Origin of the sequence: Streptomyces sp. NPDC001373, from assembly GCF_042895815.1 — a bacterium.
Classification (GTDB): Bacteria; Actinomycetota; Actinomycetes; order Streptomycetales; family Streptomycetaceae; genus Streptomyces.
Genome location: NZ_JBIAWQ010000029.1, coordinates 1 through 45,672, shown reverse-complemented (window position 1 = coordinate 45,672; position 45,672 = coordinate 1). Strand labels below are relative to the sequence as shown.

29 protein-coding genes and 3 pseudogenes are annotated in these 45,672 nt (G+C 72.0%); 16 read left to right on the top strand and 16 right to left on the bottom strand.

Annotated features, from left to right (window positions below):
• Nucleotides 1-277: pseudogene (locus ACFY15_RS34695) on the top strand (hypothetical protein); the annotation flags it as partial.
• A 333-nt stretch (nt 278-610) separates the two neighbouring features.
• Here the strand turns inward: ACFY15_RS34695 and ACFY15_RS34690 are convergent.
• A complete protein-coding gene (locus ACFY15_RS34690) occupies nt 611-7,498 on the bottom strand; it encodes a polymorphic toxin-type HINT domain-containing protein (protein ID WP_390826828.1) in 6,888 nt (2,295 codons plus the stop codon).
• Nucleotides 7,499-8,409: 911 nt separating this feature from the next.
• Between ACFY15_RS34690 and ACFY15_RS34685 the strand changes: the two genes are divergently transcribed.
• A complete protein-coding gene (locus ACFY15_RS34685) occupies nt 8,410-12,465 on the top strand; it encodes a ricin-type beta-trefoil lectin domain protein (protein ID WP_390826827.1) in 4,056 nt (1,351 codons plus the stop codon).
• Nucleotides 12,466-12,715: 250 nt separating this feature from the next.
• Entirely contained in the window at nt 12,716-14,947 is a 2,232-nt protein-coding gene (locus tag ACFY15_RS34680; RefSeq protein ID WP_390826826.1) for a germacradienol/geosmin synthase, read from the top strand.
• A gap of 90 nt (nt 14,948-15,037) precedes the next feature.
• Here ACFY15_RS34680 and ACFY15_RS34675 read toward each other — a convergent pair.
• The 8 genes and pseudogenes from ACFY15_RS34675 to ACFY15_RS34640 all read right to left on the bottom strand — a co-directional run bounded on the left by ACFY15_RS34675 (nt 15,038) and on the right by ACFY15_RS34640 (nt 25,310).
• A pseudogene (locus ACFY15_RS34675) lies at nt 15,038-16,268 on the bottom strand (GNAT family N-acetyltransferase).
• A 62-nt stretch (nt 16,269-16,330) separates the two neighbouring features.
• On the bottom strand, nt 16,331-16,831 hold the full coding sequence (locus tag ACFY15_RS34670) for a septum formation family protein (RefSeq protein ID WP_390691458.1): 501 nt from the start codon (nt 16,829-16,831) through the stop codon (nt 16,331-16,333).
• A gap of 55 nt (nt 16,832-16,886) precedes the next feature.
• Complete coding sequence (locus ACFY15_RS34665) at nt 16,887-18,206, bottom strand: YncE family protein (protein WP_390826825.1); 1,320 nt, start codon at nt 18,204-18,206, stop codon at nt 16,887-16,889.
• A gap of 136 nt (nt 18,207-18,342) precedes the next feature.
• Complete coding sequence (locus tag ACFY15_RS34660; protein WP_390691460.1) at nt 18,343-19,506, bottom strand: XdhC family protein; 1,164 nt, start codon at nt 19,504-19,506, stop codon at nt 18,343-18,345.
• 117 nt (nt 19,507-19,623) lie between these two features.
• Nucleotides 19,624-21,087, bottom strand: coding sequence for an NCS2 family permease (locus ACFY15_RS34655; RefSeq protein WP_390691461.1), 1,464 nt, complete (start codon nt 21,085-21,087; stop codon nt 19,624-19,626).
• A gap of 325 nt (nt 21,088-21,412) precedes the next feature.
• A complete protein-coding gene (pucD, locus tag ACFY15_RS34650; RefSeq protein ID WP_390691462.1) occupies nt 21,413-23,812 on the bottom strand; it encodes a xanthine dehydrogenase subunit D in 2,400 nt (799 codons plus the stop codon).
• A gap of 2 nt (nt 23,813-23,814) precedes the next feature.
• Nucleotides 23,815-24,414 (bottom strand): (2Fe-2S)-binding protein, encoded by a 600-nt coding sequence (locus ACFY15_RS34645; RefSeq protein ID WP_390826824.1) that lies wholly within the window; start codon nt 24,412-24,414, stop codon nt 23,815-23,817.
• A 2-nt stretch (nt 24,415-24,416) separates the two neighbouring features.
• Nucleotides 24,417-25,310, bottom strand: coding sequence for an FAD binding domain-containing protein (locus ACFY15_RS34640; RefSeq protein WP_390826823.1), 894 nt, complete (start codon nt 25,308-25,310; stop codon nt 24,417-24,419).
• 253 nt (nt 25,311-25,563) lie between these two features.
• On the opposite strand from ACFY15_RS34640, the gene ACFY15_RS34635 reads away from it, so the two are divergent.
• Both ACFY15_RS34635 and ACFY15_RS34630 read left to right on the top strand, forming a co-directional pair.
• Entirely contained in the window at nt 25,564-27,240 is a 1,677-nt protein-coding gene (locus ACFY15_RS34635) for a PucR family transcriptional regulator (RefSeq protein ID WP_390826822.1), read from the top strand.
• A 190-nt stretch (nt 27,241-27,430) separates the two neighbouring features.
• Nucleotides 27,431-28,189 carry a hypothetical protein gene (locus ACFY15_RS34630; RefSeq protein WP_390691478.1) on the top strand — a complete coding sequence of 253 codons (759 nt, stop codon included), beginning with the start codon at nt 27,431-27,433 and terminating at the stop codon, nt 28,187-28,189.
• A gap of 151 nt (nt 28,190-28,340) precedes the next feature.
• Here ACFY15_RS34630 and ACFY15_RS34625 read toward each other — a convergent pair whose 3' ends face one another.
• Nucleotides 28,341-29,069, bottom strand: coding sequence for a GntR family transcriptional regulator (locus ACFY15_RS34625; protein WP_390826821.1), 729 nt, complete (start codon nt 29,067-29,069; stop codon nt 28,341-28,343).
• A 154-nt stretch (nt 29,070-29,223) separates the two neighbouring features.
• On the opposite strand from ACFY15_RS34625, the gene ACFY15_RS34620 reads away from it, so the two are divergent.
• Together ACFY15_RS34620 and ACFY15_RS34615 are read left to right on the top strand one after the other, a co-directional pair.
• Nucleotides 29,224-30,087, top strand: coding sequence for a (2Fe-2S)-binding protein (locus ACFY15_RS34620; protein WP_390691466.1), 864 nt, complete (start codon nt 29,224-29,226; stop codon nt 30,085-30,087).
• Between the two features lie 192 nt (nt 30,088-30,279).
• Nucleotides 30,280-31,338 (top strand): DUF2637 domain-containing protein, encoded by a 1,059-nt coding sequence (locus ACFY15_RS34615; protein WP_390826820.1) that lies wholly within the window; start codon nt 30,280-30,282, stop codon nt 31,336-31,338.
• Between the two features lie 85 nt (nt 31,339-31,423).
• Here ACFY15_RS34615 and ACFY15_RS34610 read toward each other — a convergent pair whose 3' ends face one another.
• Together ACFY15_RS34610 and ACFY15_RS34605 are read right to left on the bottom strand one after the other, a co-directional pair.
• Nucleotides 31,424-31,801 carry an ATP-binding protein gene (locus ACFY15_RS34610; protein WP_390691480.1) on the bottom strand — a complete coding sequence of 126 codons (378 nt, stop codon included), beginning with the start codon at nt 31,799-31,801 and terminating at the stop codon, nt 31,424-31,426.
• Nucleotides 31,802-32,352: 551 nt separating this feature from the next.
• Nucleotides 32,353-33,621 carry a protein phosphatase 2C domain-containing protein gene (locus ACFY15_RS34605; RefSeq protein WP_390826819.1) on the bottom strand — a complete coding sequence of 423 codons (1,269 nt, stop codon included), beginning with the start codon at nt 33,619-33,621 and terminating at the stop codon, nt 32,353-32,355.
• A 141-nt stretch (nt 33,622-33,762) separates the two neighbouring features.
• Between ACFY15_RS34605 and ACFY15_RS34600 the strand changes: the two genes are divergently transcribed.
• Nucleotides 33,763-34,743: a helix-turn-helix domain-containing protein gene (locus ACFY15_RS34600; RefSeq protein WP_390691481.1), complete on the top strand. Its 981-nt coding sequence runs from the start codon at nt 33,763-33,765 to the stop codon at nt 34,741-34,743.
• A gap of 207 nt (nt 34,744-34,950) precedes the next feature.
• Here ACFY15_RS34600 and rsgA read toward each other — a convergent pair whose 3' ends face one another.
• Together rsgA and ACFY15_RS34590 are read right to left on the bottom strand one after the other, a co-directional pair.
• Complete coding sequence (gene rsgA, locus ACFY15_RS34595) at nt 34,951-36,066, bottom strand: ribosome small subunit-dependent GTPase A (protein ID WP_390691469.1); 1,116 nt, start codon at nt 36,064-36,066, stop codon at nt 34,951-34,953.
• Nucleotides 36,067-36,324: 258 nt separating this feature from the next.
• Nucleotides 36,325-36,804, bottom strand: coding sequence for a hypothetical protein (locus ACFY15_RS34590; RefSeq protein ID WP_390691470.1), 480 nt, complete (start codon nt 36,802-36,804; stop codon nt 36,325-36,327).
• A 158-nt stretch (nt 36,805-36,962) separates the two neighbouring features.
• Between ACFY15_RS34590 and ACFY15_RS34585 the strand changes: the two genes are divergently transcribed.
• Entirely contained in the window at nt 36,963-37,385 is a 423-nt protein-coding gene (locus ACFY15_RS34585) for a VOC family protein (RefSeq protein WP_390691471.1), read from the top strand.
• On the opposite strand, the gene ACFY15_RS34580 is transcribed toward ACFY15_RS34585, so the two are convergent.
• A complete protein-coding gene (locus ACFY15_RS34580; protein ID WP_390691472.1) occupies nt 37,295-38,062 on the bottom strand; it encodes a helix-turn-helix domain-containing protein in 768 nt (255 codons plus the stop codon). The two genes, ACFY15_RS34585 and ACFY15_RS34580, sit on opposite strands and share 91 nt — an antisense overlap.
• A 42-nt stretch (nt 38,063-38,104) precedes the next feature.
• Nucleotides 38,105-39,229 (bottom strand): YihY/virulence factor BrkB family protein, encoded by a 1,125-nt coding sequence (locus ACFY15_RS34575; RefSeq protein ID WP_390691473.1) that lies wholly within the window; start codon nt 39,227-39,229, stop codon nt 38,105-38,107.
• Between the two features lie 17 nt (nt 39,230-39,246).
• Here ACFY15_RS34575 and ACFY15_RS34570 point away from each other — a divergent pair, with 17 nt between their 5' ends.
• From ACFY15_RS34570 to ACFY15_RS34540, 7 genes and pseudogenes are all read left to right on the top strand, one after another.
• Nucleotides 39,247-40,890, top strand: coding sequence for an acyl-CoA dehydrogenase family protein (locus ACFY15_RS34570; protein WP_390691474.1), 1,644 nt, complete (start codon nt 39,247-39,249; stop codon nt 40,888-40,890).
• A gap of 429 nt (nt 40,891-41,319) precedes the next feature.
• The gene (locus ACFY15_RS34565; protein ID WP_390691482.1) at nt 41,320-42,609 is read left to right on the top strand and encodes a GAF domain-containing protein; all 1,290 of its coding nucleotides are present in this window, start codon (nt 41,320-41,322) and stop codon (nt 42,607-42,609) included.
• A 5-nt stretch (nt 42,610-42,614) separates the two neighbouring features.
• Nucleotides 42,615-43,178: a GNAT family N-acetyltransferase gene (locus ACFY15_RS34560; RefSeq protein ID WP_390691475.1), complete on the top strand. Its 564-nt coding sequence runs from the start codon at nt 42,615-42,617 to the stop codon at nt 43,176-43,178.
• A 186-nt stretch (nt 43,179-43,364) separates the two neighbouring features.
• Entirely contained in the window at nt 43,365-43,448 is an 84-nt protein-coding gene (locus ACFY15_RS34555) for a putative leader peptide (protein ID WP_344166751.1), read from the top strand.
• Between the two features lie 217 nt (nt 43,449-43,665).
• The gene (locus ACFY15_RS34550; RefSeq protein ID WP_390691476.1) at nt 43,666-45,360 is read left to right on the top strand and encodes a nitrite/sulfite reductase; all 1,695 of its coding nucleotides are present in this window, start codon (nt 43,666-43,668) and stop codon (nt 45,358-45,360) included.
• Entirely contained in the window at nt 45,357-45,536 is a 180-nt protein-coding gene (locus ACFY15_RS34545; RefSeq protein ID WP_390691477.1) for a hypothetical protein, read from the top strand. The genes ACFY15_RS34550 and ACFY15_RS34545 overlap by 4 nt, the downstream gene beginning before the upstream one ends.
• A pseudogene (locus ACFY15_RS34540) lies at nt 45,533-45,672 on the top strand (phosphoadenylyl-sulfate reductase); the annotation flags it as partial. The gene ACFY15_RS34545 and the pseudogene ACFY15_RS34540, both read left to right, overlap by 4 nt.

The following is a 45,672-nucleotide window of genomic DNA, read 5'->3' as shown; positions in this document are numbered from 1 at the left end:
CCTGCGCCGACGGCGACAGATGCCGCGCGTCCCCCACCAGATCGCTCACACCCCACCAACGACCCAGAACCCAAACCGTTTCGGATCAATAGAACAAGGCGTCGACCTCGTCGTCATCAAGGAACTCCTCGGCCACGCCCACATAGGCGTCACCGCCGGCGTCTACGCCCACGTCCGCCTTCGCCTCCAACGCCAAGCCATCGACGCCCTCGGCAACGCCTTCACCCCGACGGACAACGACTCCGACGACCCACCCGCCGCAGCCGTCGTCCACTGACGTTGCCGTCACCGTTGCCGTCAAACGCGGCAGAGGCCCCGCCGGAAATTCTTTCCGGCGGGGCCTCTCATTTCACCTACGAATACAGCTCCAGCCACCCCCAATCACCGGGACAGGTGCTCAGCTCTCGAAGGCAGTACTTCAGGCAATTCTGAAGAGTGGGCGCGTCCGTGCGAATCAAAGCACGCCCACCCAGCCCTGGACCTGACATCACCATCGTCCAGGGCTTATGTCCTGTTTGCATGCGCTCATGGTCAACCTTGAGGAGGACGCTGACGCCAGCCCTCCCCAGCTGATCCATTAGTAGCTCAATATCCACCATCACTACTCCCCTCAATACCCTCGCAACATCGAGGCAATCTCCCCAACATCCATGCTGTGGCCTGCCTTTTTAGGAGTAGCGACTCTGGCTATAACACTCCACAGCTCATCCGATGTTGGCCCGCTGGTGATGCCGTTGCGATCCATTAGCTGGGATACCACAGCATGCGCAGTTCGCTTATTTCCATTGTCGAACATGTGACTACCGGCAATGTCTCGAATCACCACGGCCGACTTCTCCCAGAAGCTGCCATAGCGACTCGCGTTGACCATTACGTTCTCGGGAGTACCGCGCTCCGCGACCATCCCGCCGAATCCGCGGTTGAGCTCAGTTATCTCATCTGGAGAAACGGGATTCTTGAAGCCGCCGCCACCGCAATTGTGTACCAGTACGGGAGTGGCCCCCGCCAGCACATAGTACGTGTGGAGGTCTCTGACCGTGAGGTTGTGGGTCGCGACGGCGTACGGGTAGTTGCGGACCGATTCGACCGTGAGGGTGGTGCCGTCCGGCTGGCGGAGCTGTTCGGACGGGGTGAGTTCGCCGGCGTCGACCCACTGGTGGCGGGATTCGCTCCAGTAGGGGTGGTGGTAGGTGGAGGTGATCTTCGCGGGCGGGCCGCGGGGGTTGGCGTCGTCGGTGAGGGTGAGGTCGGTGAAGTCCTTGTCGTCGGGGGTGGTGATCGTCGCGGTGACGGTCTTGGGAGTGGTTTCGCCCGTCTGAGGGTCGGTCGCGATGACGGTGTCGCCGTCGTGGACGTCCTCGATGGCCTTGGTGGTGCCGTCGGCCATCAGGACCCGGACGCCGGTGGGGAAGCTGTTGCACTTGGTCGGGGCTGAAGAGGCGTCGGACTCGCCGCCTCTGCCCGAGCCGGACTCGCTCTTTGCCGCGTCCGCTTCGCCCTTCGCCGCCTTGCTCTCGGTTCCCGCGGCGTCGCTGGCCGTCTCCTTCACGGCCTTCTCTTCAGCCGCTTTCGCCGCCTTCGCTTCCGCCGTCCGGGCTTCCGCAACCGCCTTCTTGACCTTGCTGTACGCGCTCGCGGCCTCCGCCGCACCCCGTTCCGCCGAATGGATGGCGTCGTAGGCCTTGTTGACCTCCTTGTAGATCTTGAAGGCCTTGATGCCGATCTTGACAGCCTTGAAGAGCTTCCCCCACGGGACGGCGTTGAGGGCCGTGTTGATGCAGGCCATCACGTCGCCCTTGGTGAAGCAGTCGCGGGCGTCGTTGAACCCGATCAGGTCGGCAACCAGGTCGATGACCTGGTGGACCAGCTCGTCCCGCTTCTTCTTCGCTGCCGACAGGGTGTTGTTCGCCCGGGTGAGGACCCGGCCGGCCTCGGACTCGCCGCCGTCGTCATCGTCGTACCAGTGGCTGACGTGCGACTCGCTCGACTCCCAGCCCGGATGGCTGTCGCACGCGCTCCCCTCGCAGCTGAACATCTTGCCGTTCGGGTCCGACGCGTTGACGGGGTTGTTGTTCGAGTAGGCGTACGCGTTCCATTGCTGCGGATCCCCCGCGTCGATCAGCGGGTCAGGGCTGATGAAGCGGCCCGTCATCGGGTCGTACTCGCGGGCTCCGAGGAGGGTGAAGCCGGTGGCCGCCTCCTTGATGCCGCCGACGAAGCCCTTGTCCCCGGCCCAGGTGCCCTGCGTGGGCTGGTTGCCGCGCTCGTTGCCGAAGGGGTCGGAGGGTCGGCGGACCTGGGCCAGGTCGGTGGCGTTGAACTGGATGCCGTTCGTGCCGTGGTGGTCCGAGGACTGGTACGCCAGGTTCGACGTGCCCCCCGTGGTGGTGCGGGTGACGGAGAGGCCGCCGCCCGCCGGGTAGGTGCGGACGTTGGTGACCTTGTTGGAGCCGGCTTCCAGGGTGATCTGGTCGGTGCCGAGGTTGAGGGTGGTCTTCCCCGGGTCCCGGCGGATGAGCTGGTTGCCGCCCGTGTCGTACAGGTAGCTCGTGCCCGCGCTCTCGCCGGTGCCGGTGAGCTTGTCCAGCTTGCCCTGGTCGCTCCAGGTGAGGGTCTTGGTGCCCGGCGTGCTGGTGATGGACGCCGTGTTGCCGGTGGCGTCGTAGGTGTAGGACGTGACCTTCGCGCCGGACGGGCCGGTCTCCGTGGAGGTCATCAGGGCGTGCGGGCCACCGGTGCCACCTCCCGTCTTCGGGTCGGTCGACGGGGTGTTGGGGCCGGAGCCGAAGGTCTGGGTGACCGTCGTGTCCTTCGCCGGGTTGCCCGTGACGTCCTTCTTGACCAGCTTCTTGCGGTTGCCGAGGTTGTCGTACTCGTACTGCTGCCAGTACGGCGCCGGGCCGCCCACACTGGGCTTGCCGGTGCCGTCGACCGCCGGACCTGAGCCGTTGGCGCAGCCGCCGATGCCTCGGACGCTGGGCTGCGGTGCCGTGACCTGGGTACCGGTGTCCGTCCAGGCCTGCGTCAGCCGGCCCAGGTAGTCGGTGTTGAAGCACTGCAGGTCGCGGGCGGCGCCGTCCTGGGTGTCGCTGATCGAGGTGAGCTGGCCGACCTGGTTGTAGGTGTAGTCCAGGACGTCGACGCTCGTGCGCGTCGACGTCTGCTTGTCCAGGGTCGAGCGGACCGGGCGGCCCGTCGCCGCGTCGTAGTCGACCGTCGAGACGATCTGCCTGCCGGAGTTGCCGACCGTGTTCCGGATGGGACGGCCGAAGGCGTCGTAGCGGACGTCGACCAGGTACGGGGTCCAGGTCGTGTCGATGGTGCTGTCGAGGGCGAGCAGGTTGCCGACGATGTCGACGTTGTAGGTGAGGGTCTCGGCCTTGAGGCCTGCCTCGGGGACGGCCGGGAGCTTGGTCTTCTCCAGCTCGCCGTACGGACTGTAGGTGTTGGTCGTCTCGTAGACGCCCTGGAGCTTGCCTTCCTTGGCGGGGATGGTCATCTTCGTGCCGAGCGGACGGTAGCCGCCGTCGTAGCCGGTGACCTCCGTGACATAGGCGCTGCCGGCCGCGCCCCCGACGTAGCGGGTGCTGGCGGTGGGCTTGCCGAGGACGAGGGAGTCGTACGTGAATCCGCTGACCTGCTTGGCGGGGTCGACGGCCGTGCCCTCGTAGGTCGCCGTGGTCCGTCCGAGGAGGTCGGTGACCGTCGTCGCGCTCTTGCCGCGGGCGTCGGTGGCGGTGACGAGGTTGCGGCTGTCGTCGAAGGACGTGGTCGCCGTGCCCGCGTCCGGGTCCGTGGTCCGCACCGTGCGGCCGAGGAGGTCGTAGGTGAAGGTCCACTCGTTGCCTGCGGAGTCCTTCCGGCGCAACTCCTGGCCCTGCGCGTTGGACTCGTACGTCGTCTCGTCGTACGCGCCCGTGGGGCTGTTGCTCTTGTACTGGCGCAGGACGGACGTGGTCCCGTTGGTGATGCGCGCCGTGGCGTAGCCGCCGTTCGGCGGGATGGAGCGGACCTCGTCGGCGCCCGGGTACTCGGTCTTCGCACGCCACTGCTCGACGCCGAAGGACTGGAAGACGGAGGCCGTGGTCCGGCCGAGGCCGTCGAAGACCTTGACGCTCTGCGCCGGGACCTTGCTGTCCGGGTTGACTCCACTGTTGGGCAGGAACAGGGAACCCGACGGGTCCTGCTCGTCGTTGTAGTAGGCGGCGCTGGTCTTGGACTGTCGGCCGTGCGAGTCGAAGAAGGCGTCCGTGATCAGGCGGCCGGTGACGCCCGAGCCGGGGGTGGCCTGCGTCTGGCGGATGCGGCCGAGGCCGTCGTAGAGGGTGTAGGTGAACGAGTAGGTCTGGCCGTCCGTCATGAGGGCCTTGCTCAGTACGAGGGACGGCGCGTTGGTGCCGTTCATCGCGTACGAGAACTCACGGACCGGCTTGAAGGACTTCGCGCGCTCCTGGCCCGGCTGCCAGACGGCAACGACCCGGCCGAGGGCGTCGTAGTCGCGTTCGCCGACCCGGCCGTTCTCGTCGGTGGTCTTCAGCGGCAGGGAGCGGCCCGGGTCGAGGGTGTTGGATGCCTTCCAGCCCATCGGGTTGGTGTGGACGACCTCGGTGGGCAGGACGCCGGTGGCCGGCTTGTACTCGGTCCTGGTGACGGCGCCGTCCGGGTGGGTCGCGTCCTTGCGCACCTTGTTGGTGGTGCTCGTGACGCGGCCGTAGGCGTCGAAGGTGGAGGTCGAGTTCAACCGGTAGACCGGCTTGCCCGCAGCGTCGTACTTCTCGAGGACCTCGTTGCCGGTCTGGTCGGCGGTCGCGGCCGCCTGGCCGAGCGGCAGGTTGTCGAAGTAGGCCCGGGTGTCGCCGACGGTGTTCGCTGCGGTCGGGGTCTGGCCACAGGCTCCGGAGAGCACGAGGGTGCGGGACGGGAGCTCGGTGATCGCCCCGCCCGGCCCGGTGGCGTACTCGAAGGTGGTGCAGAGCCGCTGGTCGGCACGGGAGACATCGCTCTTGTCGTCGACCTGGAGCGGCCGGGAGGCGAGGCTGCCGTCGTAGGTGGACGTGCGCTCACTGGTGCGCCAGCTGCCGTTGGCGAGCTTGGCCCGGCTGGTGACCTTGCCGGTGTTCATGGCGCGGGCGGTGATCGCCGGCATGCCGCCCGACTGGGCGCGGGTCGCGGTGACGGGGCCGAGCCAGGGGGTGGTGACCTCGTCGCCGACGACGCTGCCGCTGTCGGCGTCGTAGGTCTCGGTCTGGCGGACGAAGCCGGCGAGGACGTCCTCATCCGTGATGGAGCCACCCTGGGCGTCACCAACCTTGACGCTGCGCTTCGATCCGTTGGCGAGGACGTCGCCGTCCATGCCGCGAAGGAAGGTGGTGACCGACTTGGTGCGGGGGCCATCGCCCGGGCTTCCGTTGCCGGTGCGGGTGGTGACGGTGGCGAAGCCGCGGAACTGGTCCCAGGTCCGGGTCTTGGGGTCGGCGGACTCGGAGTCGTTGCGGTGCCAGGCGATGCCGCCGCCGTACTCGTACTCGGTGACCGTGGCGACCTGGCCGGCCACCATGTCCTGCTGGGTGACGGACTGGACGACGGTCTTGTTGAACCAGTCGTTGACCGGGCTGTCGTAGGACTGGCCGGGCAGGTACCACTTGACCGGCATGCAGGCCATCGTGTTGCCGTCCTCGGAGGGCGGCATGGTGTTCTTCAGCCGCGAGCACTCCGCGGGCTTGTACACGACGTTGATCCGACCACCGGTCTCGGTGGTGATCGTCTGGATGCGCGGGCGGTTGTAGGACGGGGCCGAGGCCTGCGTCCCGTCCGGCCGCTTGACGACACCGTCGACGCGGTTCGCCATCTGGAGCGGTGCGAAGGACACCGCCGGCAGGGTCTGCGGGGTCTTGCCGTTCGAGGCGGTGCGCTGGATCGAGTCCAGCCACAGGGTCGGCGAGGTGCCGTCGCCCGGGTCCTGGAAGGACTGTTTGAGGGCGTACGAGTCGACCTTGACGTAGGCCGCGCCGACGCGGACCTCGGTGTAGATCTCGGAGAACTTCTTGGTGCTGAAGTAGGTCGGCGACAGGTTCAGGCACTGGCCGGTGGCCGCGCACTCCTGGTCGACGGGGGTGTCGGGCCAGGACTTGGCATTGGCCTTGGTGCGCTGGGCCGGGTCACAGGTGATCGTGCCGCCGGGAACGCAGCGTTCGTTGTTCTTGAGGACGATCTGGGCGGCCGGCTTGGCCGTTCCCTTCGCGGCGAGCTGCTCCGGCAGGCGCTGGCCGTAGCCGATCCAGGTGGGGTAGCTGCCGCGCTGGTACTGCGTCAGCGTCCCGTTGCCGCCGTTCTGGCCGCCGCCGCGCCCGTAGTAGTTGTTCTCCTGCTCGTAGCGGTACGAAATCAGGTTCTGGTGGGTGTCGACGACGTAGTCGAGGTTCCACTGCCAGCCCATCTGCACCCACGAGCCGTTCGCCGGGGTCTCGGCTCCCAGGCACTTGTCCTGGCCGCTGTTGAAGTAGACCGGCACGGTGGAGACCGACTTGGCCTCCGGGTCGGTGCCGTCGCCGCCGGGCAGCCGGTTGGCGCCGAAGTAGTACTGGGTGCCGTCGATGGTGGTGACCTTGAAGGCCTCGCCCTTCCAGGCGGAGTTGCGCTGCCCGGTCAGCCGCTCGATCTTCGTGCCGTCCTCGCCCTTGACGTGGTAGACGCAGGTGGCGTCGTCACGGACGATCTGGCCGGAGTGACCGGCCAGGTTGAGGGAGAGAACGTCGCCGGCCCAGCACTCGTCACCCGAGTCCTTGATCCCGGCGTCCTTGCAGCTCTTGTAGGTACGGGAGATCGCCCCGGGATGCCAGTCCCAGCCCTCGCCGATCATTCCGGCCTGGGCGTTGGTGGACGCGGTCCGGCCGTCGATCGAGGAGGAGTCGTAGCCCAGCGAGATGTCGGGCGCCTGGCCGGCGATCGCGGACGGGATCTCGACCGTGTAGCCGTAGGTGAAGTTGGCCGCGTTGGCCCCGGCCTGCCACGAAGCGGAGGGCAGGAGCGGCGTGGCGGTGAAGTCACCGCTGGCACCGGCCGGACCGGGTTCGACGGCGAGGACGACACCCTGCGGTACCGAGAACCGGGACGCGTTCGACCGGGAGCCGGGCTTCAGCGGCGCGGCCGAGGTTCCCGGGCTCTGCGGTACGGCGACATCGGCCGCCAGCCGCCCGGAAGCGTCCCGGTGTGCATCGACGGGCGTACGCGTCGTACAGCCCGCCGCTCCGGGGGTGGTGAGCGCGCATGCGGGCAGCTGCACGACGCGGGCGCGGTCCGCCCAGTTGGCACCGGAGGTCTTCGCCCAGGCCGAGACGTCGAGGTCGACCCGCAGCCTGCCCTCGGCAGCGCCGGCCGTGTTCTCGGTGAGGGAGACGAGGGCGCCGTTCACTCCGGCGGCCCGGGTCCTGGCCTCGTCCTTCACCTCGACGCGCAGACCGTCACCCTGGTCCGTGACCGGCCCGAGGCCCTTGGCCACTGCCGGACTGTTTGCTCCCTTTCCTGTCGCGACCCAGACGGGAAGGGATCCAGCCTGAACGGAAGCGGAGCCGAGAAGTCCTCGAAGATTAGTCTTCTCATTCAACGAAACATTCGCGACACCGGCCGGAATTTTATTATCCGTTTGCGGAGACCACTTTCGGCCACTCGGTATCTTTTCGGCCGAAAGTTTGGCGGCCGAGCCCTTTACGGGCTTGGTTCCGGCCAATGGCGTGTTCGGCGGTGTCCACACCTTCGGCGGCTTGTCAGCCGCCTCGGCCACGGGAAGTCCCAGGCCAGAGACGAGCACTGCGATCACCGCCGAGATCGCGACGCGCGATCTCGCGGTGCGCGAGCGCACGAGAAATCCACCCCTACTGAACAACTGGATCCCCCCACAGGATGCAGATAGACGTGACGACGGGCACTACGGCCCAGATCCCAGGCACTCTAGGGAATGCACGTTCGATCCACATAGGAAATTCTTAGAGTTTTCTTACATGACCAACATCACCCCGGCACCAAAAGTCCACCTACTCCACCAAAAGCGACATTCACCCTTCCCTGGTTGTTGACAAGGTTGCGGCAGTGAAGGAACTGTGCGGCTGGTTTATGTCCGTCTCACAGCTCAGGGGGGCTCTCAACGTGAGGCCGTTTCTTCCATCGCGCACAGTCAGGCCGGGGGGCCACGGGCGGGGAGCCAGTCGCGTCGCGATGCTGCCCGTCGCTGCTGCTGTCGTGTTCTCCGTCGGGTCCGGTTTCCTCCTCGGCCCACCAGCCGTCGCCGCTGAGGGGGCTGATGACGGGCCGACCGAAACCACATGGCCCGCACCCACGCCCAGACCCGCACAGACCGCCGAGCAGACGGCCGTGGAGAATGCCCGTAGTGCTGCCAGGAGCAGTGGGAAGCCCGTGCCCATCGAGCACCTCACCACGGGCAACTCCCAGACCGTCGCCAACCCCGACGGCACTCTGACCAGCGACTCCACCCCTGTCCCGGAACGGGTCAAAGGCGCGGACGGGACGTGGCGCGGGCTCGACGCGACCCTTCGCGTCAAGCCCGACGGATCTGTCGCCCCCATCGCGACGGCCTCGCAGCTCAGCTTCTCCGGCGGCGGAAGCGGCCCCATGGCGGCCATGGTCACGGCCGACGGGAAGCAGCTGGCCCTCAAGGCTCCGTTCCCGATGCCCAAGCCGGTCCTCAACGGCAACGGCGCCCTGTACAAGGAAGTCCTTCCGGACGTCGACCTCGAGCTGACGGCGACCCCGGTCGGCGGCTGGCGGCAGGTCTTGGTCGTCCACACGGCGGCTGCCGCCGCGAATCCCGCGGTCCGTCGGCTCCGGTTCGGCATCGAGGCGAACGGGCTGGCCGTGTCCGCGGACGGAGCCGGCAACCTCAGGGCCACCGACGCCCAGGGGAAGAGCCGCTTCTCCGCCCCCACCCCCCTCATGTGGGACTCCTCGAACGGCTCCGCCCAGACGCCCGCCGTGAAGACCGACGGCGCGAAGACCCAACGGTCAGCACCGGCAGAGCAACCGGCGCCAGAGCAGGGCACGTCATCGAGTTCCGCCGGCCCGGGCGCCGGTGCCGCCGTCGCACAGATCGCGACGACCGTCGACACGGGCGGCATCCAGCTCGTCCCCGACGTCGCGCTGCTCGGCCGGGGCACCGGCCCCTGGTACATCGACCCCGGCTGGAACCCCGATGTCGACAACGGCACGCAGGCCTGGTCGCAGGTCCAGGAGGCGTACCCCGACTCCAACGAGTACAACGGTACGGCCAGCGGCCAGGACAAACCGGCGGCCGGCTACTGCGGGTTCAGTGGAGCCCCGTACGCATGTGCGCGGTTCGGCCGCGAGCGCGCCTACTTCCAGGTCGGGGTCAACTCCGTCATCTACGGCGCCGAGGTGCTGGACGCGAGGCTCAACGCCACCGTCGTCACCTCCTCGAGCCCCAGCCAGCCCACGCCCATGGGGCTCTACCACACCGGGATGATCGGCAACCCGACCAGCTGGAACAACCAGCCCTGCGACCGCAACTCCCTCATGGGCGGATGCCCGAAGATCGGCGGCAACTGGATCTCGGGCACGGGTGACATCCAGTACGACGTCACCAGCCAGATGCAGGCCGCCGCTCGGGACCGGTGGCCCAACTTCACCTTCGGCTTCGCGCCGGACGACGAGGGCAACAAGTACTACCGCCAGCGATTCAGCAACAACCCGCACATCAAGGTGACGTACGACATCCGTCCCACCAGCACCTCTCCCCGTATCCGCCCCACCCCCGGGTTCGCGGACACCTCCGCCTACGCGGACTGCAACACCCCCAACACGCCCAATCCGCTGGAGAACGCGGGGTGGATCGGCGCCAACCACAACGTCACCCTGACGACCGCATCGAACTCTCCGGTCGGGCAGCAGCTCCAGACGACGTTCCAGTACTGGGACACCGCCGACAGCGACAACTCCGTGTACGTACGCACCGGCTGGCTCGGCAGCGGCGACCACACGGTGGACATCGGCCGGCTGACCGACGGGCACCTCTACGGATGGTGGTCCAACACCACCGACGGAACGCTCACCAGCGTCAACACCGAGCGGTGCTACTTCCGCGTCGACAGCACCCCGCCGACCGCCGCCGTCACCTCCGCGGACTTCCCCGCATCCGGCACCATCGGCGCCCACCCGAAGCTCGTCGGCCAGGAGGGGGTCTTCACTCTCACCGGCACCGACCCCACCCCTCTGAACGGCAGCCGCACGTCCGGTCTCGCCTGCGCCCGCTGGACCACCGACCCGATCAAGGCGGCCTCCACCAGCTGGAAGTGCACGGACAGCGACACCGGCATCCTCAAACTCGCCAACGGCACCGGGACCGTCAAGCTGACCCCGCAGCGCTGGGGCACCAACTACCTCTACGTCCAGACCCAGGACGTCGCGGGCAACCTCTCGCAGCCCGTGGCCTACGCCTACTACGCCCCCTCCAATCCCAACAGCCCGGACCCGGTCTTCGGTGACGTCACCGGCGACCGCAAGGCCGATCTCCTGCTGCCCGACTCCGCAGGCAACCTGCGCCAGTTCGGCGCCGGCACCGACCCCGCCGCGGCTCCCAACGCCCGCATCCGGCCGGCCCCCGGGGGCAACGGCTGGAACGGCATCCAGATCAGCCACCGCGGCAGCCTCGGCCTCAAGACCGTCGACGACCTGCTCGCGCACCAGCCCGGCAATCCGGACCTGCACCAGTACCTCAACGACGGCAACGGCGGACAGTTCGACGGCCAGGCCCCCAGCCGGGTCGTCAAGCCCACCTCCTGCGCCCTGCCCTCCGGCAGCACCATCGACTGCGCCGCGTACGGCTACGGCACGACCTGGGCCAACGTCACCCAGATCGCCTCGTTCGGCGCCCCGAACGGCGATGTGGTGGACGCGAGCGGTGCGCTGCCCCGCGCCTCCCTGCTGTTCCTGGAGAACGGCCGCCTGTGGCTGGCTTCGCCCGGGTCGACCAACCAGCTGACGTCACCGGCCGTCCTCCTGTCGGCCAACGACACCCGCTGGTCCGGATACGACCTGATCACCCCCGGCCGTGCCCAGGGCACCGCCTTCCCGACCCTGTGGGCCCGCTCCCGGACGGACGGCAGCCTGCACGCCTTCTCCGTCAAGGGCACGGCCCAGTCCCCCGACCTCACCGGCTTCACGGACCCCTCCGGCGGCCTGATCACCGGCAAGGCGGACCCCAAGCTCTACCCCCGCGTCGGATCCGACGGCGACATCAGCGGTGACGGCGTCCCCGACCTCTGGGCTGTCGATGCCAACCAGCAGCTGGTCGCGTTCAACGGCGTCGGCAGTGCCACGCCACACCCGTCCGTCACCAGCGTCGACCAGACCCCCGTCTTCCTGGGCAACCTCAACACCCCCAAGGCCCAGTGGAAGCTGACCGGGCAGACGGGAAACAGCACCCCAAGCGCCGTCGGCAACTACCCGGCCACCACGGCGGGCGTCACCTTCCCCACCGAGAGGATCGGCGGCCGCGACACCACCCACGCGGCCTTCACCGGCAGCCCTGCGACGATCACCACCAACGGGCCGGTCGTCGACACCCGCAAAAGCTTCACCCTCACCACCTGGGCCAAGCCCGGCGCCCAGGGCGGTCTCATCGCCAGCCAGGACGGGCTCAAGAACAGCGCCTTCACCCTGTACGCCGACCCCGCGAACAGCAACTGGCGCTTCGCCTTGGCCAAGGCCGACGACGGAGGACGGCCGTACGACTGGACGGACGCCGTCAACGAGGCCGCCCGCTACGCTCCGGGGGCCTGGTCCCTGCTCACCGCCGTCTACAACGCGGACACCGGTCTCATGAGCCTGTACGTCAACGGCACCCTCGCCTCCAGCGGCAACCACCAGGCCGCCACGAGCCCGGCGCCCACCGGACCCTTCGTCCTCGGCCGCTACCAGTCCGACGCCAAGCCCGACTGGTTCTACGGCGGCTTCACCGGCGGGATCAGCAACCTGGCCGTCTACCCGTACGCCGCCTCCCCCACCGCCCCGGCGACCGCCGGCAAGATCACCATCAGCGCCGTCGGGCGGTGCCTCGACAACGAGCACGGCAGCGACACGGACGGCAACAAGATCCAGATCTGGGACTGCAACGAGATCAACGGCGGCGACGCCCAGAAGTTCGAGGTACGCGGCGACGGGACCGTCCGCACCGCGGGCAAGTGCCTGGACGCCACCAACGCCGGAACCGCCAACGGCACGCTCGTCCAGCTCGTCACCTGCCACGACCATCCCGCCCAGCAGTTCCTGCCCCGCGCCGACGGAAGCCTCTACAACCCCGTCTCGGGGCGCTGCGTCGACGCGAGCGACATGAACGACGGCACGCAGCCGTATCTGTGGGACTGCAACCGCAGCAACCCCCAGCGCTGGAACCTGCCCACCCTCAACACCGCACCTCTGCCCGTCCCGGCCCCCTGACCGGGCCACCGCACCGCCGACCGGCCCGGCCCCTCGCGCAGAGGGGCCGGGCCGGTCGTGCGAGGCGTCCACGAGCAGCAGGCAGCGTCACCTATCCCACCTCGACCCCGCGCGCCGGGGAACGGGGCGGGTGTCACCTGAAGCGGTGAAGCGGGACGTGTCCGCCGGGTGCCGGGGGTAGGGCACTGCTGATCTCCTGCGGGGGCGGGTCCTTCGGCCCCCGTGCACCGGACGAAAGGCCCGCCCCGTCGTGACGCAGCAGCCGTTCCAACTGCCCGAGTTCTACGTGCCGTATCCGGCGCGGCTGAACCCCCACCTGGAGGAGGCCAGGACCCGCACCAAGGGCTGGGCGCGGGGGCTCGGGATGCTGGAGGGGTCGGGGGTGTGGGAGGAGCGGGACCTCGACTCGCACGACTACGCCCTGCTCTGCGCGTACACGCACCCCGACTGCGACGCCGCGGCGCTGTCCCTGGTCACCGACTGGTACGTGTGGGTGTTCTTCTTCGACGACCACTTCCTGGAGATGTACAAGCGCTCCCAGGACCGCGACGGCGCGACGGCGTATCTCGACCGGCTCGCCGCCTTCATGCCCATGGACCTGGCGGAAGGTTTCCCCGAGGCGACGAATCCGGTCGAGGCCGGGCTCGCGGACCTGTGGGCACGCACCGTGCCGGCCATGTCGGCGGACTGGCGCGAGCGGTTCGCCCTGTCCACGAAGAACCTGCTCGACGAGTCCATGTGGGAGCTCGCCAACATCGACATCGGGCGGGTGGCGAACCCCCTCGAGTACATCGAGATGCGCCGCAAGGTGGGCGGCGCCCCCTGGTCGGCGGGGCTGGTCGAGTACGTGGCCGCGGAGGTGCCGGCGCGCGTCGCGCACGCCCGCCCGCTGGCCGTCCTGCGCGACGCCTTCTCCGACGCCGTGCACGTCAGGAACGACATCTTCTCCTACCAGCGCGAGGTCACCGACGAGGGCGAACTCTCCAACGCCGTGCTGGTGCTGGAGACCTTCCTCGGCTGCTCCACCCAGCAGGCCGCAGAGATCTCCAACGACCTGATCACCTCCCGCCTCCTGCAGTTCGAACAGACCGCCCTCGCCGAACTCCCCCGGCTCTTCGCCGACCACGCCCTCGCCCCGGACGAGATCGCCGCCGTCCTCGCCTACGTCAAGGGCCTCCAGGACTGGCAGTCCGGCGGACACGAGTGGCACATGGTCTCCGGCCGCTACATGAACGAGGGGGCCAGGCCCACCGCCCGGCTGTCCCTGCCCTTCCTGCCGAGCGGGCTCGGGACCAGCGCCTTCGACCTGGGCTCGGTCTTCACCCGGCGGTCCGTGGAGATGCGCCGCCGCTCCTTCTCCTTCACCCCCTTCGAACGTACCGGCCCCTCGGTGATCCCCGACATCCGTCTACCGTTCGAGCTGTCCCTGAGCCCGCACCTCGCGCACGCCCGCGAGGGCTCGGTGCAGTGGGCCCGGAGCATGGGGCTGCTGGAGCCGCAGCCCGGTGACCCCGGCTCGGCGATCTGGACCGAACAGAAGCTGCGCGGCTACGACTTCGCCCTCTGCGCGGCCGGCATCGACCCCGACGCCACGGCCGGGGAACTGCTGCTCAGCGCCTGCTGGCTGACCTGGGGGACGTACGCGGACGACTACTACCCGCTGGTGTTCGGGCGGTCCGGGAACATCGCGGCGGCCAAGGCCACCACGGCACGGCTCCTGTCGATGATGCCTCCGGACGGCGCCGGTCCCGGGCCGGAGCCGGTCACCGTGATGGACGTGATGGAACGGTCCCTCGCCGACCTGTGGGAGCGGACCGTCGCGGGCATGACCGGGGCCGCCCGCGCCGAGTTCCGGGCGACCATGGTGGACATGCTGCAGAGCTGGGTGTGGGAGGTGGAGAACCTGGCCCACCGTCGAGTCCCGGACCCGGTGGACTACGCGGAGATGCGCCGCCGCACCTTCGGCTCGCAACTGACCATGTACATGTGCCGGCTCGGGCACGAGGGCCGGGGCGTCCCCGAGGAGATCTACCGCTCGGGGACCGTCCGGTCGCTGGAGAACGCGGCCGCGGACATCGGCTGCCTCGTCAACGACATCTTCTCCTACCAGAAGGAGGTGGAGTTCGAGGGCGACCTGCACAACCACCTGGTGGTCACCCGGAACTTCTTCGACATCGGCTATCCCGAGGCCCTGCGCATCTGCCACTCCCTCATGGAGCGGCGCGTGGAGGAGTTCCAGCACATCGTCGCCACCCGGCTGCCGCGGCTGTGCGAGGACCGGAAGCTGGACGCCGCCGCCCGGGCCGGTCTCGACGCCTACGCGGGTGAACTGGGCGACTGGCTCGCGGGGGTCCTCAACTGGCATCTGAAGGCGCGGCGTTATCGTGAGGAGGATCTCCGCCGGCAGGGCGACGGACTGTCCACCGCCGTCCTGAGCAGCGGCTTCGGCATGGCGGCGGCGCGGATCGGGCAGTCCGCCTGAGCCGGGGGGCGGGGGCGGTCCGCTCGCCCGCCCCCGCCCCCGCCCCCGCCCCCCTGCCCCGCCTTCGGCGCCGCCGTCAGGGCCGCTCCGTCAGAACTCGTCGGCGGTGTGCGGCAGCAGCCGTGTGCGCAGGGCCGCGTCCAGGGCCGCCGCCGCGCCGGGGGTGTGCTCGGCCACCAGCCCGGCGGCCACCAGCTCCGCGACCCGGGTACCGCCCAGGTAGCAGGCGGCCAGCTCCCGTACGTCGAGGGTCAGGTCGGGGTCCGCGCGGGCGGGTTCGTACGCCGCTCCGTCCGGCCCCGCCTCAAGCCGGAACCGCCCGGAGTTCACGGGCAGTCGCACGTCGGCCACTTCCAGTACGAGTTCCACCGGCGCGGCCCAGGACCGCGCGGTCAGTGCCCCCTTCGCGTCGACCAGGCGCAGCCAGAGCGCCGGGAACTGGGCCGTGCCCCTGACCTGGTCGCGGTCGGCGGCGAAGTGGAGGAGGGGGTCGTCCGCCGGTCGGCCCCAGGCCCGGACGGTACCGGTCAGGTCGAGGGAGGCCGTGAAGTCCCACAGGGCAGCGGCGACAGCGGGTGTCTCGGCCTCCAGTTCGTCGACGCGGACGAGGGCGCAGCCGCGGGTGTTCCCGCGCCGTCCTCGTGCTTGGTGCGGTAGAGGACGTATCCCGCCCTCGGTTCCCCGGGGGCACCGAGGGCGGCGATCCGGGGCGGGCCGAACTCCTCTTCCTCCTCGTCCTGTTCGCAGAGCCACTCCTGGGTCCACCGCGCGGGGCAGCGGCTGGGCCGGCCGGCCCGGGTGCGGCGGGCGGCCTCGTGGCAGGGGCCGATGACGGCGAGGGCGTCGGCCGGGTCGACCCGCCGCAGGGGGCGGGAGTCGGGGTCGATGCGCAGGGCGAGCGGGCGGCTGGAGTCGATCTCGACGGTGAGGCCCTGGGTGGCGGGGCCGTAGCCGAAGCGGCCGTAGATGGCGGCCTCGGAGGCCCACAGGCACACCAGTGGGCTGCCGGCGGCCGCGGCACGGCGGAACTGCTCGTCCATGAGGGCGGTGAGCACGCCGCGCCGCCGGTGGGTGGGGACGACGGAGACGAAGGTGAGGCCGGGGCAGGCGAGTTCGGAGCCGGGGACGGAGAGCCGGAAGGGGTGCGCGGCCATGAAGCCGACGAGGGCGTCCCCGTCGTAGGCGCCGAGCCGGTCGCAGCGGCTGAGCAGGGCGTGGTACGTTCGCGCCCTTCCGGCTCGGGCCGGTCGTGGAAGGCCAGGGAGGCGTGCTCCTGGGCGCGGGCGATGTCGTCCTCGGGTACCTCGCGGATGTCCACCATGATCGGGAGACCAATCGGCCATCGGGGACCGCTCGCACCATAGTGGCCTGATCTGTGCGAACTCAGGATGCGCCGACGCGGACCGAGCCGGCGGTCCGGCCGGCGGAGTCGGCGAGGAAGCAGGTGATACGCCGCTCGCCCTGGTCCCAGGTGGCGGAGGTGGGGAGGTAGAAGTACACGGCCATCGTGTCCGGGATCTTCGCTCCGGCACCCGCGTAGGCGGCGACCTCCTTGGCGCCGCACTTCTCGTTGGCGAGCGAGATGATCTTCTTGTCGCCGGGGAACGGCCCTTCGGGGAGGGTGACGACGGCGAACGCCTCCGACTGGTGGGGTTGGCCGCAGGGCACGATGTCCACCGACGAGGGCCCGCGGGCCACCTCGTCGGTCTTGTAGTCCTTCACGTCGGCGGCGCTGTTGAAGCAGTCCCCCACCGCGATGTCGCCGGGGTCTGCGGCGGCGGGGGCGGCGAGGGCCGTGCCGGTCGCGGGGGCCGCCAGGAGCAGGGTGAGGGCGAGGGCCGCGCCGCGGGCGGCGCGGCGGTGCGATCGGGGCAGTGTGGACATACGCGCGGCTCTCCTCGGGGTGGGCACGAGACGCAATGATCCCCCCCCTTTCACGTTACTCCCGGGCGGCTGCCGGGGCCTGCCGGGCGCCGGGCCCGTTCCAGTCCGCCGGGACGCGGCCGAGGCGGACCCGCTGGGGGTGGTCGCCGACGGGGACGGAGACCCGCTTGGCCCCGGTCGCGAAGTCGATGGCGGTGACCCGGTCGGCGCCGCTCTCGGAGATGACGCAGCCCTTGCCGTCGCCGTCGACGGTGGCCCAGTAGGGCTTGTCGGCGGGAACGAGCGCACCCTCGGCGAGGGTGGCGCGGTCCACGACGGTGGCGTAGTCGTCCATCGTGCCGGCGACGCAGAGCTTGGTCCCGTCGGGACTCATGGACAGCCCGTGGTGGCGTGAGTCGTTGACCCAGGTGGTGCGGTCGGTGCTGGTGGCGGGGTTCACCGGGAGGGTCTTGACCCGGGTGATCCGGTCGGAGGCGACGTCGTACTCCACGAGGCCGTTGAAGAAGGACACCTGGAAGTAGAGCGTGGACTCGTCCGGGGTGAAGGCCATCGGGCGGACGGCGTCGGAGAGGTCCTTGCGGCCGAAGGCGTCCAGCCGTTCGCGCATGTCGACGGTGCGGACCGTGCGGAAGGTCTGCGCGTCGACGACGGTGAGCCTGCGGTCGCCCTTCGTCCAGTCCAGCCAGGGCGCGTCGAGGGCGGAGGTGACGTCGCCGATGGAGCTGTTCCACAGGAGGCGGCCGCCCTGGGTGAAGGTGTTCTCGTGCGGTTTGTCGCCGGTGGCGAAGGAGCCGACCTGCCGGCCGGTGGCGATGTCGAGGACGTGCACGGTGTTGGCGGTGGAGGCGGAGACGGCCACCCGGGTGCCGTCGGGCGAGACGGCCATGTGGTCGGAACGGTAACCGGCCACCGGGAAGCGCCAGTTGATCCGTCCGGAGCGCAGGTCCACGGAGACGACGTCGGCGAAGCTGGGGCGGGAGACGACCACCGCCGTGCCGTCCGGGGTGGTGTACATGTCGTCGACGAACTGGTCGTGGCCCTCGCCGGCCGTGGCCCGGACGCCGAGGAAGAAGCCGAGCTTCACGGGGTTGAGGTAGATCTCCCGCAGCCGCTCCTCCTTGTCGGGGATCACGTTGATCCTGCCGACGCGGGCGAGGTCGCCGGTGGAGGCGAGGACGTCGGCGGTACCCTCCCAGTTGTTGCCGACGAAGAGCACCTCCCGCAGTCCGGCGGCCGCGGGCTGTGGCGCCGCCGCCGGGGAGGACGCGGCGGCGGCCGGGCCCAGCGCGGCCGCGAGGCCCGCCAGCGCCAGGGCGCAGGCGAGGCGGAGGGTGCGCGAAGGGATGCGCGGGAAGGTGCGACCGTACCGGGACATCCGCTCAACTCCGTTGTGAAGTAGCGCCGTTACCGGGCGGTAAAGTAGGCGGGACGGCGAGAAGGCGCAACCCTCGGGCTGCGCCTTCTGTCATCGGGCCGCCGTCGCGGCGGAGTCGGGCCGGTGGGGCGCCGCCTCAGGCGACGGAACCGATGCGGCCGATCACGGTGTTCGAGGAGTCCCGGTGGATCGGGATGTGCGCGCCGGTCAGGGCGGCTCCGGTGCCGCCGCGGCGGTTCGCCACGATCTCGGCGGCGATGGACAGCGCGGTCTCCTCCGGGGAGCGGGCGCCCAGGTCCAGGCCGATCGGGGAGCGCAGGCGGGCCAGTTCGAGCTCGGTCACGCCGACGTCGCGCAGCCGCTTGTTGCGGTCCTCGTGCGTGCGGCGGGAGCCCATGGCGCCGATGTAGGCGACGGGGAGCCTGAGGGCCAGTTCGAGGAGCGGCACGTCGAACTTGGCGTCGTGGGTGAGGACGCACAGGACGGTACGGCCGTCGACGCCGCCGGTGCCGGCCTCGGCCTCCAGGTAGCGGTGGGGCCAGTCGACCACGATCTCGTCGGCCTCGGGGAAGCGCTTCTTCGTGGCGAACACGGGCCGGGCGTCGCACAGCGTCACGTGGTAGCCGAGGAACTTGCCGATCCGCACCAGGGCGGAGGCGAAGTCGATGGCCCCGAAGACGATCATCCGCGGGGGCGGGACGCTGGACTCGACGAGGACCTTGAGGGGCTCTCCGCAGAGCCGGCCGTCGGCACCGATCTCCAGGACGCCGGTCTTCCCGGCGTCCAGCATGGCGCGGGCCTCTTCGGCGATGGTGCGGTCCAGCTCGGGGTGGCCGCCGAAGCCGCCCTCGTGGGCACCGTCGCCGAGGACGACCAGGGCGCGGCCCTTGAGCTCCGCCGGGCCCTCGGCCATCCGGGCCAGGGCCGCCGCCTCGCCCCGGGAGGCGGCGCGCAGGGCGGTGGCGAGGGCCTCGCGCTGCGGGGAGCCCACCGGGACCGGGGTGACCAGGATGTCGATGATCCCGCCGCAGGTCAGACCCACGGCGAAGGCGTCGTCGTCGCTGTAGCCGAAGCGCTCCTGGACGGTCTCGCCGTCTTCGAGGGCCTGCCGGCACAGCTCGTACACCGCACCCTCCACGCATCCGCCGGAAACGGAGCCGATGGCCGTGCCCTCGCCGTCGACGGCGAGGGCGGCTCCGGGCTGCCGGGGCGCGCTGCCGCCGACCGCCACCACGGTGGCCACGGCGAAGTCACGTCCCTGCTCGACCCACCGGTTCAGTTCCTCGGCGATGTCCAGCATGTGCGGCCTCCTCGGAGGGGTTCGTTTCCAGTATGGGATGCGTGAAGGGCGGTGACCCGGCCGGCAGCGGGCCGCGGGGGCCGGATGCCGGACGGGCCGGTACCGATCTTCGCCGGACTACTTGACGCCGAGCCACGCCTCGATGGGGTGGAGGGCGAAGAAGACCACGAAGACGACGGTGAGCACCCACATGAAGGCGCCGATCTCGCGGGCCTTGCCCTGCGCGACCTTGATGGCCACGTAGGAGAGCACGCCGGCGGCGACACCGGGGGTGATCGAGTACGTGAACGGCATGACCACGACGGTCAGGAAGACCGGGATCGCGGTCGCCGTGTCGGCCCAGTCCACGTGGCGGGCGTTCTGCATCATCATCGCGCCGATGACGACCAGGGCCGCGGAGGCGACCTCGCCCGGGACGATCTGGGTGATCGGGGTGAAGAAGAGGCAGGCGGCGAAGAGCAGGCCGCTGACGACGGAGGCGAGGCCCGTGCGGGCGCCCTCGCCGACGCCGGTGGCGGACTCGACGAAGACCGTCTGGCCGGAGCCGCCGGCGATGCCGCCGATGGCGCCACCGGCGCCGTCGATGAACAACGCCTTCGACAGGCCCGGCATGCGGCCCTGGTCGTCGGCCAGCTTGGCCTCGGTGCCGACGCCGATGATGGTGGCCATGGCGTCGAAGAAGCCGGCGAGCACGAGCGTGAAGACGATCATGCCGACCGTCATGACGCCGACGTCGCCCCAGCCGCCGAACTCGACCTTGCCGAAGAGCGAGAAGTCGGGCATGGAGATCGCGGAGCCGTCGAGGACCGGCGGGCCGTTCTTCCAGGCCTTCGGGTCGATGCCCACGACGGCGTTCAGGATCGCCGCGAGGACGGTGCCCCCCACGATGCCGATCAGGATCGCGCCCGGGACCTTGCGGGCCTGGAGCATGAAGATCGCCAGCAGGGTGACGCAGAAGATCAGGACGGGCCAGCCGGCGAGCTCGCCGACCGATCCGAGCTGGACCGGCGGGCCGAACTCGGGGCCCTTGCCGACGAAGCCGGCCTTCACGAGGCCGATCAGGGCGACGAACATGCCGATGCCCATGGTGATCGCGTGCTTGAGCGCGAGCGGGATCGCGTTCATGATCATCTCGCGGAGGCCGGTGACGACCAGGAGACAGATCACGACGCCGTACATCACGCACATGCCCATGGCCTGCGGCCAGGTCATCTGCGGGGCGACCTGCGAGGACAGGACTCCGGAGACGGAGAGGCCGGCGGCGAGGACCAGCGGGACCTTGCCGATGAAGCCCATCAGGAGGGTGGTCGCCGCCGCGGCGAAGGCGGTGGCCGTGATCAGGGCCTTCTGGCTCATCGTGTCCCCGGCGACGTCCTTGCCGGAGAGGATCAGCGGGTTGAGCAGGAGGATGTAGGCCATCGCCATGAAAGTCGTGACGCCGCCACGAATTTCGGTGCCGACGCTCGACCCTCTATGGGTGATGTGAAAGTAACGGTCGAGCCAAGAACGCCCGGCGGGGTTCAGAGAGCCGTCGCCGGCCTCTTCCGCGGTGGTCTTGGGCTCCACAGACGACTGGGTCATGGTGCCTGACTCCCAAGGTTCAAAGGGGCACCCGCAAAAAGATTGGAGACGCGGGATTTGGGAAACTGCGCTGGCTGCACGACCCGGGGTGACGGCCCGAGGCGACGCGAAAGGTGCACTGCGTGTACTGCGGGTAGTGCGGGGGTGACCGCTTGGTACTACGTGGGGGTTCTCGCAGGGGTACTGCCGGGTGAAGCCGACCGCGAGCGGTGCGGTTGGTTCGGTGCTCCGGGCGGTGTGGGCGGCAAGTGTGACGTTCCCGTGTCGCACCGCCCGGAGAGTCGAGGGGGTCCGGGGGCCTCGCGGCCCCCGGACCGTGCCGTTCCTAGAGGGTCCCGGTGAGGGCTTCCGGACGGATCGGCGTCTTGTTGAGCTCCAGACCGGTCGCCGCCCGGATCGCCGCGAGGACGGCCGGAGTGGACGACAGGGTCGGGGCCTCGCCCAGACCGCGCAGGCCGTAGGGCGCGTTCGGATCGGCGAGCTCCAGGACGTCGACCGGGATGGTCGGGGTGTCGAGGATGGTCGGGATCAGGTAGTCCGTGAAGGAGGGGTTGCGCACCTTCGCGGTCTTCGGGTCCACGATGATCTCTTCCATGACCGCCACGCCGAGGCCCTGGGTGGTGCCGCCCTGGATCTGGCCCACCACGGAGAGCATGTTGAGCGCCTTGCCGACGTCCTGCGCGGTCGCCAGCTCGACGACCTTGACCAGGCCGAGCTCGGTGTCCACCTCGACGACCGCGCGGTGCGCGGCGAAGGTGTACTGGACGTGGCCGTCGCCCTGGCCGGTGACCAGGTCGAACGCCGCGGTCGGCCGGTGGCGGAACTCCAGCTCGAGGTCGATGGCCTCGTTCTCCAGGATGTCGGCGATGTCCGCGAGGACCTCACCGCCGTCCGTGACGACCTTGCCGCCCTCCAGGAGGAGCTCCGCGTGGGCCCACGCCGGGTGGTACGAGCCGTTCTTGCGGCGGCCCATCTCCAGCAGCGCCTCGCGCACCGCCTCGCAGGTGTTCTTCACCGCGCCACCGGTCATGTACGTCTGCCGCGAGGCGGACGTGGAACCGGCGGAGCCGACCTGCGTGTCGGCCGGGTGGATGGTCACCTGCGTGACGCCCAGCTCGGTGCGGGCGATCTGCGCGTGGACGGTGACACCGCCCTGGCCGACCTCCGCCATGGCCGTGTGGACCATCGCGACGGGCTCGCCGTTGATGACCTCCAGGCGCACGCGGGCGGTGGAGTAGTCGTCGAAGCCCTCGGAGAAGCCGACGTTCTTGATGCCGACCGCGTAGCCGACGCCGCGGACGACGCCCTCGCCGTGGGTGGTGTTCGACAGGCCGCCGGGCAGTGCGCGGAGGTCCGCGGCCTCGCCGGCGGTCTCCCACTGGCGCTCCGGCGGCAGCGGGCGGGCCTTGACCCGGCGCAGCAGCTCGGCGACCGGGGCCGGGGAGTCCACGACCTGGCCGGTGGGCATGATCGTGCCCATCTCCATGGCGTTCAGCTGGCGGAACTCGACCGGGTCCATGCCCAGCTTCGCCGCGAGCTTGTCCATCTGGGCCTCGTACGCGAAGCAGGCCTGGACGGCGCCGAAGCCGCGCATCGCGCCGCAGGGCGGGTTGTTCGTATAGAGCGCGATCGCCTCGATGTCCACGTCGTCGATGACGTACGGGCCCACCGAGAGGGAGGACGCGTTGCCCACGACGGCCGGGGAGGCCGAGGCGTAGGCGCCGCCGTCGAGCACGATCCTGCACTTCATGTGCGTGATCTTGCCGTCCTTGGTGGCGCCGTGCTCGTACCGGAGCTTCGCCGGGTGGCGGTGCACGTGGCCGAAGAAGGACTCGAACCGGTTGTAGACGATCTTCACCGGCTTGCCCGTGGCCAGGGCCAGGAGGCAGGCGTGGATCTGCATCGAGATGTCCTCGCGCCCGCCGAAGGCACCGCCGACGCCGGAGAGCGTCATGCGCACCTTCTCCTCGGGCAGGCCGAGGACGGGGGCGATCTGCTTGAGGTCCGAGTGCAGCCACTGGGTGGCGACGTAGAGGTCGACGCCGCCGTCCTCTGAGGGCACGGCGAGGCCGGACTCCGGGCCGAGGAAGGCCTGGTCCTGCATGCCGAAGGTGTACTCGCCCTCGACGATCACGTCGGCCCGCTTGCGGGCCTCCTCCACGTTGCCGCGGATGATCGGCTGGCGGTGCACGATGTTCGGGTGCGGGACGTGACCGGAGTGGTGGTCGTCGCGGCCGGGGTGGATCAGCGGCGCGTCGGCGGCGAGGGCGGAGGCCTCGTCCGTGACGAGCGGCAGCTCCTTGTACTCGATCTTGATCTTGGCGGCCGCGCGGCGGGCGGTCTCCGGGTGGTCGGCGGCCACGAGGGCGACCGGCTCGCCGTGGTGGCGTACGCGGCCGTTGGCGAGGACCGGCGTGTCCTGGATCTCCAGGCCGTAGTTCTTCATCTCGGCCGGCAGGTCGTCGTACGTCAGGACCGAGTAGACGCCCGGCATGGCCAGGGCCTCGGAGATGTCGATGGAGACGATCTCGGCGTGGGCGACGGTGCTGCGCAGGGTCTGGCCCCAGAGCATGTCCTCGTGCCACATGTCCGAGGAGTACGCGAACTCGCCGGTCACCTTGAGGGTGCCGTCGGGGCGGAGCGTCGACTCGCCGATGCCGCCCTTGGTGTGCTTCTGGGTGACGTTCGTCGGGGTCCCGGAGGGCGTGGTGCGGGTGTTGGCCATGATCAGACAGCCTCTCCCTGACGGGCGGCCGCGAGGCGGACCGCGTCGAGGATCTTCTCGTAGCCCGTGCAGCGGCAGAGGTTGCCGGACAGGGCCTCACGGATGTCCTGGTCGGACGGGGACGCGTTGCTCTCGAGCAGCGCGTCGGCCTGCACCAGCAGACCCGGGGTGCAGAAACCGCACTGGACGGCGCCGGCGTCGATGAACGCCTGCTGGATGGCGGAGAGCTCCACGCCCTCGCCCGTCTGGGAGTCGGAGCCCTTGGCGGACCACTGCCTGGCCTCGTCCGTGGACACGCCCTTGCCGCCGCCGCACGCGCCGGTGCCGCAGGCGTGGCCGTGCTCCTCTCGCTGCTTGGCGAAGTCGGCCAGGCCCTCGACGGTCACGACGTCGCGGCCCTCGACCTGACCGGCCGCGACGAGGCAGGAACAGACCGGCACGCCGTCGAGGCGGACGGTGCAGGAACCGCACTCGCCCTGCTCGCAGGCGTTCTTCGACCCGGGCAGGCCCAGGCGCTCACGCAGCACGTAGAGGAGGGACTCGCCCTCCCAGACGTCGTCGGCTTCCTGCGGACGACCGTTGACGGTGAAATTGACGCGCATGGTTACGCAGCCCCTTCAAGCGAGCGGCCGTTGGTGCCGCGGTACTGCTCCCAGGTCCAGACGAGCTGGCGGCGAGCAAGGATGCCAACCGCGTGACGGCGGTACTTCGCCGTGCCGCGGACGTCGTCGATCGGGTTGCACGCGGCGGACGCGAGCTCACCGAACTGCTTGGCGATCGACGGGGTGATGACCTTGCCGTTGTCCCAGAAGCCGCCCTCTTCGAGCGCGGCGTTCAGGAACTCCTCGGCGGCCTTGGCCCGGACCGGGGTCGGGGCGGCCGAACCGATGCCCGTACGGACGGTGCGGGTGTCGGGGTGCAGCGCGAGACCGAAGCCGCACACCGCGATGACCATCGCGTTGCGGGTGCCGACCTTCGAGTACTGCTGGGGGCCCGTGGCGTTCTTGATGTGCACCGACTTGATGAGCTCGTCGGCGGCGAGCGCGTTGCGCTTCACACCCGTGTAGAACTCGTCGATCGGGATCCGGCGGGAACCGCGTACGGACTCCACCTCGACCTCGCAGCCGGCGGCCAGCAGGGCGGGGTGGGAGTCACCGGCGGGGGAGGCGCAACCGAGGTTGCCGCCGACACCGCCGCGGTTGCGGATCTGCGGGGACGCGACCGTGTGCGAGGCGAGCGCGAGACCCGGCAGCGTACCGCGCAGGTTCTCCATGATCTGGGTGTACGGAACGGAGGCGCCCAGCTCGGTGACCTCCTCGCCGACCTCCCACTCCCGCAGCAGTTCGATGCGGTTGAGGTCCAGGAGGTATTCCGGACGGCGGTGATCGAAGTTGATCTCGACCATGATGTCGGTGCCACCCGCAATCGGCACAGCTGTGGGGTACTCGGCCTTGGCGGCGAGTGCCTCCTCCCAGCTGGCGGGGCGAAGGAAGTCCATGTGCGGCTCTCTTCTTCTTAGTCGGGCCGTTCACTTCAAGCCAGGAGGCCTAGGGGCCCTCGACTGGTCGTTCACGTGCTGTTAACGCGGTGTGGAGCCAGTACACAAGCCCGGGGTCCCGGGGTGCAGTCACCGAAACCATGAAGGAGTTGGCTGGGTGCCTCCCTCGTCTTGTAGATTCGTATGAAAGGCAGGATGAGACGACCTGCCCGATTTCCAACGGCAACATTCGAGACAGATCGGCGGCGACATCATGCGGCTGCGCGCACTGCTGGAAACCGAGGCGCTGGGGCTGCGGCTGCTGGGCGGCGAGGAAGAACTCGACCGGACGGTCCGCGGGGTCATGACCACCGACCTGAGGGATCCCAGCCGGTATCTCTCGGGAGGAGAACTCGTCCTCACCGGCCTGGCATGGCGAAGAAATTCAGCCGACTCCGAGCCATTCGTACGAATTCTTTCGAGCGCGGGCGTGGCCGGTCTCGCGGCTGGCGAGGCGGAACTCGGGGACATCCCCGATGATCTCGTTTCAGCCTGTCGGCGCAACCGGCTCCCGCTGTTCGCCGTGAACGAAGACGTTGCATTCGCCACGATCACCGAGTATGTCGTGCGGCAGGTGTCCGGCGAGCGTGCGGGCGACCTCGCTGCGGTCGTCGACCGGCACCGGCGGCTGATGACCTCGGGCCCCGCGGGCGGCGGACCCGATGTGGTGCTGGATCTCCTCACCACGGACCTCGATCTGCGGGCCTGGGTGCTCTCCCCCACCGGCCGGCAGATCGCCGGAGCGGGCGAACCCCTGGCCCCGGGCGTCTGTGCGACGCTGGCGAGCGAACACCTCGCGGCGATCCGGACCGGCCGCAGGGGCCCGCACCGGCTGTCCGTCCAGGGTATTACCTACTCCCTCTTCCCGATCAGGGGAGCGGGCCGCGGCCAGGGCCCCGGGGCCCGTGACGTGCGCGAGAGCGTGCTGTCCGACTGGCTGCTGGCCGTCGAGGCGGACGCGGGCGACTGGCCCGCCGAGCGGCTCGACCTGCTCCAGGGGGTCACCCAGCTGATCGCCGTCGAGCGGGACCGGCGCGACGCGGCCCGCACGGTGCGCCGCCGGCTGGCGCAGGAGGTGCTGGAGCTGGTCCAGACGGGCGCGCCGCCCGCCGAGATCGCCGCCCGCCTGCGGGTGGCCGCGCCGGTGCTGCTGCCCGGGCTGGGCTCCGCCCCGCACTGGCAGGTCGTGGTGGCGCGGGTGGACTGGGAGGGCGGGGACATCCCCGGCGGCCCGGTGGCCCAGTCGCTGCTGGAGGAGATCCTGGTCGACCCGTCGCTGTCCGGTCCGGAGCCGTCCGACCGGATCGCGGTGGCCCACGCCGGTGACGAGGCGATCGCCCTCGTGCCGCTGCCCGCGCTCCCCGGCGAAGCCGGCGAGGACAAGGGCCCGGACTCCGCCCTGCACGCCGACGTGCTGCTGGCCGCCGTGCGCGAGCCCCTCGCGGCCGGCCTGGCCGACGACGGCCGGCTCACGCTGGGTGTCAGCGCGGCCGTGCACTCCGCCGAGGGGCTGCGCGGGGCGCTGGAGGAGGCCCGGCACGCCCGCCGGGTCGCCGCCGCCCGTCCGGGCCGGGTCTGCGCCGCCGGCCACCACGAGCTCGCCTCCCACGTGCTGCTGCTGCCGTTCGTGCCGGACGACGTGCGCCGCGCCTTCACGGCCCGGCTGCTGGACCCGCTGCGGGACTACGACCGCCGGCACCGGGCGGAGCTCATCCCCACGCTGGAGGCGTTCCTCGACTGCGACGGCTCCTGGACCCGCTGCGCGACGCGGCTGCACCTCCACGTCAACACGCTGCGCTACCGGGTCGGGCGAATCGAGCAGCTGACGGGGCGTGACCTCTCGCGCCTGGAGGACAAGCTGGATTTCTTCCTGGCACTGCGCATGAGCTGACGCCCCGCAGGTCGGGGAGCCGGGCGCCACGAAGGGGCCGGACGGGAAACGCTGACGAACCGTCCGGACTTTGTGAAAGAGTTCACCCGACCCCTTGGCCGAGGCAGCCGATCCGTGCTCTCATTTCGCCCCAGGGCTCAACGATGTGCTGCTTGGTTGCTTCGGGGAGGGCAATGTGGCGGATACCGCCATGTCCGGTGCGGGATCAACGGGGGGCGACGACCCCCTCCAGCGGGCGATATGGCGGCTGCGCTCGCGCGGCTGTTGGACGGACGCGGCGGCCCTGCTGACGCCGCACGCGCACGAGGCCGGGGCGGCGGTCCAGCGGACCGCGCTCCTGGTGGAGCGGTGCCTGTTCACCGGGCAGGGCTGGGGCGAGGCGGAGGACGCGCTCCGGGTGGCGGAGGCCACGGCCCGGGACGACGACGAGCGCGGGGCGGCCGCCTGCGAGCGGGGCCAGCTGGCCTACGCCGCGACCGTGCTCGGCGTACGGGACCGGGCGGACGAGGCCCGCTCGGCGCTCGGCCGGGCGGCGGCACTGCTGTCGGCGGGGTCGCGGACCCGCCCGCTGCTGGACTTCCGGCGGGGGCTGGTCGCCGAACACCTGGCGGACGCCCCTCAGGCGGCCCGGCCGGCCTACCGCCGCGCCCACGCGGGGGCCGAGGCGCACGGGGACACGCTGCTGCTGTCCTTCACCTGGCGGCACCTGGCCGCGCTGGCCCTGCGGGACGGCGAGGTGGCCGAGGCCCGCAAGGGCTTCGCGGAGTCCCTGCGGATCCGGGAGGACCTGGGCTTCCTGGTGGGCACGGCCCCGGCGCTGGCGGCGCTGGCCGAGGCCGAGCCGGAGCCGGAGGCCGGGCGGCTGCGGGACGAGGCGCGGCGCCTGTTCCACCTCCTGGGCGGCATCCCCACCTGGCTGGCGGACCAGCTCCACCCCGCCACGCCCTGACCCGGGCGGCGGGCCGCTGCGCGGGGCGATGACCCCTGCCCGCCCTTCGCCCGTTCCCAGGGGCTCCGCCCCTGACCCCGATACCGGGCACTCCGCGCCCCGGTGCCGCTCGAACGCCGTGCGGGGTGGATCCGTCCGGCCCCGCCGGCGCTCACGCGCCCGCGAAGTGTTCGCGGACCAGGGCCTCCACCACCGGGAGGTCCCGGGCGATCAGGGCCTCCAGCAGGGCCGAGTGCTCGGCCGCGTCGGCCACCAGATCGGCCCGCCGCACCCGCGGAGCACCCGGCAGCGGCCACTGCGCCCTCCGGTGAAGCTCCTCGGCGATCCGCACCAGCTGCGCGTTGCCCGCCAGCGAGAGCACCGCGCCGTGGAAGGCCCGGTCGGCCTCCGCGTACGCCGGGAGGTCCCCGGCGGCGGCCGCCTCGGCCGTGGCGAGGACCGCCGGGCGCAGGGCCTCCCAGGTGGCGACGGGTACCGAGCGGGCCAGCCGGAGCATCACCGGCACCTCGATCAGGGACCGCACCTCGGCCAGCTCCGCCAGGCTCCGGGCGGTACGGGTCAGCACGCGGAAGCCCCGGTTGGGCAGGCATTCCACCGCCCCCTCCAGCGCCAGCTGCTGCATCGCCTCGCGGACGGGGGTCGCGGAGACCCCGAAGCGCTCGCCGAGCGCCGGACCCGAGTAGATCTCCCCCGGCACCAGCTCTCCGGCGACCAGGGCCGCGCGCAGCGCGTCGAGGACCTGGCTGCGCACCGAGTGCCGCAGCACCCTCTGGGCCGGCACCGGAGGACCGGCCGGCGCCGGTCCGCCCGGGGCGGGGTCCGCTTCCGCTTCCGTCGGTACGGGGTGTTCGGACACCAGGGCATGGGCCGCTTCGCGCACTCGGTCCTCCTCCGGGTCTCGACCGGTTCCGAGGATAGGCGACGGTCCCGGGGCGGCTCCGGGCGCGAGGCGGGGGGCGGACAGCCCATCCATAATCAACTTAGGTTAGGCTCACCTTGCCCCTCGTCCCCGACGTGCGATTCGGCGGTCCGCCATGCCCGGCCCGACTCTCCCCGCCCCGCCCGCACCCGCCCCCGCCGGCTCCCCGGTGGCGCGCGCGTACGCACGCCTCACGGCCGTCTACCCGGGCCTGCGGATCCGCGAGCACGCCGCGCACGAACCCCTCCCCGGCGGTGCGGGATGGGTCGGCGCGCACGAGCTCGCGGCGGGCGGCGGGGCCCTCGACTCCCATCTCGCCTGGGACGCGGCCCAGGTGGTCCGGGACTACGGCCGGCCGGCGCGGCCCGATGTCGTGGCCGGGTTCGGCCTGCACCGCTACGCCTGGCCGGCCTGCCTGCTGATCACGGTCCCCTGGTTCCTGGAGCGCAGGGTGCCCCGGCTGCCCGTGGACCGGGTGGCCTTCCACCGGACCGAGGGGCGGATGTCGGTGCGCGTCGAGGAGTTCGCCTGTCTGCCCGGCGATCCCGCGGCCGCCCTCCCCGGCGCGCGGACCGTGGCCGGCGAGGAGGCGCTGCGCGAGGAGGTGCGGGCGGCGGTGGCCGAGCACGTGGGTCCACTGCTGGAGGGGTTCGGCCCGCGGATGCGGCGGGGCCCGCGTGCCCTGTGGGCCGCGGCCGCCGACGAGGTCGTCGAGGGCCTCTGGTACGTCGGGAGTCTGCTCGGCGAGGAGCGGCGGGCGGTGCGCGAGCTGGAGCTGCTCCTGCCGGGCGCGCTGGCCCCGTACCCGGCCGGGGCGCGCTTCCGCACGCTCGCCGGGCCCTGCGGGACGGAGCTGACCACACGGGACCGGGCCGGCTGCTGCTTCTTCTACACGGTCCGCCCCGAGGACACCTGCACCACCTGCCCCCGCACCCGCGACACGGAGAGGATCGCCCGGCTCACGTCAGCCGTCGGCTGAACCCACCCCGCCGGATGAAGCGCATTCGAACTCAACTCGGAATACCCGGAAAGCAGTTCGAGACACAACGCCCTATCCGACGGACCCCGCCCCCCGTTGGCGTCCACTTGACCCGAAACCCACGTGCACCACAGATCGGCTGCGCCACTATGGCGCCCGGAAAGCCGCATACGCGAGGCAAGGGACAACCGCATGAGACTGACCGACATATCGCTGGACTGGCTGCTGCCCGGCGGCCTGTTGATCCTGGGCGTGCTTGCGGCAGTGGCGGTGCTGGCCCGGGGCAAGCGGGAGGGCGAGAAGGCCGCGGCCGACGACAGCTGGGAACGCAGCGAGGAGCGGCGGCGGCGCAAGGAGGCCGTCTACGGCACCGCCTCGTACGTCCTGCTCTTCTGCTGCGCCGCGGTGGCCGCCGCGCTCTCCTTCCACGGGCTGGTCGGCTTCGGCCGGCAGAACCTCAACCTCTCCGGCGGCTGGGAGTACCTGGTCCCCTTCGGCCTCGACGGCGCCGCGATGTTCTGCTCGGTGCTCGCCGTCCGCGAGGCCAGCCACGGCGACGCCGCCCTGGGCTCCCGGATGCTGGTCTGGCTGTTCGCCGGGGCGGCCGCCTGGTTCAACTGGGTGCACGCGCCCCGGGGATCGGGCCACGACGGCGCCCCCCAGTTCTTCGCCGGGATGTCGCTCTCGGCGGCCGTGCTCTTCGACCGCGCCCTCAAGCAGACCCGCCGGGCCGCGCTGCGCGAGCAGGGCCTGATCCCGCGCCCGCTGCCGCAGATCCGCATGGTCCGCTGGCTGCGGGCCCCCCGCGAGACCTTCGGCGCCTGGTCGCTGATGCTCCTGGAGGGCGTGCGCACGCTCGACGAGGCGGTCGACGAGGTGCGCGAGGACAAGAAGGAGCGGGAGCAGGACCGGCACCGCAGGCGGGAGCAGCACCGTCTGGACCGCGCCCGCATCAAGGCGCTGGGCCGGCAGCACAGGGCGTTCGGGCGGGCCCGGGCGCGTCAGGTCGACCTGCCGGGGCTGACCCCCGGGACGGGCTCCGCGCCGGTCGGCGCGGAGCCGGCCATATCGGAAGCGGGACAGCTGCCCCTGCGACGAAGGCCCTCCCTGCAGGCCGTGAACGGAACCGAGTCCTCTGACCCGGCCGGTCCCCGGACGGTGGACCTCACCGCCGAGGACGACACCCAGACCATCCCCCGGCTCGACTCACTGGAGCGCAAGCTGAAGGACCTGGAGCAGCAGTTCGGCTGACCGGCCCAAGCCGGACGCCCGCGCACGCCTCGGCGGGGCGGCCTTCGGGCGGCCCCGCCGTCGCACGCCCCGGGCCGCTCCGCGGCTACCCGGCGTCCTCCAGCTCGAACCAGACGACCTTGCCCGGCCCCAGCGCCGGCGGGTCCACGCCCCAGGTGTCGGCGAGCGCCTCCACCAGGACCAGCCCCCTTCCGTGCGTACCGTCGTCGGCGGACGGTACGTGCGGCCGGGGCCGGCGGGCGGCGCCGTCGCGGACCTCGACCCGCAGCCGGGCGTCCTTGACGCTCGCGGACACCTCGGCGCCCCCTTCCGTGTGGACGAGGGCGTTGGTGACGAGCTCGGTGACCAGCAGTTCGGCCACCTGGGCCGTATCGGCCCCGCAGCGGTGGCGGAGCAGCTCCCGCAACTCCCTGCGGACCTCGCCCACCTGCCTGAGGTCGGCGCGGCGGACGCTGCGCGTCATCTCCGCCCGGTCCGGCGACGGTTCGCGCGCCACCGGTCGCCCCCTCCGCCACGGCTTCCCGGTCTTCGCCCCCACGCGCACGGCGATGTACCTCCCCGTATTCCTGTGCCCGCCTCTCGAACAGGCCTACGGAATGCATGCCCCCGGGGCGGGTTCACACTCCTTCACCCCCAGGCGCCGGGCCCGTCGCACCGCCGGGATCCGGCCAGCCGCACCCACCGGGGCACCCCCCGGCCGACACGGTCCCGCTGTCCGATGGTGCGAATCCGGTCACCCCACGGACACCGTCCTTCGGTGGAACCGACAGCCCTGCGCACCCCGCCACCGCGTTCACCGGGGCGGCGCCCGGCGGCGCGCGTCCCGTCGTGCCACGCGGCCCCGTCCGGGGACGGAGGCCGGAAACCGGCGGTGCCGCCCGCCCGTTCCGCCCACGGAACGCCCGAGAAGGGCACTTCGACGGGCGGGCCGTACTGCACGAGGGGGAGGAAAACTCGCACCCACCACGGGGAACCGCCGCCGTCAGGCCTCCGCACCCCCTTGACGGGACCGGCTCACGCCTCCCAGACGGCGGCGGCCGTCCGGTCGTCGGCGTAGCCCTTGAGGCGGATCTGGGTGTCCGCGAGGAAGGCCGCCAGACCGGGCGGGTCCCCCTGGGACCAGCGGGACGCGAGCTCGGCCGGGAGCAGGCCCTCCTCGCGCATGGGCTCCGCGAGGCCGCCGGAGCAGAGCAGCAGGGTGTCGCCCGGGCGGGCCGCGGAGGCACGGAACCGGAAGCCGGCGGCCCCGTCCGTGTCCTGCTCCAGGTCCTGCCAGCGGCCCCCGCGGAGCCGGAAGGCCCCGCCCGCACCGGCGCCGAAGCAGATCCGGTGGGGGCACTGGGGGTCCAGGGGCAGCAGCAGTCCGCGCAGCCCGGCGGTGTAGGCCTCCTCGTCGAGCCCGAGTTCGGCGGCCCGGGCCCGCAGCCGCCCGTAGCCCCGGTCGGTGAGCCGCTGGAGCCCCGAGAGCAGGGCCTCGCGGCGGCCCGTGCGGATGTCCTCGGCCAGCCGCTCCCGGCTGCGCCCGACGGCCGCCGCGACGGAGTGTCCCAGTTCGGCGGCGGCCTCGCGGGTGCCGGGGGCGGCCCGGTCCCCGCCGGCCAGGACCACCAGGACGAGGGCGTCGTCCCCGCTGCCGAAGCGGGCGGTGAGCAGGAAGTCCCGGCGGGCGTCACCCCGGTAGCGGGCGGAGTCCCCACGCAGCGATGCGGCGCGCAGGGTGTACGTGCCGTAGCGGGCCCCCTCCAGAACGGTGTCGGGGGTGAGGGAGTCCAGGGCGGCGGGGTCGGCGGCCGGGAGCGCTCCCGGCTCGGCGGCGTAGGTGGGGGCCCGGTCGCCGAGATGACTGACCACGGGCCGCCCGGCGGGCTCCGGCTCGGGCCCCGGCACGGGCCCCGGCCGCAGCTCCCGCTCCGCTCGCGGCGGGGTGCCGGGGCGCGGCGGGGCGGGCGGCACCGCCACGTCCCCTTCCGCGTACCCGGTGGCACCCGTCACCCGGGAGTCGCGGCGGGGCGGCGGGACGGGCGCGGCGGGCTTGTCCAGCCGCAGCGGCGCGGTCGCGGCGGGGGGCGGTTCGGGCGCCACCGGGGGCGCCGCGGGCGGGGCGTCCGCCGTCCGGGGGCCGGGGAGCGACGGGGGCCCGGGCGGAGCCGGACCGTCCGTGCCGACCATGACCGACGCCGAGCGGAAGCGCTGGTCCAGCGTGTCCCCCGGGTCGGGTCCGGTCCCCGCGTCCGGGTCCTCGTACAGCTTCTGCCACCAGTCCTGCGCGCCCTGCTGACTCATGCCCTCATTGTCGGCCGCACCGGGCGGCGGAAAACCCCGAATGCACGAAAAGGTCCCCCGGTCCGGGATCGCCACCTTGGCAAACGGGCCGCGGGTGCGGCGAAGATGGGCCGGAACGGGTCGGAGAGTGGGGTGGACGGGTTGCTGGGGGCAATAGGCCTGGACGAGGGGCAGGAGTCGGCGTACCGCGCACTGGTCGCGCTGGGGGCGGCGGAGGTGCCGGACCTCGCCCGCCGGCTGACGCTGCCGGTGCCGCAGACCGAGCGGACCCTGCGGCACCTGGAGCGGCACGGTCTGGCGGCGCAGTCCTCGGCCCGTCCCGGCCGGTGGGTGGCCGCGCCGCCCGCGGTGGCGCTGGGCGCCCTTCTCTCCCGGCAGCGCCAGGGGCTGGAGCAGGCCGAAGTGGCCGCCGAGCTGCTGGCGCTGGAGTACCGGGCGGAGGCGGCGGACGCGGCGGTGCACGACCTCGTGGAGGTGGTGACGGGCGCGAGCGCGGTCGCGCACCGCTTCCACCAGATCCAGCTCGGCGCGGTGGAGGAGGTGTGCGCGCTGGCGAGCGCGCGCCCACTGGTCGTGTCGGGGATGGAGAACGAGCCGACGGAGGAACAGGCCGCCGTGCGCGGCGTCGGGTACCGGGTGGTCGTCGAGCGGGACGTCCTGGGCCTGCCCACGGGGATCCGGGAGGCGTCGACGGCGCTGGTGCGGGGCGCACGGGTCCGGGTGACGGGCCGGGTCCCCACCAGCCTGGTCATCGCGGACCGCGCCCTCGCCATGGTGCCGCTCACGGCGCACGGCACGGAGCCCGCGGCGCTCGTCGTCCACGCCTCGGGGCTGCTGGAGTCCCTGATGGGCCTGTTCGAGGCGGTCTGGCGGGAGGCCGTCCCGCTGGTGCTGGGGGCGACCGGGACCCCGGAGGAGTCGGGCGGCGTGCCCGACAGCACCGACCTGGAGATCCTGACCCTCCTGCTGGCCGGGATGACGGACGCGAGCGTGGCCAAGCACCTGGAGCTGGGCCTGCGGACGGTCCAGCGCCGGGTGAAGGGCCTGATGGAACTGGCCGGGGTGACCACCCGGCTCCAGCTCGGCTGGCACGCGTACGAACGGGGCTGGGTGGCCAGGTAGCCCCGGGGACGCGCGACCTGGAGTCCCTGGACCCGGCGGCGGGGCTGGAGGTGGTCGCGGGCGGGGGGCCGCGCCGGATGCCGGTGCCGGCGGCTCTGGCGAACGCGTCCGGCTTCGGCGGCACAACGCCGCCGTGCCGTGCACGTCCGCCCGGCCCTTCGGAACGCGGCCCCGGGGGGCGGGGAGGGGGCGCCGCCCCCTCCCCGGTCAGGCGCGCCCGCCCCGCTTCGCGGCGTGGTTCGCGCGGCCCTCGGCCGACTTGGCGCGCCAGTCCCGGCGGATCTCCGCCCGCAGGCGGGCGTCCGTCTTCGCCACGATGCGCTGGTTCTCGCGCAGCAGCTTGCGGTAGCTCTCCAGGCGCCGCTCGGGCAGCGTTCCGTCGGCCACCGCCGCGAGCACCGCGCAGCCCGGCTCCGCCTGGTGGGCGCAGTCGTGGAAGCGGCAGTCGGCGGCGTGCTCCTCGATCTCCGAGAACACCTGCCCGACCCCCGCCTCCGCGTCGAACAGGCCGACGCCCCGCAGCCCCGGGGTGTCGATCAGGACGCCCCCGCCCGGCAGCGCGAGCAGGTTGCGGGTCGTGGTGGTGTGGCGCCCCTTGCCGTCGACGTCACGCGTGGCCTGCACGTCCATGACGTCCTCGCCGAGCAGCGCGTTGGCCAGCGTGGACTTGCCGGCGCCGGAGATGCCGAGCAGCACGCTCGTACCGCCGGCGACGACGGCCGCGAGGACGTCGGTCCCCTCGCCCGTGTGGGAGGAGACGGTGAGGACCTGCACGCCGGGCGCCGTGGTCTCCACGTCCCGGACGAGGTGGCCGAGCGTGTCCGGGTCCGGGACCAGGTCGGCCTTGGTCAGGACGACCAGCGGCTGGGCGCCCGACTCCCACGCCAGGGCGAGGAAGCGTTCGATCCGGCCGAGGTCGAGCTCGACGGCCAGCGAGACCGCGATGATCGCGTGGTCCACGTTGGCGGCGAGGATCTGCCCCTCGGAGCGCTGCGAGGAGGTGGACCGCACGAAGGCGGTGCGGCGCGGCAGGTACGCCTTCACGTAGCGCGGGCTGCCGGTCGCCTCGACGGCGGCCCAGTCGCCCGTGCAGATGACCCGGAGCGGGTCGTGGGGGGTGACGAAGGCGGTGTCGGCACGGATGACGCCGTCCTCGGTCATGAGGTCGCACTGCCCGCGGTCGACGCGGACGACCCGGCCGGGGAGGAGTCCCTCGGCGCCGTACGGGGCGAACTCCGCCGCCCAGGCGTCGTCCCAGCCGTAGGCCGCGAGGGCGTGCGGAAGGGAGGAGAAGGAGGAGGGGGAAGAAGACGGGAGAGTCAAGGGGAACCCTTCACAGGGTGGCCCCGGCAGCGCACACGCGGCGGCGCGCGGAGAGGTACGGGGTCAGCCGGAGGCCACAGAGGTGGAAACGAGGACGAACTCCTGAACGCGGGCAACGCCCGTCACAGTGACAGTCATCAACGTCCTCACCTCCTGCGGTGTCTCGACGAGCCAACGCGGCTCTCCTGGAGGGCGGTTGTGCCCCGCGCCTCCGTACCCGGGAACCATAACCCGGCCCCGTGCGGCGGCACCACCGGATTAATCCCCGGAATCGGTCACCCGCCCGTGGCGGTAGGCGGAGCGGGCGGCCAGGGCCAGGCCCTGGGCCAGTATCCAGCTCGCGAGGGTCACCAGCAGCGCCCCGTTCCTCGGCGGGACGCCCACGGCGAACCCGAGGAGGGCGAGGGCCGCGCGGACGGCGAGGGAGAACCCGAACAGGGCGAGGACCGTGCGGTTGCCCTTGGCCCAGAGGGTGCCGTCGGGCTCGCGCCGCAGGGTCATGGCGCGGCCCATGAGGTGGCCGGTGCCGAAGGCCGCGGCGGTCCCGGCGGCGAGCAGCACCGCACTGAGCACGGGGTGGGCGGGGGTGATCAGTCCGCCCTCGGCCACGCCGACGGCGGCGAGGACCGCGGGCAGCACCCACACGCGGTCCCGGTCCTTGACGGGCCGTCCGCCGAACCTGCGTACGAGGACGAAGACGACGACCAGCGCGATGACGAGAACGCGTGCGATATCCATGCCCTTCACGCTAGGAACGGGCCGCCCCGCTGTGATCGGCGCCGGGGTGGATCCCGGGTGGAGGTTCCCCCTCCACCCACGGGTGGAGGCCGGCCCGCCGCGCCGCCGTGTCCGTTTCCTTCAATACCGCCGGCACGGGCCCCGCCTAGCCTGCCGTCATGACCCCACGACTCGACATGATCGGCCTGGTCGTCTCCGACATGGCCGCCTCGCTCGCCTTCTACCGCCGTCTCGGCCTGGACGTCCCCGCGGACGCGGACGGTCTGCCGCACGTGGAGGCCGTCCTGCCCGGCGGGCTGCGGATCGGCTGGGACACCGAGGAGGTCGTCCGCTCCTTCGACCCCTCGTGGACCCCGCCCTCCGGGGGCCCGCGCCGCGAGCTCGCCTTCCTGTGCGACTCCCCCGCGGAGGTGGACGCGCTGTACGCGGAGCTGACGGACGCGGGGTACGGGGGGCACCTGAAGCCCTGGGACGCCTTCTGGGGGCAGCGCTACGCGGTGGTCCTGGATCCGGACGGCTGCCAGGTCTCGCTGTTCGCCCCCGCGGACCCCGGGGCCGCAGGGGCACCCGGCGGCGTCTGAGCCGCCGCCCACGCCCCCAGCGTGGTCCCGGCCAGGGCCCGCACCTCGCGGGCCAGGTGGGCCTGGTCGGCGTACCCGGCCGTGTACGCCACCTCCGCCTGCGCCAGCCCGCGCCGGGTCAGGGCCAGCGCCCGCTGGAGGCGCAGCACCCGGCCCAGGGTGCGGGGGCCGTATCCGAAGGCGTCGAGGCAGCGGCGGTGCAGCCGGCGCTCCCCGATGCCGAGGGCGGCGGCGATGGCGGAGACGGGCTGCCCGGCCCGGAGCCGGGCGGTCACCTCGGCGGGGAGCGGGTCGGGCGGGCCCATGGCGTCGAGCCGGGTCCGGGCCAGCGCTTCGAGGCCCGCGCACGGGTCCGCGTACCGCGCGGTCCGCCCGGTCAGCCGGCGCACCTCGGGGCCGGGCCACAGGTCGGCGAGCTCGACCCGCCGGTCGCGCAGGGCGCGGGCCGGTACGCCGAGCAGCGCGGGCGCGGTGCCGGGGGCGAGGCGCAGTCCCGCGAAGGAGCGGCCGGGGACCTCTCCGACGGGGTGCGGGCCGGTGTCGGGGCCGGCCACGAGCAGCCGGCCCTCGATCCAGAGCAGGTCCATGCACCCGTCGGGCAGCACGGGCCCGCCGGGACCCCGGGCCCGCCAGAGCACGGCTCCGGGGACGGACCGGGACGGCGCTTCCTCGTACACAGCGCAAGCCTGGGCGGGGCCGCGCCCGGCTGGGCCCGCCGGTCAGTGTTTGCGCAGGCGGGAGGTGTAGTCGTCCGGGGGCAGGAAGTTCGACCAGCGCTCCGGGAACTCGGAGGGCATCCCGGCGTCCTCGTCGTCCTCGGACTCCCCCTCGGCCAGGGCCCGCCAGGCGGCGGCCCGGGCGACGAGCCGGGCGGCCTCGGCCTCGCGGGCCCGCTCGTTCGCCTCGCGCGCCGCGGCGGTGGCCACCGAGGGCCAGACCCGGTCGATGGCGGCGTTGACGGCCGCGCCGACGAGCACCGCGAAGGCCGAGATGCCGATCCACAGCAGGATCGCGACGGGCGCGGCCAGCGAGCCGTAGATGGTCGGGCCCTCCACGGTGTTGGTGAGGTAGATCCGCAGCAGGAAGGAGCCGAGCACCCACATGGCGAGCGCGACGAGCGCGCCGGGCACGTCCTCGATCCACGGCGAGCGGACCGGCACGGACACGTGGTAGAGCGTGGTGAGGAAGGCGATGGACAGCAGGGTGACCACCGGCCAGTAGAGGACGGCGATCACCTCCGTGCTCCAGGGCACCAGCCGGACGACGGCGTCGGGGCCGACCACCATCAGCGGCAGCACGATCGCGCCGATCACCAGGGCGATGACGTAGAGGAGGAAGGACAGCAGCCGGGTCTTGACGATGCCGCGCTGCCCGTCGAGCCCGTACATGACGGTGATGGTGTCGATGAAGACGTTGACGGCGCGGGAGCCCGACCACAGGGCGAAGGCGAAGCCGAGGGAGATCAGGTCGGGGCGGCCCTCGCGGGTGACGTCGTCGAGCATCGGTCTGGCGATGTCGTTGACGCCCCGGTCGGACAGGACCGTGCCGACCGCGCGCAGGATGTTCTCCTCGATGCTGGCCACCGACTGGGTGTGCGTCCAGCCGTCCACGTAGCCGAGGAGGCCGAGCAGGCCGAGGAAGAGCGGGGGCAGGGACAGGAGGGTGAAGAAGGCGGCTTCGGCGGCGAGGCCGAGGATCCGGTACTCGACGCACGAGTTGACGGTGTCCTTGAGGAGCAGCCAGCCCATCTTGCGTTTGGAGACGTTGCGGTAGAGGACGCGGGCCCGATGGAGCCTTCCCGGGCGTACCGGGGTCCCCTCGGGTGTTTCGTTTGCCGGCTGCACGTCATTACGGTAGCCGCATGGCAGCCACCACCCACACAGTCAGCAACCAGGCCCCGCCGCTCGTCGGGTACGAGGTGTACCTCGGCGACCGGGCCCTCACGGAGGCGGTGGAGCGGCACCTCGCGGACGCGGCTCCGGAAGTCCGCGACGAGGTGCGGCGGGAGCTCGCCGAGCTGGGGCGCGCGGCGGGCTCGGCGCAGGCCCAGCGGTGGGGCCGCGAGGCGAACGAGAACCCGCCGGTCCTGCGGACGCACGACCGCTACGGCAACCGGATCGACGAGGTGGAGTTCCCCCGGGCGTGGCACCGGCTGCTGGGGCACGCGGTGGGCGCCGGGCTGACCGACGCCTGGGGGCGGCCGTCGGGGCACCTGCGCCGGGCGGCGGGCTTCTTCGTGTGGTCGCAGGCGGAAGCGGGGCACGGCTGTCCGGTGTCGATGACGCACGCGGCCGTGCCAGCGCTGCGGGCGGATCCGGAGCTGGCCGCGCTGTGGGAGCCGAAGCTGACCTCGCACGTGTACGAGGAGGGGCTGCGGCCGGCCGGGCTGAAGGCCGGGGTGCTGTTCGGGATGGCGATGACGGAGAAGCAGGGGGGCAGCGACGTACGGGCGAACACGACGGCGGCGGTGCCCCTGGACGCCTCCGGGGAGTACCTGCTGACCGGGCACAAGTGGTTCTGCTCGGCGCCGATGTCGGACGGCTTCCTGGTGCTGGCGCAGGCGCCGGGCGGGCTGACGTGCTTCCTGGTGCCGCGGGTGCTGCCGGACGGGGCGCGGAACCCGTTCGCGCTCCAGCGGCTGAAGGACAAGATGGGGAACCGGTCGAACGCCTCGGGGGAGGTCGAGTTCGACGGGACCTGGGCGCGGCGGGTGGGCGAGGAGGGCCGGGGGGTGCGGACCATCATCGGGATGGTCGCGGCGACCCGGCTGGACTGTGTGGTCGGCTCGGCGTCGCTGATGCGGCAGGCGCTGACGCAGGCCGTCCACCATGCGGAGCACCGCTCTGTTTTCGGAGCGCCGCTCATCGGGCAGCCGCTGATGCGCAACGTCCTGGCCGACCTCGCCCTGGAGTCGGAGGCGGCGACCGTGCTGGCCCTGCGCCTGGCGGCCGCCTGCGACGCAGGGACGGAGCAGGAGTCGGCCTTCCTGCGCCTGGCGGTGCCCGTGGCGAAGTACTGGGTGACCAAGCGCTGTACGCCGATGGTGGCGGAGGCACTGGAGTGTCTGGGGGGCAACGGCTACGTAGAGGAGTCCGGACTGCCGAGACTGCTGCGCGAATCCCCGGTGAACTCCATCTGGGAGGGTTCGGGCAACGTGCAGGCGCTGGACGCGCTGCGCGCCCTCCAGAGGGAGCCGCAGGCCCTGAACGCCTTCCTCCAGGAGGTCGGCTTCGCGCGGGGCGCCGACCACCGGCTGGACGTGGCCTTCAGGGACCTGTTCACGGACCTCGCGGACCTGGAGGGGATCGAGGGCCGGGCCCGCCGGGTGGTGGAGCGGATGGCCCTGGTGCTCCAGGGTGCGCTGCTGGTGCGGTGGGCGCCACCGGAGGTGGCGGACGCCTTCTGCGCGTCGCGGCTCGGCGGTGACCGGGGGTCGGCCTTCGGAACGCTGCCGCACGGCCTGGACCTGGGTGCGGTGGTGGCACGGGCGCGGATCTCGGGCTGAGCGCGGTCCCCTGACCGCTGCGGTTCGCGGGTGGTCCCCAAACCACCCGGGACCGCGTGGCCGCGGCGGTCCCCAAACCACCGCGACCGCGAACCGTTCAGCGCCGGGATCCGAACCCGTCCAGGTGGGTCCGGGGGTGGCGCCGCGCCGACTCGGCACCACCCCCGGTCCCAAGAGCCCCGAGGAAGGAGCTGTCACGCCGCTCTGCGGCGTGCCGATAGTTTCGGTCGCGCGGCCGGGGGTTGGCGAGAGTTGCATACCGTTGCAACGCTTCGGTCCACAGGTGGTCGCAGGTGCCCGCCGCACGTGCCCGGGGAAGGGGCGCGTACGCCGGCCTCGGCGGCTTCCGCCGTACGTCCTGTTCAGCACGGGGAGGTTCCGGTGGCCAACACCGCAGGCAGCACGGCCGACGTGGCGCACATCTCGGCCATGGACGCGCGGGACGCCGCACGTCTGCTCAAGGGAGTACGGGCGGCGGCGCTGGCCGGGGACCGCCCGCCGGCCGCCCCGCGCCCGGAGATCGCCGAGTCCTGGCGCCGGATGATGGCCGGCGGGGTGCACCCGGACCGGGACGCGAGGTCGCGGATGCTGTCTGCCGCCGAGACCGAGGAGCGGCGGCAGGTCTCGCCGCTGCGGGAGATCCTGCCCGTGCTGCGGGAGGGGCTGCTGCCCGCGCTGGACGAGTCCCTGCACATCATGGTCGTCGCCGACGCCGACGGGCGGCTGCTGTGGCGGGAGGGGCACAGCGGCGTCCTGCGCAAGGCGGACCGGCTGGGCTTCGCGGTGGGGGCCGACTGGGGCGAGGCGGTGGTCGGCACGAACGGGGTGGGTACCGCGCTGGTGACCCGGCGGCCGGTGCAGGTGTTCTCGGCGGAGCACTTCGTCTCCAGCCACCACGACTGGACCTGCGCCGGGGCCCCCGTGCACGACCCCCGGGACGGGCAGCTGCTGGGCGTGGTCGACGTCAGCGGTCCGCTCGCCACGATGCACCCGGCGACCCTGGCCTGGGTCAGCTCGGTGGCCCGGCTCGCCGAGCGGGAGCTGCGGGTGCGCCACCTGGAGTCCCTGGAGCGGCTGCGGGCGGTGGCGGCGCCGTTGCTGGCCCGGCTCCCGGGGCGGGCCGTGGCGGTGGACCCGCACGGCTGGACGGCGGCGGTGACGGGGCTGGCCCCCGCGGACCGGGTGCAGCTGCCGAAGGCGCTCGGCCCCGGGCGGCTGTGGATCCCGCAGCTGGGCGACTGCGTCGCGGAGCCGCTGCCGGGCGGCTGGCTGCTTCGCCTGGCGGAGTCCACGGCGGCCGCGGCGGTGAGCCGGGTGGTGCTGGACCTGAGCCGGCCCCGGTCCTGGTCGGCGACGGTGTACGGGGCCGCCGGAAGCTGGTCGCAGGAGCTGAGCCCGCGCCATGCGGAGCTGCTGTTCCTGCTGGCACAGACCCCGCGCGGGCGGACGGCGGCGGAGCTGGCCGAGGAGCTGTTCGGGGACCCCACCCGCACGGTGACGGTCCGCGCGGAGCTCTCCCGGGTCCGCCGCCACCTCGCCGGGGTGCTGAGCCACCGTCCGTACCGGTTCGCGGAGGACGTGGAGGTGGAGCTGATCCGCCCGCGGGACCCGGCCGGGCTGCTGCCGCACTCGACGGCCCCGGGGGTGGTCCGGGCCCGGCTGGGCCTCGGCGGGCCCTGGGGGACCCCCCGGCGGCGGCCGGGGGATGTGGTTCCCTGAAGCGCATGAGCACCATCACACTGACCACCTGGTCCCTCGAGATGACCTCGCCCGCCGACCTGGTCCCGGCCGCCGGACCCGGCCCCGAGATCACGATCAGCCGGGCCGAGGTGCCCTCCCCCGAGTTCAGCCGCTTCCTGTACGCCTCCGTGGGCCAGGACATCCACTGGACGGACCGTCTGTCGCTGACCCGCGCGCAGTGGGTGGAGCAGCTGGAACGCCCGGGCGTGGAGACGTGGGTGGCGTACGACCGGGGCACCCCGGCGGGGTACGTGGAGTTCGACCCGCAGCCCGACGGCGTGGTGGAGATCGTCTACTTCGGCCTGCTCCCCGCCTTCCGGGGCCGGCGGATCGGCGGACACCTTCTCTCGGTGGGCATAGCCCGCGCCTGGGACCTGGCGGACCGCTGGCCGGACCGCGAGCCCACGCGCCGCGTCTGGCTGCACACGTGCAGCCAGGACGGCCCCACGGCGATGGACAACTACCAGCGCCGTGGCTTCAAGCTCTTCAGGACGGAAACGGAAGAGAAGCCCAACACCCCCACCCCGGGTCCCTGGCCCGGCGCGTAAGCCCCGGCAGGGCTTCACGAGGCCCCTTCCGCGCCGCCGTGGCCCCGTCCGGCGGCGCGGGGCGGGGCGGGAGCGGAAGGCCCGCGCGGCGTGACCCCCGTCACGCCGTCTCGCGATCCGGGACGAGTGCGTCCGCATCATGGACAGTAGTGGACTCCTCCAATCGGCCCATGACACGCTTCGGCCATGAATGGAGCTGGGATTGCCTTGGTGAGTCGACGCCACGTCGACCTCGGCCGCATGTCCAGCGCCATGTGTCCGGCGAGCTGACGGAACCAGCCCTCGCCGCACGTCGCCGTCACCCCCGCCGCCGCGGACGCGTCGACCACCCGCAAGCCCCCTGAAGGCTGAACCCTGCCCCCGCACGCCGGAAACCCTGGCGAAACGGCGCACATCGGCCACACCTGCTCGGAGATTCCAGCGTGACAGGGGCGCGCCGCCGCTCCCCCTGCCCCGCCTCCAGCCGTTGAAGAAGGACGTACCCGCCATGGCCGCCACCCCCGAAACGCCCGCAGCCGCCGCGCGCCGCAAGACCGGCCGTCACCGCGGTGAGGGCCAGTGGGCCGTCGGACACCACACGCCCCTCAACGGCAACGAGCAGTTCAAGAAGGACGACGACGGTCTCAACGTGCGGACACGCATTGAGACGATCTACTCCAAGAGGGGCTTCGACTCGATCGACCCCAACGACCTGCGCGGCCGTATGCGCTGGTGGGGCCTCTACACCCAGCGCAAGCCCGGGATCGACGGCGGCAGGACCGCGATCCTGGAGCCGGAGGAGCTGGACGACAAGTACTTCATGCTGCGCGTCCGCATCGACGGCGGCCGGCTGACCACCGAGCAGCTCCGCGTCATCGGCGAGATCTCCGAGGAGTTCGCGCGCGGCACCGCCGACCTCACCGACCGTCAGAACGTGCAGTACCACTGGATCCGGATCGAGGACGTCCCGGAGATCTGGCGCCGCCTGGAGGCCGTCGGCCTGTCCACCACCGAGGCCTGCGGTGACACGCCCCGCGTCATCCTCGGTTCGCCCGTCGCCGGCATCGCCCAGGACGAGATCATCGACGGCACCCCCGCCATCGAGGAGATCCACCGCCGCATCGTCGGCAACAAGGACTTCTCCAACCTGCCCCGCAAGTTCAAGTCCGCGGTCTCCGGCTCGCCGCTGCTCGACGTGGCGCACGAGATCAACGACCTCGCCTTCGTCGGCGTGAACCACCCGGAGCACGGCCCCGGCTTCGACGTGTGGGTCGGCGGCGGCCTCTCCACCAACCCCAAGCTGGGCGTCCGCCTGGGGACCTGGGTCTCGCTCGACGAGGTCCCGGACGTCTACGAGGGCGTCATCTCGGTCTTCCGCGACTACGGCTACCGGCGCCTGCGCACCCGCGCCCGCCTGAAGTTCCTCGTCGCCGACTGGGGCGCGGCCAAGTTCCGCCAGGTCCTGGAGGACGAGTACCTGAAGCGGAAGCTCACCGACGGCCCCGCGCCCGAGCAGCCCAGCGGCCAGTGGCGCGACCACGTCGGCGTCCACCAGCAGCAGGACGGCAGGTTCTACGTCGGCTTCGCGCCCCGCGTCGGCCGCGTCGACGGCGCCACCCTGACCAAGATCGCGGACATCGCCGAGCAGCACGGCTCCGGCCGCCTGCGCACCACCGCCGAGCAGAAGATGATCGTCCTCGACATCGAGGCCGACAAGGTCGACTCCGTCGTCGGGGCGCTGGAGGCGCTGGACCTGCGGGTCAAGCCGTCCCCGTTCCGCCGCGGCACCATGGCGTGCACCGGCATCGAGTTCTGCAAGCTGGCCATCGTCGAGACCAAGGGACGCGGGGCCTCGCTGATCGACGAGCTGGAGCGCCGCCTTCCGGACTTCGCCGAGCCGCTCACCATCAACATCAACGGCTGCCCGAACGCGTGCGCCCGTATCCAGGTGGCGGACATCGGTCTCAAGGGCCAGCTGGTCCTGGACGACGAGGGCAACCAGGTCGAGGGATACCAGGTCCACCTGGGCGGCGCCCTGGGCCTGGAGGCCGGCTTCGGCCGCAAGGTCCGCGGCCTCAAGGTCACCTCGGCCGAACTGCCCGACTACGTCGAGCGGGTCGTCACGCGCTTCGAGGCGGAGCGCGAGGACGGCGAGCGCTTCGCCGCCTGGGTCGGCCGCGCGAACGACGAGAGCCTCTCATGAGCGACCGCGCCGCACCGTTCCACTGCCCGTACTGCGGCGACGAGGACCTGTTTCCCCACGAGACGGGCCACGGCGCCTGGGAGTGCAGAGCCTGCAACCGGGCCTTCCAGCTCAAGTACCTCGGGCTGCTGTCCCGGGGTGTTCAGTCCAACGCTGCTGGAGGGAACGAGATATGACCACCGTTCAAGACGCGCGTCTCACAGAACTGAAGGAACTCGCCGAGCGGGCGGGCCGGGAGCTGGAGGACGCCTCCGCGCCGGAGATCCTCACCTGGGCCGCCGACACCTTCGGTACGAGGTTCTGTGTGACCTC

Excerpts from the sequence above, each read along its gene's own strand:
- pucD (WP_390691462.1), bottom strand. The coding sequence starts at position 23,812 with ATGGCCAACACCCGCACCACGCCCTCCGGGACCCCGACGAACGTCACC.
- ACFY15_RS34605 (WP_390826819.1), bottom strand. The coding sequence starts at position 33,621 with ATGAGTCAGCAGGGCGCGCAGGACTGGTGGCAGAAGCTGTACGAGGAC.
- ACFY15_RS34560 (WP_390691475.1), top strand. The coding sequence starts at position 42,615 with ATGAGCACCATCACACTGACCACCTGGTCCCTCGAGATGACCTCGCCC.
- ACFY15_RS34565 (WP_390691482.1), top strand. The coding sequence starts at position 41,320 with ATGGACGCGCGGGACGCCGCACGTCTGCTCAAGGGAGTACGGGCGGCG.
- ACFY15_RS34610 (WP_390691480.1), bottom strand. The coding sequence starts at position 31,801 with ATGACGCGCAGCGTCCGCCGCGCCGACCTCAGGCAGGTGGGCGAGGTC.
- ACFY15_RS34615 (WP_390826820.1), top strand. The coding sequence starts at position 30,280 with ATGAGACTGACCGACATATCGCTGGACTGGCTGCTGCCCGGCGGCCTG.
- ACFY15_RS34570 (WP_390691474.1), top strand. The coding sequence starts at position 39,247 with ATGGCAGCCACCACCCACACAGTCAGCAACCAGGCCCCGCCGCTCGTC.
- ACFY15_RS34630 (WP_390691478.1), top strand. The coding sequence starts at position 27,431 with ATGTCCGGTGCGGGATCAACGGGGGGCGACGACCCCCTCCAGCGGGCG.
- ACFY15_RS34590 (WP_390691470.1), bottom strand. The coding sequence starts at position 36,804 with ATGGATATCGCACGCGTTCTCGTCATCGCGCTGGTCGTCGTCTTCGTC.
- ACFY15_RS34545 (WP_390691477.1), top strand. The coding sequence starts at position 45,357 with ATGAGCGACCGCGCCGCACCGTTCCACTGCCCGTACTGCGGCGACGAG.
- ACFY15_RS34645 (WP_390826824.1), bottom strand. The coding sequence starts at position 24,414 with ATGCGCGTCAATTTCACCGTCAACGGTCGTCCGCAGGAAGCCGACGAC.
- ACFY15_RS34660 (WP_390691460.1), bottom strand. The coding sequence starts at position 19,506 with ATGCTGGACATCGCCGAGGAACTGAACCGGTGGGTCGAGCAGGGACGT.
- ACFY15_RS34585 (WP_390691471.1), top strand. The coding sequence starts at position 36,963 with ATGACCCCACGACTCGACATGATCGGCCTGGTCGTCTCCGACATGGCC.
- ACFY15_RS34555 (WP_344166751.1), top strand. The coding sequence starts at position 43,365 with ATGAATGGAGCTGGGATTGCCTTGGTGAGTCGACGCCACGTCGACCTC.
- ACFY15_RS34665 (WP_390826825.1), bottom strand. The coding sequence starts at position 18,206 with ATGTCCCGGTACGGTCGCACCTTCCCGCGCATCCCTTCGCGCACCCTC.
- ACFY15_RS34655 (WP_390691461.1), bottom strand. The coding sequence starts at position 21,087 with ATGACCCAGTCGTCTGTGGAGCCCAAGACCACCGCGGAAGAGGCCGGC.
- ACFY15_RS34670 (WP_390691458.1), bottom strand. The coding sequence starts at position 16,831 with ATGTCCACACTGCCCCGATCGCACCGCCGCGCCGCCCGCGGCGCGGCC.
- ACFY15_RS34620 (WP_390691466.1), top strand. The coding sequence starts at position 29,224 with ATGCCCGGCCCGACTCTCCCCGCCCCGCCCGCACCCGCCCCCGCCGGC.
- ACFY15_RS34640 (WP_390826823.1), bottom strand. The coding sequence starts at position 25,310 with ATGGACTTCCTTCGCCCCGCCAGCTGGGAGGAGGCACTCGCCGCCAAG.
- ACFY15_RS34635 (WP_390826822.1), top strand. The coding sequence starts at position 25,564 with ATGCGGCTGCGCGCACTGCTGGAAACCGAGGCGCTGGGGCTGCGGCTG.
- ACFY15_RS34550 (WP_390691476.1), top strand. The coding sequence starts at position 43,666 with ATGGCCGCCACCCCCGAAACGCCCGCAGCCGCCGCGCGCCGCAAGACC.